Origin of the sequence: Nocardia pseudovaccinii NBRC 100343 (assembly GCF_001613225.1) — a bacterium.
In the GTDB taxonomy this organism is placed as follows: domain Bacteria; phylum Actinomycetota; class Actinomycetes; order Mycobacteriales; family Mycobacteriaceae; genus Nocardia; species Nocardia pseudovaccinii.
Genome location: NZ_BDBY01000071.1, coordinates 1 through 57,208 on the forward strand (window position 1 = coordinate 1; position 57,208 = coordinate 57,208).

General features: G+C 66.4%; 56 protein-coding genes (1 of these 56 cut by a window edge). 26 read left to right on the top strand and 30 right to left on the bottom strand.

Features of this window, described 5'->3' with window-relative positions; genetic code table 11:
* Positions 1–599: alpha/beta fold hydrolase (locus NP3_RS08080; protein WP_063039321.1), on the bottom strand; the 599-nt coding region annotated here is incomplete at its 3' end.
* The gene (locus NP3_RS08085) at positions 596–1,597 is read right to left on the bottom strand and encodes a VOC family protein (RefSeq protein WP_063039323.1); all 1,002 of its coding nucleotides are present in this window, start codon (positions 1,595–1,597) and stop codon (positions 596–598) included. The genes NP3_RS08080 and NP3_RS08085, both read right to left, overlap by 4 nt.
* Positions 1,598–1,847: 250 nt before the next feature.
* On the opposite strand from NP3_RS08085, the gene NP3_RS08090 reads away from it, so the two are divergent.
* Positions 1,848–3,449, top strand: coding sequence for an FAD-dependent oxidoreductase (locus NP3_RS08090; RefSeq protein WP_063039445.1), 1,602 nt, complete (start codon positions 1,848–1,850; stop codon positions 3,447–3,449).
* Between the two features lie 259 nt (positions 3,450–3,708).
* Positions 3,709–4,602, top strand: a complete 894-nt coding sequence (locus NP3_RS08095) for an IclR family transcriptional regulator (RefSeq protein ID WP_063039325.1) — start codon at positions 3,709–3,711, stop codon at positions 4,600–4,602.
* A gap of 49 nt (positions 4,603–4,651) precedes the next feature.
* Here the strand turns inward: NP3_RS08095 and NP3_RS08100 are convergent, their stop codons facing one another.
* The 3 genes from NP3_RS08100 to NP3_RS08110 form a co-directional block, all read right to left on the bottom strand.
* Positions 4,652–5,158 (bottom strand): DoxX family protein, encoded by a 507-nt coding sequence (locus tag NP3_RS08100; protein WP_063039327.1) that lies wholly within the window; start codon positions 5,156–5,158, stop codon positions 4,652–4,654.
* A gap of 32 nt (positions 5,159–5,190) precedes the next feature.
* Positions 5,191–5,454 carry a hypothetical protein gene (locus NP3_RS08105; RefSeq protein ID WP_063039329.1) on the bottom strand — a complete coding sequence of 88 codons (264 nt, stop codon included), beginning with the start codon at positions 5,452–5,454 and terminating at the stop codon, positions 5,191–5,193.
* 144 nt (positions 5,455–5,598) lie between these two features.
* Entirely contained in the window at positions 5,599–9,042 is a 3,444-nt protein-coding gene (locus NP3_RS08110; protein ID WP_063039331.1) for a serine/threonine-protein kinase, read from the bottom strand.
* Positions 9,043–9,344: 302 nt separating this feature from the next.
* Between NP3_RS08110 and mftA the strand changes: the two genes are divergently transcribed.
* Positions 9,345–9,443 carry a mycofactocin precursor MftA gene (mftA, locus tag NP3_RS47705; RefSeq protein WP_157124187.1) on the top strand — a complete coding sequence of 33 codons (99 nt, stop codon included), beginning with the start codon at positions 9,345–9,347 and terminating at the stop codon, positions 9,441–9,443.
* Here the strand turns inward: mftA and NP3_RS08115 are convergent.
* The 3 genes from NP3_RS08115 to NP3_RS08125 are packed head-to-tail and all read right to left on the bottom strand — an operon-like array spanning position 9,437 to position 13,405.
* A complete protein-coding gene (locus NP3_RS08115) occupies positions 9,437–10,822 on the bottom strand; it encodes an amidohydrolase family protein (protein WP_063039333.1) in 1,386 nt (461 codons plus the stop codon). The two genes, mftA and NP3_RS08115, sit on opposite strands and share 7 nt — an antisense overlap.
* Positions 10,809–12,353, bottom strand: a complete 1,545-nt coding sequence (locus NP3_RS08120; RefSeq protein ID WP_063039335.1) for a CoA transferase — start codon at positions 12,351–12,353, stop codon at positions 10,809–10,811. The genes NP3_RS08115 and NP3_RS08120 overlap by 14 nt, the downstream gene beginning before the upstream one ends.
* On the bottom strand, positions 12,350–13,405 hold the full coding sequence (locus tag NP3_RS08125) for an enoyl-CoA hydratase/isomerase family protein (protein ID WP_063039337.1): 1,056 nt from the start codon (positions 13,403–13,405) through the stop codon (positions 12,350–12,352). Before NP3_RS08125 ends, NP3_RS08120 begins: the two co-directional genes overlap by 4 nt.
* A gap of 138 nt (positions 13,406–13,543) precedes the next feature.
* Here NP3_RS08125 and NP3_RS08130 point away from each other — a divergent pair, with 138 nt between their 5' ends.
* The 4 genes from NP3_RS08130 (at position 13,544) to NP3_RS08145 (ending at position 19,093) form a co-directional block, all read left to right on the top strand.
* Positions 13,544–14,320, top strand: coding sequence for an enoyl-CoA hydratase (locus tag NP3_RS08130; RefSeq protein ID WP_063039339.1), 777 nt, complete (start codon positions 13,544–13,546; stop codon positions 14,318–14,320).
* A 234-nt stretch (positions 14,321–14,554) separates the two neighbouring features.
* Positions 14,555–16,246 carry a hypothetical protein gene (locus NP3_RS08135; protein ID WP_063039341.1) on the top strand — a complete coding sequence of 564 codons (1,692 nt, stop codon included), beginning with the start codon at positions 14,555–14,557 and terminating at the stop codon, positions 16,244–16,246.
* Between the two features lie 146 nt (positions 16,247–16,392).
* A complete protein-coding gene (locus tag NP3_RS08140; protein ID WP_218024826.1) occupies positions 16,393–17,448 on the top strand; it encodes a zinc-dependent alcohol dehydrogenase in 1,056 nt (351 codons plus the stop codon).
* 118 nt (positions 17,449–17,566) lie between these two features.
* The gene (locus NP3_RS08145; protein ID WP_063039345.1) at positions 17,567–19,093 is read left to right on the top strand and encodes a carboxylesterase/lipase family protein; all 1,527 of its coding nucleotides are present in this window, start codon (positions 17,567–17,569) and stop codon (positions 19,091–19,093) included.
* A 234-nt stretch (positions 19,094–19,327) separates the two neighbouring features.
* Here the strand turns inward: NP3_RS08145 and NP3_RS08150 are convergent, their stop codons facing one another.
* The 8 genes from NP3_RS08150 to NP3_RS08185 form a co-directional block, all read right to left on the bottom strand.
* Positions 19,328–20,047, bottom strand: a complete 720-nt coding sequence (locus NP3_RS08150; RefSeq protein ID WP_063039347.1) for a hypothetical protein — start codon at positions 20,045–20,047, stop codon at positions 19,328–19,330.
* Positions 20,048–20,074: 27 nt separating this feature from the next.
* The gene (locus NP3_RS08155) at positions 20,075–20,578 is read right to left on the bottom strand and encodes a hypothetical protein (protein WP_063039349.1); all 504 of its coding nucleotides are present in this window, start codon (positions 20,576–20,578) and stop codon (positions 20,075–20,077) included.
* A 351-nt stretch (positions 20,579–20,929) separates the two neighbouring features.
* Complete coding sequence (locus NP3_RS08160; RefSeq protein WP_063039351.1) at positions 20,930–21,592, bottom strand: PaaI family thioesterase; 663 nt, start codon at positions 21,590–21,592, stop codon at positions 20,930–20,932.
* 50 nt (positions 21,593–21,642) lie between these two features.
* Positions 21,643–22,008, bottom strand: coding sequence for a hypothetical protein (locus NP3_RS08165; protein WP_063039352.1), 366 nt, complete (start codon positions 22,006–22,008; stop codon positions 21,643–21,645).
* A complete protein-coding gene (locus tag NP3_RS08170) occupies positions 22,005–22,757 on the bottom strand; it encodes an ABC transporter ATP-binding protein (RefSeq protein WP_063039354.1) in 753 nt (250 codons plus the stop codon). The genes NP3_RS08165 and NP3_RS08170 overlap by 4 nt, the downstream gene beginning before the upstream one ends.
* Complete coding sequence (locus NP3_RS08175) at positions 22,754–23,467, bottom strand: ABC transporter ATP-binding protein (RefSeq protein WP_063039356.1); 714 nt, start codon at positions 23,465–23,467, stop codon at positions 22,754–22,756. The genes NP3_RS08170 and NP3_RS08175 overlap by 4 nt, the downstream gene beginning before the upstream one ends.
* Positions 23,445–25,562, bottom strand: coding sequence for a branched-chain amino acid ABC transporter permease (locus NP3_RS08180; RefSeq protein WP_063039358.1), 2,118 nt, complete (start codon positions 25,560–25,562; stop codon positions 23,445–23,447). The genes NP3_RS08175 and NP3_RS08180 overlap by 23 nt, the downstream gene beginning before the upstream one ends.
* A gap of 16 nt (positions 25,563–25,578) precedes the next feature.
* Positions 25,579–26,949 carry an ABC transporter substrate-binding protein gene (locus NP3_RS08185; protein WP_063039360.1) on the bottom strand — a complete coding sequence of 457 codons (1,371 nt, stop codon included), beginning with the start codon at positions 26,947–26,949 and terminating at the stop codon, positions 25,579–25,581.
* A 270-nt stretch (positions 26,950–27,219) separates the two neighbouring features.
* Here NP3_RS08185 and NP3_RS08190 point away from each other — a divergent pair, with 270 nt between their 5' ends.
* Together NP3_RS08190 and NP3_RS08195 are read left to right on the top strand one after the other, a co-directional pair.
* Positions 27,220–28,401: an amidohydrolase family protein gene (locus tag NP3_RS08190; RefSeq protein WP_063039447.1), complete on the top strand. Its 1,182-nt coding sequence runs from the start codon at positions 27,220–27,222 to the stop codon at positions 28,399–28,401.
* 73 nt (positions 28,402–28,474) lie between these two features.
* Positions 28,475–29,902: a FadD3 family acyl-CoA ligase gene (locus NP3_RS08195; RefSeq protein WP_063039362.1), complete on the top strand. Its 1,428-nt coding sequence runs from the start codon at positions 28,475–28,477 to the stop codon at positions 29,900–29,902.
* Positions 29,903–29,904: 2 nt separating this feature from the next.
* Here the strand turns inward: NP3_RS08195 and NP3_RS08200 are convergent, their stop codons facing one another.
* The 4 genes from NP3_RS08200 to NP3_RS08215 are packed head-to-tail and all read right to left on the bottom strand — an operon-like array spanning position 29,905 to position 33,383.
* A complete protein-coding gene (locus tag NP3_RS08200; RefSeq protein ID WP_063039364.1) occupies positions 29,905–30,765 on the bottom strand; it encodes an LLM class flavin-dependent oxidoreductase in 861 nt (286 codons plus the stop codon).
* Positions 30,762–31,580 carry a mycofactocin-coupled SDR family oxidoreductase gene (locus NP3_RS08205; protein WP_063039365.1) on the bottom strand — a complete coding sequence of 273 codons (819 nt, stop codon included), beginning with the start codon at positions 31,578–31,580 and terminating at the stop codon, positions 30,762–30,764. Before NP3_RS08205 ends, NP3_RS08200 begins: the two co-directional genes overlap by 4 nt.
* Positions 31,577–32,506 carry a mycofactocin radical SAM maturase gene (gene mftC / locus NP3_RS08210; RefSeq protein WP_084508324.1) on the bottom strand — a complete coding sequence of 310 codons (930 nt, stop codon included), beginning with the start codon at positions 32,504–32,506 and terminating at the stop codon, positions 31,577–31,579. Before mftC ends, NP3_RS08205 begins: the two co-directional genes overlap by 4 nt.
* A gap of 43 nt (positions 32,507–32,549) precedes the next feature.
* On the bottom strand, positions 32,550–33,383 hold the full coding sequence (locus NP3_RS08215; protein ID WP_063039367.1) for a TauD/TfdA dioxygenase family protein: 834 nt from the start codon (positions 33,381–33,383) through the stop codon (positions 32,550–32,552).
* 169 nt (positions 33,384–33,552) lie between these two features.
* On the opposite strand from NP3_RS08215, the gene NP3_RS08220 reads away from it, so the two are divergent.
* The 3 genes from NP3_RS08220 (at position 33,553) to NP3_RS08230 (ending at position 35,960) form a co-directional block, all read left to right on the top strand.
* Positions 33,553–34,152 carry a TetR/AcrR family transcriptional regulator gene (locus NP3_RS08220; RefSeq protein ID WP_063039449.1) on the top strand — a complete coding sequence of 200 codons (600 nt, stop codon included), beginning with the start codon at positions 33,553–33,555 and terminating at the stop codon, positions 34,150–34,152.
* Positions 34,153–34,394: 242 nt separating this feature from the next.
* Positions 34,395–35,648: an amidohydrolase family protein gene (locus tag NP3_RS08225; protein WP_063039368.1), complete on the top strand. Its 1,254-nt coding sequence runs from the start codon at positions 34,395–34,397 to the stop codon at positions 35,646–35,648.
* Positions 35,649–35,663: 15 nt separating this feature from the next.
* Positions 35,664–35,960, top strand: a complete 297-nt coding sequence (locus NP3_RS08230) for a DUF4286 family protein (protein ID WP_063039370.1) — start codon at positions 35,664–35,666, stop codon at positions 35,958–35,960.
* A 230-nt stretch (positions 35,961–36,190) separates the two neighbouring features.
* Here the strand turns inward: NP3_RS08230 and NP3_RS08235 are convergent, their stop codons facing one another.
* Together NP3_RS08235 and NP3_RS08240 are read right to left on the bottom strand one after the other, a co-directional pair.
* Entirely contained in the window at positions 36,191–36,403 is a 213-nt protein-coding gene (locus NP3_RS08235) for a DUF397 domain-containing protein (protein WP_063039372.1), read from the bottom strand.
* A complete protein-coding gene (locus tag NP3_RS08240) occupies positions 36,400–37,293 on the bottom strand; it encodes a DUF5753 domain-containing protein (RefSeq protein ID WP_063039374.1) in 894 nt (297 codons plus the stop codon). The genes NP3_RS08235 and NP3_RS08240 overlap by 4 nt, the downstream gene beginning before the upstream one ends.
* A 364-nt stretch (positions 37,294–37,657) precedes the next feature.
* Here NP3_RS08240 and NP3_RS47710 point away from each other — a divergent pair, with 364 nt between their 5' ends.
* The 3 genes from NP3_RS47710 to NP3_RS08255 are packed head-to-tail and all read left to right on the top strand — an operon-like array spanning position 37,658 to position 38,579.
* The gene (locus tag NP3_RS47710) at positions 37,658–37,981 is read left to right on the top strand and encodes a hypothetical protein (protein WP_157124182.1); all 324 of its coding nucleotides are present in this window, start codon (positions 37,658–37,660) and stop codon (positions 37,979–37,981) included.
* A complete protein-coding gene (locus NP3_RS08250) occupies positions 37,978–38,313 on the top strand; it encodes a hypothetical protein (RefSeq protein ID WP_063039378.1) in 336 nt (111 codons plus the stop codon). The genes NP3_RS47710 and NP3_RS08250 overlap by 4 nt, the downstream gene beginning before the upstream one ends.
* A 32-nt stretch (positions 38,314–38,345) precedes the next feature.
* Positions 38,346–38,579: a hypothetical protein gene (locus NP3_RS08255; RefSeq protein WP_157124183.1), complete on the top strand. Its 234-nt coding sequence runs from the start codon at positions 38,346–38,348 to the stop codon at positions 38,577–38,579.
* 357 nt (positions 38,580–38,936) lie between these two features.
* On the opposite strand, the gene NP3_RS08260 is transcribed toward NP3_RS08255, so the two are convergent.
* Both NP3_RS08260 and NP3_RS08265 read right to left on the bottom strand, forming a co-directional pair.
* The gene (locus NP3_RS08260; protein WP_063039382.1) at positions 38,937–39,818 is read right to left on the bottom strand and encodes an SDR family NAD(P)-dependent oxidoreductase; all 882 of its coding nucleotides are present in this window, start codon (positions 39,816–39,818) and stop codon (positions 38,937–38,939) included.
* A 15-nt stretch (positions 39,819–39,833) separates the two neighbouring features.
* Positions 39,834–40,481: a TetR/AcrR family transcriptional regulator gene (locus NP3_RS08265; protein ID WP_063039384.1), complete on the bottom strand. Its 648-nt coding sequence runs from the start codon at positions 40,479–40,481 to the stop codon at positions 39,834–39,836.
* A 107-nt stretch (positions 40,482–40,588) separates the two neighbouring features.
* Between NP3_RS08265 and NP3_RS08270 the strand changes: the two genes are divergently transcribed.
* Positions 40,589–41,938, top strand: a complete 1,350-nt coding sequence (locus tag NP3_RS08270; RefSeq protein WP_063039386.1) for an acyl-CoA synthetase family protein — start codon at positions 40,589–40,591, stop codon at positions 41,936–41,938.
* Complete coding sequence (locus NP3_RS08275; protein ID WP_063039388.1) at positions 41,935–43,338, top strand: acyl-CoA reductase; 1,404 nt, start codon at positions 41,935–41,937, stop codon at positions 43,336–43,338. The genes NP3_RS08270 and NP3_RS08275 overlap by 4 nt, the downstream gene beginning before the upstream one ends.
* On the opposite strand, the gene NP3_RS08280 is transcribed toward NP3_RS08275, so the two are convergent.
* From NP3_RS08280 to NP3_RS08300, 5 genes are read right to left on the bottom strand one after another with little or no spacing between them, the layout of a single operon-like run.
* The gene (locus NP3_RS08280) at positions 43,335–43,745 is read right to left on the bottom strand and encodes a hypothetical protein (RefSeq protein WP_063039390.1); all 411 of its coding nucleotides are present in this window, start codon (positions 43,743–43,745) and stop codon (positions 43,335–43,337) included. The two genes, NP3_RS08275 and NP3_RS08280, sit on opposite strands and share 4 nt — an antisense overlap.
* Positions 43,742–44,902 (bottom strand): thiolase C-terminal domain-containing protein, encoded by a 1,161-nt coding sequence (locus NP3_RS08285; RefSeq protein ID WP_063039392.1) that lies wholly within the window; start codon positions 44,900–44,902, stop codon positions 43,742–43,744. The genes NP3_RS08280 and NP3_RS08285 overlap by 4 nt, the downstream gene beginning before the upstream one ends.
* The gene (locus NP3_RS08290) at positions 44,899–46,071 is read right to left on the bottom strand and encodes an OB-fold domain-containing protein (RefSeq protein WP_063039394.1); all 1,173 of its coding nucleotides are present in this window, start codon (positions 46,069–46,071) and stop codon (positions 44,899–44,901) included. The genes NP3_RS08285 and NP3_RS08290 overlap by 4 nt, the downstream gene beginning before the upstream one ends.
* Before the next feature lie 15 nt (positions 46,072–46,086).
* Positions 46,087–47,298 (bottom strand): CaiB/BaiF CoA transferase family protein, encoded by a 1,212-nt coding sequence (locus NP3_RS08295; protein WP_063039396.1) that lies wholly within the window; start codon positions 47,296–47,298, stop codon positions 46,087–46,089.
* On the bottom strand, positions 47,295–48,776 hold the full coding sequence (locus NP3_RS08300; RefSeq protein ID WP_063039398.1) for an aldehyde dehydrogenase family protein: 1,482 nt from the start codon (positions 48,774–48,776) through the stop codon (positions 47,295–47,297). Before NP3_RS08300 ends, NP3_RS08295 begins: the two co-directional genes overlap by 4 nt.
* Before the next feature lie 221 nt (positions 48,777–48,997).
* On the opposite strand from NP3_RS08300, the gene NP3_RS08305 reads away from it, so the two are divergent.
* The 9 genes from NP3_RS08305 (at position 48,998) to NP3_RS08345 (ending at position 56,969) form a co-directional block, all read left to right on the top strand.
* Positions 48,998–49,705, top strand: coding sequence for an SDR family NAD(P)-dependent oxidoreductase (locus NP3_RS08305; RefSeq protein WP_063039399.1), 708 nt, complete (start codon positions 48,998–49,000; stop codon positions 49,703–49,705).
* Positions 49,706–49,767: 62 nt separating this feature from the next.
* Positions 49,768–50,628, top strand: coding sequence for a mycofactocin-coupled SDR family oxidoreductase (locus NP3_RS08310; protein ID WP_063039400.1), 861 nt, complete (start codon positions 49,768–49,770; stop codon positions 50,626–50,628).
* A 14-nt stretch (positions 50,629–50,642) separates the two neighbouring features.
* The gene (locus NP3_RS08315) at positions 50,643–50,837 is read left to right on the top strand and encodes a ferredoxin (RefSeq protein ID WP_063039407.1); all 195 of its coding nucleotides are present in this window, start codon (positions 50,643–50,645) and stop codon (positions 50,835–50,837) included.
* Positions 50,838–50,848: 11 nt separating this feature from the next.
* Positions 50,849–52,204: a cytochrome P450 gene (locus NP3_RS08320; RefSeq protein ID WP_063039409.1), complete on the top strand. Its 1,356-nt coding sequence runs from the start codon at positions 50,849–50,851 to the stop codon at positions 52,202–52,204.
* A 20-nt stretch (positions 52,205–52,224) separates the two neighbouring features.
* Positions 52,225–53,883 carry a thiolase C-terminal domain-containing protein gene (locus tag NP3_RS08325; RefSeq protein WP_063039410.1) on the top strand — a complete coding sequence of 553 codons (1,659 nt, stop codon included), beginning with the start codon at positions 52,225–52,227 and terminating at the stop codon, positions 53,881–53,883.
* The gene (locus NP3_RS08330) at positions 53,880–54,854 is read left to right on the top strand and encodes an alpha/beta fold hydrolase (protein WP_063039413.1); all 975 of its coding nucleotides are present in this window, start codon (positions 53,880–53,882) and stop codon (positions 54,852–54,854) included. The genes NP3_RS08325 and NP3_RS08330 overlap by 4 nt, the downstream gene beginning before the upstream one ends.
* A complete protein-coding gene (locus NP3_RS08335; RefSeq protein ID WP_063039415.1) occupies positions 54,854–55,357 on the top strand; it encodes a DoxX family protein in 504 nt (167 codons plus the stop codon). The genes NP3_RS08330 and NP3_RS08335 overlap by 1 nt, the downstream gene beginning before the upstream one ends.
* Complete coding sequence (locus NP3_RS08340) at positions 55,357–56,175, top strand: NAD(P)-dependent oxidoreductase (protein ID WP_063039417.1); 819 nt, start codon at positions 55,357–55,359, stop codon at positions 56,173–56,175. The genes NP3_RS08335 and NP3_RS08340 overlap by 1 nt, the downstream gene beginning before the upstream one ends.
* On the top strand, positions 56,175–56,969 hold the full coding sequence (locus NP3_RS08345) for an NAD(P)-dependent oxidoreductase (RefSeq protein WP_063039420.1): 795 nt from the start codon (positions 56,175–56,177) through the stop codon (positions 56,967–56,969). Before NP3_RS08340 ends, NP3_RS08345 begins: the two co-directional genes overlap by 1 nt.
* A gap of 84 nt (positions 56,970–57,053) precedes the next feature.
* On the opposite strand, the gene NP3_RS08350 is transcribed toward NP3_RS08345, so the two are convergent.
* Positions 57,054–57,208, bottom strand: the 3' portion of a protein-coding gene (locus tag NP3_RS08350) for an MFS transporter (RefSeq protein ID WP_063039421.1). It continues 1,291 nt past the right edge of the window; the window shows 155 of its 1,446 coding nt (coding positions 1,292–1,446); the start codon falls outside the window, past its right edge; it ends in the stop codon at positions 57,054–57,056.

Sequence of the window (57,208 nt, forward strand, 5' to 3'; positions counted from 1 at the left end):
GGATCGAACATCGAACCGAAGATCGCCTTCATCCGGTCGATCACGCCCTCGGCGGTGGCATTGCGCATGCGTTCGTCGACGAGCTCGTCGGTGATCAGCGCGGGGTTGAACACCATCGCCTTGATCCAGGCGATCATCCGATCGCGGGTGGGATCCCCGAGGAATTCGAACAATCGCTGAAAGCCCTCGCTGGGGTCGGCCTGGAAGATACCGACCGAAAGTCCGCCCGAGCCCATGATCGCCATCCGGCGCACCCGTTCGGGATGCAGGGCGGCCAGTTCCGCCACCACCGCTCCGCCCATGGAGTTGCCGATGAACACCGCGGAATCGATGCCGAGGTGATCCATCAGCCGCGCGATCCACTTCGCGGCGACCACCGGGTAGATCTCGTCGAGTTCAGGCAGCGCGCTACCGCCGAAGCCCGGCAGATCGGGTGCGATCACCCGGAACTGCTCACCGAGGACCGGCAGATTGTGCTGAAAGTTCGACCAGGCGCTGACACCGGGACCCGAACCGTGCAACAGAATCAGCGGCTCACCCGCACCCACCTCGTGGTAGTTGAAGGTGAGCCCGTCGACATCAGCGGTCCGCTGCGTCATTTCAGACCCGCGGACGGCGAGGTGCTGAGGAATCCGGCGCCCGGGCCGACGTCGAGGACGTCGCCGTACCAGGTCTGGCCGTACTGCAGCTCGGGCACCTTCCACTCGAGCGCCTGCCAGTCCGGATCCATGATCAGGTACCCGCCGGAGTAGAGCTCGACGCGGTGACCGGAGCCGGGATCGTGAATGTAGAGGTACATCGCCTGGCCGATGCCGTGCTTGCCCGGACCGTGCCCGTAGTCGATCTCGAGGTCACGGATCTCGTCCGCGGCCCGCAGAATGTCGTGGTAGTTCTCGATATTGAAGGCGATGTGGTGGAAGCGTGCCTTCGCGTCCTCACCGTTCACGCCGATCGCGATGTCGTGCACCTGCGGTGTCACCGACAGCCAGGACGCCATGATGGTCTCCGGGAACTGCGGGATCATCGCGAACTCACGGCGCTTGAAGCCCAGCGCGTCCTGCAGCCACTGCTCGGATTGGTTCACCGTGCTCGCGCTGGTCTGCACGTTCAGATGGTCGAGGCGGCGCACGCCGAAACCGCGGCGGCGCGAGCTGTTACTCGGCAGCTTCGAGCGCAATTCCGCTGGCGCGAGCGGCTTTTCGATGTCGTAGTAGAGCTCGAACGGGTGCTCACTGCCCGGCACCAGGAACCGGATGGCGGTGCCGCGGCCCACCTCGTGCCCGGCGGGCAGCTCTATCGTCTCGATCTCCTGCCGCTGGAGCTGCTCGTAGAACAGCTCGACATCCTGCGGGCGCTGGACCCGGAAGCTGTAGGTGTTCACCGTGGCCTCGTCCTGCTGGGTCAGCACGAGCGAGTGGTGGGTGAGCTCCTGGTAGCCGCGCAGGTAGGCCACGCCGTCGTCGGTCTGCGCGACGACCTCCATGCCGAGCAGGTCGCGGAAGAACCCCAGCGAACGCTCCAGGTCCGTCGTGCCGAGATTGATGCCACCCGCGTGGGCGATCCGAGGGCCGGGATCGTAGTCGTGGGAAAGAGTCATGCGAGCTCTCCTTGAAATCGATTGACGGCCAGGAACGCTAATTCGTGTGGCGTGCGCCACCAGGAGAATTTCCGCCCACCGGAAGCCATGCGTTCGCGGTGGCCGGAGGAGGCACTGCTTCCGCACAGCGGGAACAGATCCCGGCCCGATAGCCGCAGCCCCCACACTCGGGAGGTCCATGCCCCGGGTGACCCAGGTCACTGGGCGGGCGATGGCAGGAGATTCGCGGTCTGGAAGCAAGGAGATGGATATGCCCGCTGACGAGGAAACCTACGACGTCGTGGTCGTCGGGTCCGGAGGAGGGCTGGTCGGCGCTTATGCCGCCGCGTCTCGTGGCCTGCGCACACTCGTCATCGAGAAGACCGATCGCTTCGGCGGCACAACCGCCTATTCCGGTGCGGGACTGTGGTTTCCGGGCAGTGCCCCGCTGCGGCGCGCGGGCGTCGAGAATGATGTCGAAACCGTGCGCGGCTACCTCCGGGAGATCGTCGACGATCCATCCCGCGAAGTCATGCAGGACGCCTACCTGCGCACCGGGCCGCAGCTGATCGACGAAATCGAGCAGAACCCGTGGTTCGGGTCCTTCACCTACCAGCCGGTGCCCGACTACTTCGCGGAGAAGCCGGGTGCGACGGCCGCGGGCAACACCATCTTCCCGGCCGAGCTCGAGGCCGCCGAGCTCGGTGATCTCGCCCCGCTGATCCGCGACCTGCTGCCCAACGAGCTCTCGGGCGCGGAAGCCGGACCCCTGCTCACCGGCGGCCGCGCCCTCATCGCGCGAGCGCTGAAGGCGTTCCTCGAGACCGGGAACGGCTCCTACAAGCTCGAGACCGCGCTCGAGAGCCTGATCGTCGAGGGCGACCGGGTGGTCGGCGTGGAGGCGGTCAGCAAGGGCGAGCGGGTCCGGATTCGCGCTACCCGCGGCGTCATCCTCGCCGCGGGCGGATTCGAGCGCAATCGCGAGCTGCGCGAGAAGCACAAGGTCGCCCCGTATCACGGTGACTGGTCCGACGGCGCTCCCGGAAACACTGGCGACGCGCTGCAGGCGGCCGTCGCGATCGGAGCAGCTACCGAGTTGCTGGATCAAGCCTGGTACGTACCCGGTGTTGTCCAGCCCGGCGGACGGCCGGTCTTCCACACCGGTACGCGCAGCGGCATCTGGGTCAACAGCGTGGGCGAGCGTTTCATGAATGAACTGCTGCCCTACGACCGGGCCGGGCGCGAGATGCTGCGGCAGCACAAGGAGACCGGCGTCGCGCACATTCCGTGCCACTGGATCTTCGATCAGCGCCACATCGACCGGGACAGCTTCGGCGGCGACCCGGCCGTACCGCCCCGCCCCGAGTGGTTCGAATCGGGTGCGCTGCGCAAGGCCGACACCATCGAGGAGCTGGCCGACCTCATCGCCGTGCCCGCCGAGAACCTCCGCAAGTCGATCGAGGAGTTCAACTCCTATGCCGACAAGGGGGTCGACGAGAAGTTCCACCGGGGCGAGACCGTCTGGGACCAGATGGCCCAGTACATCGTCGGATTCCCCGCCGGACCCGTGATGAACTACGTGAATCCACTCGACAACGGCTACCCGAACCCCCTGGTGGCGCCGATCGACACTCCGCCCTACTACACCGCCACAGTCGCGCTTGCCGACATCGGCACCAAGGGCGGCCTGAAGACCGACGAGAACGCCCGCGTACTGCGCGAGGACGGCGAGCCGATCGCGGGCCTGTACGCCAGTGGTAACACGATGGCCGCCATGTCCGGCCGGGTGTACCCGGGCGCGGGGACACCGGTCGGCTCCTCCCTGGTCTTCTCGTATCTCGCGGCGCTCGACCTCGCAGGCGCCGCCGAGTGACAGGCGGCCCGATGACCGAGATTGCTTGAGCACGAGCAATATTCAGTAACCTGAGCCTCGGCCGGGAGCGAACAACTCCCGGCCGATCCCAGGAGCGCCCGGCGGCGAGGAACAGTCGGGATACAGATCAGTACCCTCTTTTTCGGCAAAATTCTCTGTACCGATCTGTATAAATTTGAGCGATTTCCGCCGAAACGGTGCCTTCGCGTGGTTAGACTGGCCGCTGAAGTTCGAGTCTCCGAAGTAAGGAGGCGCTGAAATGACCTCGATGTTGAGGATCAGTGAAGCTGCCGACGCCGCAGAGCAGTCTGCGTTATCCCCCTCGCTGGTAGAACGCATGACGTTGATCATGGAATCGTTCGGGGGCGCGCAGACGCGCCTCACGCTCGAGGAGGTCAGCGGCCGGACCAACATACCCCGGTCCTCGACCCACCGCATTCTGAAACATCTCGTTCAGCTGCGCTGGCTGGAGCGCGACGGCCGGGAGTACGGCCTCGGATCCCTGGCATTGGGTCTCGGGGGCCGAGAAGACGGCCACAACGCATTGCGCGCCGCGGCATTCCCGCTGCTGCACGCGCTGGCGGTGCGCACCGAGATGGTCGTGCACCTGGCCGTATTGGACGGCACCGAGGTCTACTACCTGGATAAATTCGGTGGCCGGGCCGCGGTGGAAATTCCGTCGCGAGTCGGTGGCCGCGCCCCCGCCCACTGCACGGCCATCGGCAAAAGCATGCTCGCATGGTTGTCACCCGAGCGGGTCGACAAACAGTTCAAGGGCGCGATCCAGAAGCGAACCACCCGAAGCATCAGCGATATCGGGATCCTGCACCAGGAATTGAGCCGGATCCGGGCGCGCAACGGCCTGGCCTTCGAGCGCGGCGAATGTTATTCGCATATCGCCTGCGTCGGTGCGGCGGTGCGCGGGCCCGACGGGCCGATCGGCGCGATATCCATCGTCTGCGACGCACAGGCCGCGCTCGAACGACTGGCGCCGCTGGTCGCCAATACCGCGCACGCGATATCGGAGAAGCTGTTCGGCGTCGCGCCGCAGCCGGAACGGCCACGTCACGTACCGGCCACACCACGGATCGCCTTGCCCAGTGAAGCGCTCGGTGAACTTGTCGCCATGGGTGAGCGGGGCGCGTGGTTCTGAGATGACGAACGGCCCCACACCACCATCGGTGCGGGGCCGCCGAATTCCCTTATTCTGCCTGCGCTTTCGGCCGCCAACTCACGGCAAGCAAAACCGCCGCGCCGCCGACTCCACCGATTACCGCGATGGCCAGTCCGAGACCACCGTCGAGGGTCGCGTCGATGCCGAGCGCACGATCCAATGACGCCTTGCCCGGCCCGATGGCCGCGATACAGGCGGCCACCACGGCCAGCATCAGCACATATTCGTAGCCGTCCTTGAATACGAAGAAGCCGTTCTTCCGATGCGCGATGATCGCGGCCACCGCCATGCTGCCGACGATGAACGCTGCCGCGGGCGCGGTGAGCAGTCCGGCCGCGAAGGCGATTCCGGCTGCCAACTCCCCCGCACCGCTCAATGTCGCATGGACCCGGGGCGGCCGCAGCCCCATCGAGGCGAACCAGCCCGCCGTACCGGCCACGCCACCCGGGCCGAACAGGTGGTTACAGCCGTGCGCGGCCATGGTCAGGCCGACCACCAGCCGGAGCGCCAGGATCGCGGCATCGATCATTGTCATGCGAAAAGAGACTCCTCATTGTCGAGATCCGGCTACGACGTCCACAGCCGCGCACAGGGCAGCGGAAGCAGCCCCTCGGAAAGCTTCGTATCGATGTCGACATCGACGCCCAATCCCCGCACGGCCGCCGCGAAACACTCGGCGGCCTCCCGGGCCGCGCGATACTGCAGCGTGGGGTGCCCACGAAAACGCACTCGGATACGGCAATCGTCGCAGCGCGGGCGGGACCGCCGCAGCGATATCGGCTGCCAGTCGGGCTGGCGCTCGAACACCGTCGATGTGTCGTATCGGGCCATTGTCGTTTCCTCGTCGTGCAGCTATCGGCGTGCCGCTTCCCGCACGGGGCAGATGAAATGGCAACCAATTCAGTGCACTTAATATAGACTCAGCGATTGGGCGCGAATAGACGAGTGTGACCCACGCCACAAATATCTCGAGGACTATCGCCGACGGGTACCCGCGGGCAGTAATTGCGTCAGAAATGACAGCGGCGTCTGCCGCAGCGCCGGATCGGTACCGATGAGCGCGACGATGGCGGGCTCGATGGCGGCTCCGGCATCGGCGGCCAACCGCGGCAGGCCGAGTTCGGCGCACTGCGTCAATACCGGATCCAGCACGGCGATGGCCTCTTCCAAGCGGTCTGCGGTTGCCAGGCAGCACGCCGATAGCAGTCGCGCCTCCAATAACGCCCGCGGGCGGCGTTGGCGCTCGAGGCCGCGGACCAGCCGCTCGGCCAATACGGTGGCGGTCTCGGCGGCCCCGGCCGAGCGATCCGTCAGTAGCAGCCGTATTGCCGAATCCCACTGGATTTCCGAGGTGAGGATGGTGATTCCATCTCCTTCGGCGCGATAGGGCTCGAGTCGCTCGAGTGCCGCCGCCTCGTCCGCGGCGATGGGCAGGCCGAGGCGGATTCGCTCGTTGACGATGCGGGCGGCCAGCCGGGGCAGCGCGAGATTGCGGGCCATCTTCGCGCCCTCGGCAAGTCGCTCCCGCGCCGCCCCGAGATCGCCCCGCAGCGCCGCGATCCGCGCGCCGATTCCATATGTTGCCGATACGAATTCGACCGCTCCACCCTCGGGTCCCGCCTTGACGCTCTCGTCGAGCAGCGCCTCCGCTTCGTCGAGTTCGCCCCGCCAATAACACATCGCACCGAGCAGTGCGCCCGTCATACGCGTGATGTAGGAATGGCGGCCGGTTTCCAGTGCCAGCGACCGAGCGGTTTCCAGATGCGCCTGCGCCGCCGCGATATCGAGTTGCTCGAAGGCGGCCACACCGGTCAAGCCGTAGCTGTGCAGTAAGCCGGTCGGCCCCTTGACCCGGGCCCGATGCGGCGCCACCCACCGCTGCCACCGGTACACCTCGTCGAAGTCGAACCGATAGAGGGCGGCTGCCGATCCGATCCCCGCCGCGACGGTCGCGATGAACGGGTCGACCTCCGACTCGAGCCGATGCGCGACGTACTCCGGCAATTCCGCGAATCGGTCGGCGGTGAGCCGGCACGCGGCCCGCGCCAGCACGGCCTCGAGTTGGAGTTCGGCGGTATCGCCCGCATCCGGCCGATCGGCGCCGAGCACCGCGTCGACCCGATCCAGGGCCGCCTCGGCGGCAACCGGCCGCTGCAGCGAGATATTGCCCCAAGCCACGAAGAGCTGCAGGCGCGCACTCGATACCGCGACCGCGGTCGGCAGTTTGGCGACCAGCCCGAGCAGGGTGGCCGTCCGGGCACTCTCCAGCAATTCCGTCGCGCGCTCCTCGATCAGGCGCAGCGCACCCGACGAATCATGGGCGGCCAGTGCGTGATCCACCGCTTCGTTCAACATCGCGTGGTCGGCGAACCAGTCGGCCGCGATGCGATGCAGCCGGATGCATCGATCGGGATCCTGTTCGGCGAGCCTGCGGCGTAGGAAATCGCCGAACATGCGGTGATAGCGGAACCACTCGAAGTGGTCGCCGACATTGTCGCGCAAGTCGACATTGCGCAGGAACAGATCTCGCGCCTTGACCTGCTGCAACAGCTGTGGGGCAGCGGGACCCGACAGCGCTTCGGCCAGTCCGGCGCAGATCTTCTCGGTGATCGAGGTCGCCAGTAGAAAGTCCAGCAGGTCCGGATCCAGAGTGTCGAGCACGTTCTCGACGAGGTACTCACCGATCGCCTCGTGCCGACCCGACAGTTGATCGATGAATTCGGCGGGATCACTGCTGCCGCGCAGCGACAGTGAAGCGAGTTGCAGCGCCGCGATCCAGCCTTCGGTCGAGTCGAGCAGTTCGGCGACCTGCGATCTGCCCAGCGTCAGGCGATTGATGTCGAGCAGGAACGCCGCCGATTCGGCATCGTCGAATCGCAAGTCGTCGGAATCTATTTCGACCAGTTCGTCGCCGACGCGCATCCGGCTGAGCGGCAATCCCGCACGCGTTCGGCCGGTGACGATCACCTGCAGGTGATGACATCCGTTGTCCAGCAGGAATTCCATGGCGGCGCGGGTACCGGCATCGGTGACCAGGTGCCAGTCGTCGATCACGACGGCGAGCGGCGCACCGCTGTCGTGCACTTCATCGATGAGCGATGCCAGCACGTATCGAGTGGCATCGTTGGAACGCTCCTCCAGCATCGTCACCAGCCCGCCGGCCAGATCCTGGCGAGCCCGGCGAATCGCCTCGACCAGGTGGGCGAGGAACCAGACGACATTGTTGTCGTCGTGGTCGATCGTCAACCACGCGACCGACACCCCCTGTGCGGTAAGAACATCGCGCCACTGCGCGGCCAGTGTGCTCTTACCGAAGCCCGGCGGCGCGTGGATGAGCAGCAGTCGGCGATTGCCGCCCTCCTGCAGTTTGCGCAGCAGCCGCGGCCGGTCCACCAAGGGGCGGCCCGAGGTCGGCGGACGATACTTGGTCGACGCGACCGGCGGTGGCACGGTGGTCCGCGGGCCGGTCCCGCGCTGTGCGGGCACCATTATCGGCCCGGACCGCGGTTCGTGCGCATCCCCGGGCACCGCCATGGCGTCCACATCGAGCCCGCAATTCCGTTGGACATCGCGCAGCAGATAGCCGAATTCGACTGCCGTACGCGGTCTTCGGTCCGGATCGGTGGCCATCGCGGCCTCGATCGCGGCGCGGAGTTCGGCGGGGATGTCGACTTCACCCAGGTCGGGCCCGGGTGTCGAGGTGACTCGAACGAAATGCGCGAGCACGGCCTCACCGGACTGGCGTTCGACGGCCGCGTGCCCGGTCAGCAGGCAGAACATGGTGGCGCCGAGGCTGTATACGTCCGAAACCGCAGTCGGCGGCGCGCCCCGCAGCACCTCGGGTGCGATGAATGCGGGCGTACCGGTGATGTGTCCGGCAGAGGTCTCGAATCCACCGCCGATATGCGCGATGCCGAAGTCCGCCAGCTGCGGCTCCCCGTAATCGGTCACCAGAATGTTCGCGGGCTTCACATCCCGGTGCAGCGTGCCCGTCCCATGCGCCGCGGCGAGCGCCCCGGCGATCTTCACTCCGATCGACAGCAACTCCTGCCACGGCAGCGGTCCCGTCGCGCGCAGTCGCGCATCGAGCGATCCGCGCGAATGGAAGGGCATGACGATGAACGGACGACCGTCGGCGATCACATCGGCCTGATGCACCGCAACGATATTGGGGTGACCCGAGAGTCGGCCGAGCGCGTGCTGTTCCCGGACGAAGCGCTCGCGTTCGTCACCGCTGATCTCCGAGGTCAGCACCTTGACCGCGACCGTCCGATCGAGCGAGGGCTCGAGACACCGATAGACGACGCCGAAACCCCCGCGGCCGATCTCCTCGGCATCCTCGAATCCGGCGGCGGTCAGTTCGGCGGCGATCCCGAACCGGATATCGCGCTGCGTGCGTTCGTTCTCGTAGTCGGACATGGCGAATCGGCTAATCGACCGGCGTCGATCCGCGCGAACCCCCGAAGCCGCAATGTCCGACCATACGATCACCTCTCGAGGCAAAACCGCCGACCCCGACCTGCCGATCATAGTCGGGAAAGCCGAGCTCCGGTGGGGTTGCCGAGGCAGCACCGGGATTCCGGGAAGCCGTTGCGGACGCGATCTCCAGACGTACTCGAGATCGTTCCGCTCAGCGGGATCCAACAGACGCCGTCGCCGGGCGCTCGCTATCGTCCAATATTTGTCATCAACTGACGAATTCCATCGGCGAGGAATACCGGCTGTGCGAGGAACAGAGCATTGTGCACGAGTCCGACCTGGTAATCGCTGACGTGCTGGTGGAAGAGGTCTCGATCGACGGTATGTGCGGCGTCTACTGACCCGAATACACGAGGTCACCCGCCACGATGGTCGCCGCGACGATCTCGGCATCGAGGTGGTGGGCGGCCTCGTCCGGCGGCAGCGACAGCAGCGTCAGGTCGGCGACCGAACCCGGGGTGATCCGGCGGGGCGTCGCCGGGCTGTCGGGTGCGCCGAAGAACAGTGCCAGCGCTTTGCGGACCGACACCGCTTCCGCGACATGGAATTCCGTCGGCCGATGTACCGCGGCACGCACTACCGACCACGGATCGGGTGCACCGAATGGCGCATCGGACCCGGCTGCGACGCCAACCCCGGCATCGAGCAGTGACCGCAGCCGCCACAGATCGGGCAGATCCTCCGCGGGCACCTCGTCGCGGTACTGCTCGGCTCGTTCGACCACGAAATGCGGCTGGGTGACGACCGGAACTCGCTGTCCGCGCAGCCAATCCAGCGATTCGTGCGGGATCACCGCACCGTGTTCGATCCGATCCCCCGCTCGCACACCGGCCAGGTCCAGCGCGGCCATGGTCAAAATGAACTGCACCCGCGTGACGCAGTGCACCGCCACAGCCCGGCCTGCCGCATGAATCGCGCGCAGCCGGTCGGCGAATTCGTCGAAAGGGGGTAGATCGAAATCGTCGAGCACGATCTTGGTGGGGCCCAACGTGAATCGGGTGCCGCTGGGCTCCAGCACTTCGGGAGGAGCCATGCAGTGCACCCGCTGGACGATCCGCCCGGTTTCGACCGTCTCGGCCAGTTGGTCGATATCGGACTGTGCGAGTCCCGGGGTCGCGTCGGTGAATCCGGTTAGGCCCATCGTCGCGGCGGTGGCGCTCAGTGCGGCCAGATCCGTTGTCCGCGAGTCGATTCGCTCTCCGAGCCAGGCGTCCAGTCGGCGCAGCCGCCCGGTCGGCCGCCCGGTCTCGTCACGTTCCACACCCTGCGTGTCATTGCTGTCCAGGCCGACCAGCTCACATGCCATCGAGTTGAGCTGCCACAGCACACCCGTGCGGTGCTGCACGCGCACGGGCCGGTGCGGGAGCATCCGGTCCAGCACCGCGCGATCGAGGGGTCCGGCTACCGATTCGTGGTAACCTGTGCCGCGAATCCACTTGCCAGGAAGCAGCTTTCGATCGGTTTCCTGTAGCCGCGCCGCCAACTCGGTTGCGGTGCGCACCTGCGGCGGGCCCAGTGGAACCGAATCGTAGGTCGCGGCGAGCGAACGCAGATGGATGTGGTGGTCGTGCAGTCCGGGCAGCAACCAGCCGCCACCCGCGTAGATCTCGTCCTCACCCGGCAGGCGAACCAATCCGGTCGCGCATTCGGTGATGACACCGCCGTGGGTGCGCACGTCCATCCGGCCCGAACCGAATACCTCGGCATCACGAATCAACATGCGGCACAACTCGTTTCATTCCACTCCGTTGCGGCACACGCGGACGTAGCACCCGCTGCGAACGACCGTGGCGCGGGCATTCGACAACCCAATCCGCACCATCGGCACGCACTCGATGCGGTCCATGGGTGAGCGCGGGGGCCGAGGCGAAGGCGGCGGCAGTGGCGCGCATGGACAGGTCGATCAACTGTCCCCCGCCGCCGAGAACGGCGCAGCATACCGCCAGTGCCGCACAGATTCCGGTGAGCGGATCGGCGATGGCGTCACCGCAGAACACCGGCTCGCCCGCGTCCCAGCCGACCAGGCCGCCCGCCACCGCCGCATCGTCGCCGAATGCCACGCGCATCGGCTCGGCGCGTCCGTAACCGGTCAGGCTCAACCAGACCTGCCCGTCGCGATGCATGCGGTCCCCGGGAGCCAGCCCCAGTTGAGCCATCGCCCGCGGCCGGGATGCCTCGATCACCACGTCCGCGGTGGACACCAACTCGCGCAGCGTTTCCCGCCCTGCGGGTGTGTGGAAGTCGACGGCGATCTGTTCATGGCCGCCGTGGAGCCAGTCGAAGAAGCGAGGATCACCGCGGCGCGCGCCATCCGGGCGTCGCGTGCTCTCCACCTTGATCACCCGCGCACCTGCGCGGCCGAGCAGGTGGGCACACAGCGGTCCCGCCCACATCGAGGACAGATCGACGACCACCAACCCATCCAGCCGCGCTCCGACGACCGGTTGGGCTATCCGGCTTGTCTGCCACGGGCATTGCGGACCGGGCGTCGCGGATGATCCGGCGACACGGTGTGCCGCGTCGTCGGGCACCCGAGTGGCAGGGTGCGCATCGACAGGCAGCGCGTCGAAGGGGTGTGCGGCGGCGGGGTCCGCGTCGACAGGCATAGCAGCGTCGGGGGGCGCAGTAGCGGACAGCGCGTCGGCAGGGCGCGCGTCGGCAGGGCGCGCGTCGGCAAGCAGCGAATCGGCAGGGTACGCGGCGGATGGCAGCGCGGCGGCGGGAACGCCGAGTAACTGTGCTCGGTCGGCGAGGTCGGTTGCGGTCCACGCACGGGCGGCCGTGGTGAGCGCTTCCCACGGATCGTCGGCCACCGAATCCATCCCCAGGATCGCGGGCACCGAGTCGATATCGTCTTGGCGGCTCAAGGTGATCGCGCACCAACCGTCGGAGGTGCGCAGCAATCGACCGGCTCCGCCCGCGGTCTGCCGACCGCCGCGCCGTAGGTTCAGCAATCCGGCTCGACCGACCAGGAGCAGGCCCGGATCGGCACGAACCTCGGAGCCGATCTGCGCGGTGATTCGCGCCAGCGCCTCGGTGGTCTCGACGAGTAGTCCGTATGCCGCCGCGGGCGAGACAGCGGGAGCACCATCAGGGCGTCCGGTCAGATCCATCGCGCCGGACGCGGCCCAGGCGAGCGCCGCGCACTCCGGCTGCGTTTCGACCGGGCGCGACAGAACATCGGACGGGCACAGCGACCGCACCCAGTCCCGCAGCACCGCTGCCGTAGCCGAGGCATTCGTGGCGATCAACTCCTCGTCTGTTCCACCGCGTCGACCATGCCCCACTCCAGTGCGGCCAGCGCGGTCAATCGCTGTTCGGTCAGCATCAACCAGGCCGCGCGCCAGCGGCCGATCCGCCGCGGCACGCTGACGGTACCGCCCGCTCCGGGCACCAGGCCCATCCGCAGTTCCGGGAATGCGAAGAAGGTGTCGGGGGCGGCGATCACCGTGCCCGCGAACGCGGCCACCTCCGCGCCCGCACCGATGCATGCTCCATGGGCACGCACCGTGACCCGGTCCCGGATGCGGTCGATGATCCGCCATGGCGCCCGGTCCAGCCGGACCAGATACGCGGCCACCAGATCCGTCGCCGTACCGAATTCGTCCAGATCGCCGCCGCTGCTGAAAACCGGTCCCGCCCCGTTGATTTCGACGGTGGTGAGCGTGGCATCGAGGTCGGCCAGGCGCACCGCCTCCAGCAACTCCTCACGCAGCCGCATGCTGAGTGCGTTGCGCCGCTGCGGGTGATTCAGCGTGATCGTCAGGCGATCGTTGTCGCGGTGTGTCCGGACCAATGCATGCTCCGGCGGTGCGACCGTGCGCGGCGCGCCACGCTCGGCCAGCCAGCGCTCGAATTCGGTGCCACCGAGGAGCATCGAGTACAGCGCCGCCTCCGCCGCCAGCGCGGGCACGGTCGGCAACCGCACCGTTTGGCGCAGCAACTGTCCACACGCGACGGCCGCGCGGGGCGAATGTCGCACCGCCGTTCCCAGCAGATCGAGTGCGGCATCGATGTCGTCCACCACGACGGTCTGCGGCACCGAGTTCGCCGTGGCGTCCGTGGCGAGGGTGAGCGTCGCCGCCGCCAGCAGTGGCGTCAGGCCGGGTGTCACCGGCCCACGCAGCACCCCGATGACGAGCGGTAGCGCCTGATTCATCCGCTCGGCGGTCCTGGCGATTCGGTCCGGTGTTTCCCTGCCGAATGCGTCCAGCGCGACCACCACCATGGGTGTCGCGGGAGTTCCGTCCGCGGTGAGCTGCACCGCGAACTCGTCGAACAAATCGATCCCCGAATCCGGCATAACTAAAAACTAACCGCGTCGACGAGAGGGACCAACCGCATCGACGCTCCAGTCGTTCATGGCCGGGACCGACCGGAAAGAGTATACCTAATCTGGTTAGAGTAGCTCATGTCCGATTCTCGACCCGGAAGGCCGACAATGACCGATCAGCCCGATGTCCTCGTGGAACGCACCGACACGATCGTGCGGCTGACCCTCAACCGCCCCGACCGGCTCAACGCCCTTACCGGCGACATGATGAACGAGGCCGCGGCCGTCGTCGAGAAATTCGGCGACGATCCGACCGTTCGGGTATTCGTCGTGACCGGCAATGGGCGGGCATTCAGCTCGGGAGCGGATCTTTCCAACTCGGCCAGTAATGGTCCGCAGGTCGCGACGCTCGACGCGGCGAACCGGTTGATCCGCGCCCTGCGCGCCGCACCCCAACCGGTGCTCGCGGCGATCAACGGTCCCGCGGTAGGCGTCGGATGTTCGCTGGCCCTGGCCGGGGACATCACCGTCGCCCGGGAATCCGCATACTTCCTGCTCGCCTTCGCCAATGTCGGTCTGATGCCCGATGGCGGTGCCACCGCCATGGTCCCGGCTCTGATCGGGTATGCCCGCGCCGCCCGCATGGCCATGCTGGCCGAACGCATTCCCGCACCGCTGGCTGCCGAATGGGGCCTGATCGGCCAGGTGGTGCCCGATGCCGACTACGATGCCGAAATCGCAAGGCTGGCAACCAAGCTCGCCAACGGGCCGACGGCGGCATACACCCGCACCAAGCGCGCGTTCAACGCGATGGCCCTGGCCCAACTCGACCAGGCGCTCGACCTGGAACGCGAAGGTCAGTCCGCCCTCTTCGAGACCGCTGATGTCGCCGAGGGCATCGCGGCGTTCAAAGCCAAGCGCACGCCAGGTTTCATCGGCCGCTGAGCGAGTTCGTCAGATACCACAAAAATCAGCGGAACCTGTTACAGATTCTTCACAAAAGCCCTGCTCATCATGGATAGTGCGGCGCGACTGCGTGATTGACACCGAGGAGGGCGACTCGTAGCTTCGGCGGACCGGAACGGGAATCCGGCCCGACGAAGGGAACTCAGCGTGATACGGCGTGTGTGGTCAGATCTCTGGTCGGTAAGAACATGGTGGCGCGCAATAACTTCGGCGATGGCGGGTGTCGCGGCGGCAGCCGTGCTGGTGCCCGCACACGCACAGCCGAGCGACGCCGAGCGAACGGAAGTGCCGGTGATCTCCACATCGGCGATCTCATCGGTCACCGAATCCATTGTAACCGTGCAGATTCCGCTGCCGGAGTCGGTCGGACCGCATCCGCGCGCCTGCGACCGACTGTCGTATCTGCGCTACCGCGACATCGACGGTCCGCGTCGCTCCGCCGATGCGGACGCTGTTCTGATCGCCCAGCCCGGCATCTTCGAAGGCGCGGGAGCATTCGACGGCGTCGCCCGTAACACCGTGGCCGCGGCCGCGAAAGTCGGTCGGCATGTGGAATTCTGGGCGCTGGATCGCCGTTCCAACTGCCTCGAGGACCACACCGGAATCCACGCCGCCCTCGCCGACGGAGACGTCCATCGCGCTGTCGACTACTACTACCGAAATGCCGAGATCGATGGTCGCCGGTTCGACGGCTACCTGCTCGACGACCGTTCGGCCTGGCTCGGCCACCTCGGCATCGCACAAACCGTGCAGGACGAATTCGACCTGCTCACCGCCGAACTGCCGGATCCCGCGATGCGCGGACAGAAGGTGCTGTGCGGCGGCCACTCGCTCGGTGGCATCGTCACCGGCGTCTTCGCCGAATGGGATTTCGACGGCGTCGCCGGTGGTGATCAATGTGCGGGCTATTTCGCACTGGACTCCGCGATCGACACCTCGCTCTCCGCGCTCAACGGGATCCCGGACATGGTCGATCTGTCCATCGGCGGCCGCGGCTACGATGCCGTGGCGGCCGGGCTCGTCAGCGGCGCACTCCCGCGAGTGCTGGCGCTACCGGCGGTCATCAACCCGGAGACGATGAACCTGCTCGGCATCGCGGGGCTGGCCGCATATCTGGCGCCCGACACCGAATCCGATCTGGCACAAAACATTCCGAACAGCCTCAATCAGGAAGCCACCTATCGGGTGCTGATGTCACGCGATGCCGCGACCGCGGCCACCGGCTCGCCATCGGTCCGCGACTTCCGAGTCACCAACGCCGCCGTGCTCGGCGCCTTCCTCGACGCCAACTCCCAGCCACTCGCACTGCTGCAAACCGGATTCGGATTCTTCGACGGTGGACCGGTGGCCGAGAAGAACTTCCCGGTTCCCGGCGACATCGCCGCGATACCCGCGCTGCATGGACTGACCGGCACGATGCTCGGTCCCGATCGCAAGGCGATCCCGGCAGCCCCCGACGGACCGCTCTACACCTGGCGCGACTACGACCGGCTCGCGGATGTCGCCATACCGGTCGACAGCCACGGGGTCCCGTTCACCGATTCCGGACAGGAGGTAACCGACCTGCGGGACCTCTCGCGCAGTCTGGCGGCACAGCCCTTGGACTTCACCGAGTGGTACTTCCCGACCGAACTGGCCGCCGATACCTACCAACTGCACGCCCCGGACATCGCTCGGCACATCACTCACCCCGGCGCCATCGACGCCCACCCCACCATCAACCTGATCGGCGGCTCCGGAATCGCCATCGCCAGCGGACATCCCGGTCGCGGCAGCACCGTGGTCGCGCCCGGCTACCACCACCTCGACGTACTCACCGCCGCCACGAACCAGAACAACGGGCGACCCGAGATCGTCTCCACCACACTCGCTCAATTCGCTCTCACCACCACCGGTCCCCATTGATCGGAGGTGTACCCAGGTACACCATCGTTTCGGGACCTCACTCCCTGGGCTCGCCGCTCCGGCGAGGGCATCGTTGATGCCAACGAAGTCGTCGGCCCCGCCCCGAGCCGACGGTGAACCCAGAGAGGACGGCCAGCATGGCAACGATGAAGTCGGTTCAGACCAGCACACCCGGCGCGATCACAGTGGTCGAGGAGCAGCGCCCGACGCCGGGCCCGGGCGATGTGCTGGTGCGGGTCCGGGCGTGTGGAATCTGTGGCACCGACGCGACCTTCGTGCACATGGGCGGTATGCCGAAGGTGCTCGGGCCGCAGGTCAAGGCCGAGGCCCTGACGCCGGACCAGATGCGTCCGGTGGTGCTCGGCCACGAACCGGCAGGCGAGATCGTCGAGGTCGGCGCCGATGTCACCGGACTGCGGGTCGGTGATCACGTCGTGGTCAATCCGCAGGCCGCCCCGTCGGGCATCATCGGTTGCGGCGGACCGCTGGGCGGTATGAGTGAATATCTGCTCATCGAGAATGCCGAGGTCGGATCCAGCGTCGCCGTCGTGCCGGATTCGGTGCCCTTCGCCGTGGCCGCGCTCAACGAGCCGATGGCCGTATCGCGGCACGCGGTGAACCGCTCCGAGGCGAAGCCGGGTGATAAGGCGATCGTCTTCGGTGCGGGCCCGATCGGGCTCGGTGCGGTGATCTGGCTGAAGCTGCGCGGCGTCGAGCACGTCGTCGTCGCCGATGTGATCGCCTCGCGGCTCGACACCGCCCTCGCGGTCGGCGCGGACGCGGTCATCGACTCCGCCACCGAGGACGTCGCCGCCCGTCTCGGTGAACTGCATGGTTACGGGAGCAATGCGCTCGGCGCACCGCGCCCCGACACCGACATCTACATCGATGCGGCCGGAGTAGCCGCCGTCGTCAATACCGCCCTCGCCAACGGCAAGTGGGGTGCCAAGCTGGTAACCGTCGCCGTGCACAAGCGGCCCGAACCGATCGACCTGGGCGCCATCCTGCGCAACGAGATGACCATCATCGGTTCTCAGGGCTACCCCTCCGAGATCTTCGAGGTCACCCCCGAGATCGCCGAGCACGCCGACCGCTTCGCCCAGCTCATCAGTCACCAGGTTCCCTTCGCCGATGTGCAGAAGGCGTTCGAATTGGCCCTCACCCCCGGCGCGGCGGAAAAAGTGGTCGTCACCTACGAATGAGCTGCAGCCTGCTTCCGCTCGCCGGGATCGGCGCTGGCGAGCCAGGTCAAGCTGAAATAGCATTCTCTGAAATTAGAGAACCATTCTCATACCTAGCTCCGACCGACAAGGACTGTGCATGACCGAAGTTACGGCGCGCCCAGAGCCCACCCTCCGCACCACCGCAGGTGCGGTCCGTGGGCGACGAGAGAACGGATTGGTCGTATTCCGCGGGATTCCCTTCGCGCAGCCACCGATCGGTGCCGCGCGCTTCGCGGCACCGCGGCCGGTCGCCGAGTGGGACGGCGTGCGTGATGCCTTCGAGTTCGGACCGCCGCCGCCGCAGGAGACCTCGTTCGGCAACCGCTCCGGCGGTGCCGTCCTGCCGAAGGGCGACGACTGGCTCACCGTGAACGTCTGGACACCCGATCCCGACCCGGCTGCCCGTCGGCCGGTGCTGGTGTGGATCTACGGCGGCGCGTACAAGCTCGGTTTCTCCGGCAGTCCCGGCTACGACGCGCAACATATCGCGCGCGACGGCGACCTTGTGGTCGTCACGCTCAACTACCGGCTCGGTATCGAGGGTTTCGCGCGCATCGACGGCGCACCGGCCAACCGCGGTCTGCTCGACCAGGTCGCCGCCCTCGACTGGGTGCGCGAGAACATCACCGCATTCGGCGGGGATCCCGATCAGGTCACCGTCTGCGGGGAATCCGCCGGTGCCGGGTCCATCGCGGCGCTACTGGCCATGCCGAGCGCGGTCGGGCTGTTCCGGCGCGCGATCCTGCAAAGCCTGCCGGGCACGTTCTTCTCCGACGAGCTCGCCACCGATATCGCGAGCGCCATCGCCGCACAAATCGATCTGCGGCCGACCGTGGCGGACCTGTCAGGTGTGGATCCATGGCAGTTGACCGACGCGGGAGCCGCGGTCGGCGCATCGATGCGGCAGTACGAGCGATGGGGCGCGGTGGCACACACCATTACCGCGTTCTCGCCCGTGGTCGACGGTGATGTACTGCCGAAGGCACCGTGGCAAGCGCTCGCGGAAGGCTCCGCGCGCGATGTCACGGTAGTCGTCGGGCACAACCGGGACGAATTCCGGCTGTTCCTCGCGCTCGGCGGGCAACTCGGCACGATCGCTGACGCGCAGGCGACGCACGCGCTGCAGGTGTTCGGCCCCGGATCCGACGGTGCGCAGACGTACCGCACGGCATTTCCGTCCGCCGGACCGGATGAACTGTTCGAACTGGTTCAGACGGACTGGCTGTTCCGGATGCCCGCACTGCACTTGGCCGAAGCACAGGCAGCAGGCGGTGGGCGCGCCCACCTGTACGAGCTGACCTGGCCCGCGCCCGGCAACGGCGGCGCCCTCGGCGCCTGCCACGGCCTCGACGGACCACTGTTGTTCGCCGCCTTCGGCGCCCAACTCGGCCCGCTGCTCCTCGGCCCGGAACCGTCGGCCGAGGCCCGGGAACTGTCGGCTTATATGCGTGCGCGCTGGAGCGAGTTCGTCAGGACCGGCGAACCGGGCTGGGCCGCTTACGATCCGGAGCAGCGCCTGACTCATATCCTCGATACGAAACCTTCGGTCGTCGCCTACCCCGAGGAGACCTCTCGCGGTCTGTGGCGCGACCACGTCTTCTCGGCGCTGCCACTGCTCGGTTAGTGCGCGCTCGGTGCGGAGCTCGCGGCGGGACAGCTCTCGCGGCGGGACCGCACCGACGATGGCCGAGCAGATCAACCGGCCCAGACCTCAGCCGAGAGTCTTTGTCGAGCGGGCTCTTTCGCCGGTATCCGTAGCACAGCCGACCCGGCGATCGGACCAGCTGCACTACGAAACCAGCGGGGCGATCACCGGAGCGCAGCCGGTGATCGCCCCGCTGGGGCAACTGCGTGAGGGTTACGAATGGGCCGGAGCCGCAGGCGCTTCGGTGCCGTGCTGAGCCTGCAATTGGTTGTACTTCTGCGTTCCGGCGGCAAGACCGACCGGGATAGCCAGGGCGAGACCGCCGACCGTAGCTCCGAAGCCACCCACCGCGACCGCACCGATCAGGCAGGTCGCCGCGAGCGCGGGGACCGTCAGCACGCCCGCCGACACCAGCGTCATCAGAGTGCCGCCCGTTGCCATGCCGAACGGACAGCCCACTACCGCACCGAGCACCGAACCCACCGCGGAACCCACCGCGAAGGCGGCGCCCATATGCGGGTTCGCAGCCTCGACAGCCTGATTGAAGTTCGACATCGGGTCACCCGCCACCGGCGCCGCGGCTGCGGTGATCGGAAGCGCCGCCGCTGTGGTGCTCGAGTCGGCGGCAGCCGGTGCCGAGCTGGCATCGTCCTGGATCGGAGATCCGGCAACCGTCCGGCCCGTAGCGTCACGGACGTCGAATTGGCCCTGCTGCATGACTACAGTACCGAAAGGCGTGCTGAGCACCGACTTTCCGATGGCGAGGTCGTCGCTGAAATGCACGCCGGGCGCAACGTCGGTGGTGACGGATTGATTCTGCTTGGCGTCGACGGCAACTGCGGTATCCGCGTCGGCGCGCGCGGTACCGGCGGCGATCGCGACCGCTGCCGCGGTCAGGGTGGTGACGGCCATGCCACGAGTCTTGAGGTTCATTGTTATCTCTCTCCTGGGTCGGGTGAGCTATTGGGCCGAATCGGGATTCGGGACCTCTTCGGCGATCAGCCCCTTGGAATGCAGCGAGTTGTATTGCTGGCCAAAGGCATTGCTCATCGCGGGCGAGCCGGTGACGATGCTGCCGACGGTGCCACCCAGGAAGCCGAGGGTGCTCGCACCGATGATGCAGCCGCCGACGATCCCTACGGGTGTCAATACGGCCGTCGGGAGCGTGAGGGCACCGCCGGTCACCGCACCCAACGGGCACCCGACGACCACACCGATCGTCGTCCCGACCACCCGGCCTGCCGTGGAATCGTTGGCGAAGGCGCCAGTGATCGCGGTGAACGCATTCAGGTATTCCTGCCCGGGATCTGCGGGCCCCGCACTGGGCTGCTGCTGGGAACTATCGACCGCGACCGAGGACGCGGTCACGGCCTGATCCGCCTCGGCCGTCGCGGTTCCGGCACAAATCGTGCTGGCCACGATCGCAACGGCCGCCCATCCGGCCGCCTTGGGTATCTGATGCATGTTGCTGCCTCACTGATATTGGAGCTGAAGAAGAGCGAGAATCACGATCTCATAGAACGAGAATGCTGATACCACTAAGGGCGCAGCCGAGAAATAGAAAGACATCATGCCCATATGCAAGAACGGCATGGCCATGGACCGCGTAGGCGCCGACGGTTGACGCGCGCCGTCTGCGACGGTTCACGCTATTGCCCCTCACCGGTCTTCTTCTGGAGAACGGCCGCCGCGGCGCGGTTCCACATCTTCACGATAACTAACTTCTTCCTTGCGCGAATCTCTCTCTCCATTGAGAGAATGTCATTCTTACAAGGGATGCGGGCAGTTAGAGGTGCTTTTGCGAATATTTGGCGACTACTGCTGTCCGGGCAGCAAGGTGAGGAACAGCGCGTGCGCCTCGGCGCACAGTCGGTCGCCGTCGTGCAGGGTCGCGACCAAGAAGATCTTGCGCCCCTCCTGCCGCTCGACACTGGCGCGAATGGTCAGCTCTGTGTCGAGCGGGGTGATTGACCGGTAGTCGACGGTCAGTGAAGCGGTGCGGATCGCCGCCCCCGAATAGGCGACCCCGCTCATGCCGAGCACGGTGTCGAAGGCGAGCGCGATATGACCGCCGTGCACCGCCGTATTGCCGCCGAGATGGAAGCGGCGAAAGGTAATACGAGCCGACACGCCGTCGCGGTCGGAGCGGTCGACGACGAACGGCGGCAGGGTGATGTTGCCGTTCGCGGGCAGGTCGGATCGAACCCAAGTGGGCACCGACCACTCGTCGACCAGGACCGTGTCCAACAGGCCGTTGAGCTCCTTCAGCGTGGTGATCGTCTCGAGCGCAACATCATCGGAGGGGCTGGCCAGTCGCACACGGTCCATCAGGCCGCGAATCTGTTCGATGAACTCCCCGTAGTGCGGACCGCCACGGGAGATGTCGGGCGCGCGATCCAGCGACGGAGACCGTGCCGGCCGAAACCCACCTTCGTGGTGCTCTTCGGTGGGTAACGGCTCGAACTGGCTCTCATTCATGAGAATTACATTATCGCCCGGCGCTGCCGCACTACGGACCGCCGCCCGCCTTACGGGATGGCGGCACCGTCGTGGGTGATCGCCTTTCCGTTCAACTGGTCGCCCAGCTGCGCGAGATCGTAGGACTGCCTGGCCAGCCAGAAGCGCAGGAAGCCGGTCAGCGAATAGCGCAGGAACAGCGCGGATCCCACCACGCTCGCGGCCACCCCGCCGAGTGCGAGGGTTATCGCATCACGTTGTGCCAGTGGGTCTTTGGTGCCATGCGACATGAAGTACGCCACCACCGCCACCAGTAGGCCGAGCACCATGAGGGTCACTCCGGTGCGCAGCCACAGCACGGCACGGCCGGCCGCGGGATCGGGAATCTTGGCTTCGTTGAGTTCGCGGACGAAGCGGTCCGCGCGTGTTTCGGTCATTCGGAGCTTCCTAGGTAGAGGGCCGCCAGTTCGTCGCGGATGCTGTCGGGGTGGCCTTGTTTTTCGATGCGACCGCGCACGAGCACGGCCGCGTGGTCGGCGATATCCAGTACCGCCGCGGCGAACTGCTCGACGACCAGGACCGCCACGCCCTGGCGGGCGATTTCGGCGACCTGCTCGTAGAGCTGACCGACCACCAGCGGCGCCAACCCCATGGACAGCTCGTCGAGCATGAGCACCGCCGGATCGGTGGCCAGGCCGCGGGCCAGGGCGAGCATCTGCTGTTCGCCGCCGGACATGGTCCCCGCCGTCTGATCGGCCCGCTTCCCGAGAATCGGGAAGCGGGTGAAGGCGATCTCCTGGATCTCCTCGCGGGAGCGACCCGTGAAGGTCATCATCAGCAGGTTGTCGCGGACCGACAGATTGGGGAATACGCCGCGTCCCTCCGGGATCAGGCACACCCCGGCCCTGGCCAGGTCGCGTGGGTCGGCACCGGTCATATCGCGCCCGCCCAACCGCAGTTGGCCGGACGCGACCGAATGCACACCGGCGGCGACCTGCAGTGTGGTGGTCTTGCCCGCGCCGTTCGGCCCGAGCAACGCGACCACCTGACCACCGACGACGCTCAGATCGATGCCGTGCAGCACCGTGATGGCGTCATAGGCCGCGCGGACCTCGCGCAGTTCCAATAGCGGGTCGGCGACGAGATCCGCTGTCGGCGTGACTGTTTCGATACTGTCCACGGTCATGCCGCCCCCAGATATGCCGCGAGCACGGTTTCGTCGCGCCGGATCACCTCGGGTGGGCCCGAGGCGATGACCTTGCCGAGGTCGAGTACATAGACCTCGTCACAGACATTCATGACCAACCCCATATCGTGTTCGACCAGCAGCACCGCCGTCCCGTCGGCGGCCAGCGAACGCAGTAGCGCCGCGAATCGTTCGGTCTCGCTGTGGTCCTGACCGGCCGCGGGTTCATCGAGCAGGATGAGCTCGGGCCGCGCGGCGAGTGCCCGGCCCACCTCGATCAACCGGCCGGTCCCCGTCGGTAGCGCGTCGGCACTGCTGTCGGCGACTTCGCGCAGGTCCAACCGTTCGATGATCTCGTCGACGACCCGTGCGGCATGCCGACGCTGTGGCCCGAGTTCCGCGGCGACCAGCAGATTGTCGCGAACGCTCAAGCGTCCGAACAGTTCCAGCCGCTGGAAGGTGCGAGCCATCCCGAGCCGGGCGCGGCGGCCGGTACCGAGCCGGGTGACATCGCGCCCGTTGATCAGCACGCGCCCCGAGGCCGGTTTGCGCAGACCGCAGATCACGTCGAAGAACGTGCTCTTTCCCGCACCGTTCGGACCGATCAATCCGGTGACATGACCGGCTTCGGCCACCAACCCCGCGCCGTCGAGCGCGCGGTGGCCGCCGAAGACGACGCTCACATCCTCAACTTGCAGCAGCGGTGGCACGGCTCAACACCTCCTCGTCCTGGGTACGCCATGGCCGCCGAATCCCCCACCATTCGACCGGTAGTTCGGGTTCGGCGGGTACGCGCTGTCGCGCGATCCAGACGCGGGCACCGATGACGACGAGCACCAGTCCGAAGAACAAATGCCAGCCGGTGATCGCATCAGCCAGTCGGAGCACCCACAGCAGCACCGAGACGACCAGCAGCACCGGCATCACCACACGATCGCGGAGCATCGGCAGCCATTCCTCCCGCATGGTGGCAATCGCTCCCTGGCCGAGCATGCCGCCAGCGAAGGCGATACCGCCCAGCGACGGCAGCACCTGGGACAGATTCAACAGCGACGGCCAGAGCACCGGAATCACCAGCAGCGGACCGGCGTAGGCCGCGCCGGTGAAGAAGCCGCTGCCGACCGCGCCGAGTCCGGCGATCACCACGATCAGGAAGATCGGCAACCCGGAAACCAGGTTGAAATGATCGGAGGTGACAGCCCGCAATTGCATGCCGTACAGCGCACCGCCGAGTCCGGCGATGGCCGCCGAGAGGGCGAACACCAGCACCTTCGCCATCAGCAGATTGCCGCCGAGGGTCGCGTACGCGGCCTCGCTGTCGCGCATCGCGATCAATCGCCGCCCGAACCGGCTGCGCCGCAGCATCGCTATCGCGAAGCCCGCCGCCGCCAGGCATACCGCCGCGAAGACGGTCACCTGGGCGGTGCTGTCGAAGTGCAGGCCGAACAGGTGCGGCCCGACCAGACTCACCGAGCCCTGTTCGAAGAAGTTGATCTTCATGCCGAATATGTGCACGGTCGGCAAGGTGAATACCCACCGGTCGAGCACGACCGCGAACGCCACCGTCGCCAGTGCCAGATAGACCCCGGACAGCCGGAGCGCGGGCAGTGCGATCACCGCACCCACCGCACCCGCGACCGCCATTGCCAGCAGCAATGCCCACCACTGCCCATCCGCGCCGTACTGGGCATAGACGATCGCCCCGACTCCGGCGATGCTGAGCTGACACAGCGAGATCTGCCCCGCGTATCCGGCCAGCGGTACGAACGACAACCCGATCACACCGAAGGCGAAGATCTGCCCGTAGGTGATCAGATCGGCCTCGCCGAGGACGGTGGCCAGCACGACGCCCAGCGCCACGACCACCGCCGCGAAGGCGGCCGATCCCGAAACCGTCGGTAGCGGCACCGGACTGAGGCGCCGATCCCGGCCGCGCAGCCGTCCGTGCGGGAACAGCAGCAGCGCGATGAACAACAGCAGCGCGGGTGCGGCCAGCCGCAGTCCCGGCAGATATTCGTTCTGCGGCAGATAGCCGGTGAGGTAACTCTCCAGACAGCCGACCACGATCGCGCCGAGGAAGGTCATCGGCAGGCTGCGCAACCGGCCGAAGATCGCCGCAGTGTAGGCGCTGACGATCAGCAGCGACAACTGTGGCGCGTCGAGCGCGACGGTCGGCGCCACCAGGATGCCGCCGATCGCCGCCAACTCGATGCCCAGAATCCACGCGACTCGGTTCGCCCGCCGCGGGTCGGCGCCGGTCAGACCCACCAGCGCACGATCGTCGACCGTGGCCCGCATCTCCGCACCGGTCCTGGTGCGGTACAGCAGGATCCGCAGGCCGACGGCAACCGCGATCGCGACCACCATCGTCAATGCCTGATGCCAGGTGATGGTGATGACGCCGAAGTGCATCGGCCGCTGTTCGGCGAAGAACTTCGGCAGGGTGCGGGCCGTGTTGGGGTCCCACACCCATTGGGCGAGCAGGATCAGACCACTCAGCAGGGCAATGGTCATCACCAACTTCTCCGCATCGCCGAGGCCTTGGGTAGGGGCCAACGCCCACGCGAAGAACAAGCCGAACAGCGGCGCGAATACCAGCAGCACCGCGGCGATCGCCAACGGCGCGGGCACGCCCCAGCCGATGTTCAACTGCCAGTACACGAATGCCGACATCATGCCTGCCGCCCCGTGCGCGAAATTGAATACGCCGGTGGTGGTGTAGGTGAGCACCAGGCCGCTACCGATGATCGCGTAGATCGCCGCGGTGCTCAGCCCGACGATGCCGAAGGCGAGGAATTGCTCCATTTGCCGAACGACTCCGCTACTTCAAATCGCTCATGCTGAGCCCGACATCGGCGAGGGTCATGGCCTTGCCGTAGTCGTTCTTGTACACGTACGCGTCCATATCGCAGCGGTATGGACCGGTATCGGGTTTGAAACCGGTGGCCTGCTGCCAGCCCTGCGGGGTCGCCTGCACGATGTTGTAGCACTTCGGCAGCGCTCCGGTCGGCCGCAGATCCACCGGTGCCTGCAGGCCGCCCGCGGTCCACGCCGTCTCCTTGCTGGCGGCGTCGTACACGCATTTGCGGGTCAACTGATCACCGCAGCTCCCAGCCGATTTGGCGAAAAGCAGCCACTCGGAGAACGCACGCAGCGCCGGATAGGTGACATCCTTACCGGGGGCGTACTTGGCGAACAGGTCCTTCACCAGCTTGACATCCGGCACCGTCGCGGACGCCTCGAGCGGCGCGATGCCACTGAGATCGGCGAAATTGTTCTGCGCCGCAAGGGATTTGCCCGCCAGCTCCAGGAACTGCCCGTTGTAGGCGTTGCTGTTGGCGTCGATCCAGTCCAGCTTGTAGTCCATCCCGGTCAGCACATCCTCGAGCTTGGCCAGGCTGCGGAAATCGCCGAGGAAGATCAGCCCCTTGACGCCCTTGCTCTTGATCGACTGCGCATACGGCGTCCAGTCCGCGACGCCGGTGGCCGGATAGAGCTCGTTGTACACCACCGAGGCGTTCATCGCGCTCAGCGATTCCTGGAATTTGGGCACCATCGCCTTGGTCACCGGCGAATCGCCGGTGATGATGCCGACCGCACCGGCCGAGGCCGGGTAGGTCGTCAGCAGCCACTGGTGGTACGCGGTGTAGATGTCGTAGGGGCGAGAGGCCGACGCGCCGCCGCCGACCTGTAGGTCGGATCCGGAGTTCTTCACGTCGACGACCTGCGCCGGAAACTCCGGCAGCAAGCACTTCAACCGATCCTCGACGCCGAGCGAATCCAGTGCGGCGCCGCCACCGACCAGCGCGAAGTCCTCGCGGCAGGCCTCGATCATGCGCTGGCGGACTTGCATGAGCTTCGCATCGCGCACGGTGGCCACCAGCTTGCGCCCGCCGACACCGCCGGCGGCATTGCACCAGGAGGTGAAAACATTTGCCGCATCGACGAATTCGGTGTTCTTGGTGAAACCGACGTCACTGAAGACCCCGACCTTGATCTCGCCCGCGGTGACACCCTGCGCGGACGAACTCGACGGCTTACCGGCCTGGCAGACATTCTTCAGATCACCGAAGTCGCCCGACGCAGTCGAGCTGGTGGTGTTGGTGCCCTCGACTTCCTCACCACCACGACTACAGCCGGCCGCCAGCAGCGCGGCTGCCAGCAGAGCAACGAGTATTCGCTGCGATTTCACGTTTCCTCCTCTATGGGACGCCGCCACGATCGGTCGAGGCCCGCGTCCCTGTTCTTCATCGAGCGGCGCCCCTACCGGATCTGGTGCTCTCGCCGTCGGGAAAGCAGCTTTCCATATCAGGAGAATCAACACGGTCGATTTGGGAAATGTGATCTGCATCTAACTTCGATGACAGCTCGACCGAGCCCACCCCGCGACAACCCGCCAGCACGCGATTGCCACCAGGCAGGAATGAGAATAGGATTCTCACAAATAGTGAAGGAGGATCTCATGTCGGCCCAAACCTTGCCGTATCCGCTGTTCGACGCGGACAACCACATGTACGAGACCAAGGAAGCACTGACCCGCCACCTGCCCAAGCGGTACGAGGGCATCATCCAGTACGTCGAGGTCAACGGCCGGACCAAGATCGCGGTGCGGGGGCAGATCAGCCAGTACATCCCCAACCCCACCTTCTCGGTGGTCGCGCGTCCCGGTGCCATGGAGGATTACTTCAAGAACGGCAACCCGGAGGGCAAGAGCCGCCGCGAGATCTTCGGCGAGCCGATGAAGGCCATCGATGCCTTCCGTGAGCCCGGACCGCGCCTGGCGCTCATGGACGAGCTGAAGGTCGACCGGAGCTTGATGTTCCCCACCCTGGCCAGCCTGGTGGAGGAGCGCCTGCGCGACGATCCGGAAGCCATCCACGCCATCGTCCATTCGCTGAACCAGTGGATGCTCGAGACCTGGTCGTTCAATTACCAGGACCGGATCTTCGCGGTTCCGGTCATCACCCTGCCGATCATCGAGGAGGCGATCAAGGAGCTGGAGTGGGTCGTCGAGCACGGCGCCAAGGCGATCCTGATCCGCCCCGCTCCGGTGCCGGGCTTCCGCGGCCCGCGCTCGTTCGCGCTGCCGGAATTCGATCCGTTCTGGAAGCGGGTCGTCGAGCTCGGCGTCGCCGTGACCATGCACACCTCCGACAGCGGCTACGCGCGCTACACCCAGGAATGGGACGGCGCCAATGCCGAGATGCTGCCGTTCGTCACCAATGCCTTCAGCATGGTCAACGAATGGCGACCGGTGGAGGACGCCGTGACCTCGCTGCTGTGCCACGGTGCGCTGCTGCGGCATCCGGAGCTGAAGGTCGCCATCATCGAGAGCGGCGCCGCCTGGCTGGGCCCGCTCATGAACAAACTGTCCGAAACCTTCAAGAAGGCGCCCGAAGGCTTCGGCATGCAGAACCCGATCGAGACCATCAAAAACCAGATCTTCGTCAGCCCCTTCTACGAGGAGGGCGTGAGCGACCTGATCGACCTCATCGGCGTGGATCGGGTGCTGTTCGGATCCGACTACCCGCACCCCGAGGGCCTGGCCCAGCCGACCCACTTCGCCGATATGCTCACCCATCTGCCGGTCGAGGATCAGGCCAAGATCATGGGCGGCAACCTGGCGGGTCTGCTCGGCGTATGAGTGGTCAGGCCCGGAGGCGGCAGCGACGCGTAACCACGCAGGGCCCCACTCATGCGCCGAGTAGGCACAGCGTATGACCTGGGAGACCATCCCGCAGATGGTCATGAGTGCGGCCGACCGCTTCGGCGCCGCCGAAGCGGTCGTGGACGGACCATTGCGGATCAGCTTCACCGAACTCGCGCAACGGGTCCGCCGGGCCGCGGGCGCCTTCGCGAACGCCGGAGTCGAATCCGGTGACCGCGTGGCGATCTGGGCGCCCAATTCGGCCGAGTGGATCATCGCGGCGTTCGGATTGCTGACCGCGGGCGGGGTGCTCGTCCCGGTCAACACCCGGTTCAGGGCCGAGGAGGCCGACGATATCGTGCGCCGCAGCAGTGCGAAACTGCTGCTGGTGCAGCAGGGCTTCCTCGGCGTGGACTACGCGGGTCCGGACGGCGTGCCGGTGATCGACCTGAAGTCGGACTTCCTGTCCAGCGGTACGCCGTTCGAACGGCAGGTGCGTGGCACGGATATCGCGGACATCATCTATACCTCGGGCACAACCGGAAAGCCCAAGGGCGCCATGATGAATCATCTGCAGACCCTGCGGCTGTATTCGGAATGGTGCGAGCTGGCCGATCTGCGGGAGGGCGATCGCTATCTGATCGTCAATCCGTTCTTCCACACCTTCGGATACAAGGCCGGGATCATCGCGTCGCTCATCCGCGGCGCGACGATCCTCCCGGTCCCGGTCTTCGATGTCGATCGGGTGCTCGAGTTGGTCGAGCGCGAGCGGGTGACGATGCTGCCCGGTCCGCCGACCCTTTATCACTCGCTACTGGAGGCCAAGGACCGTTACGAACTGTCGTCGCTGCGGACGGCGGTCACCGGGGCCGCCGATATTCCGGTCGAACTGATCCGCCGGGTGCACGAGGAGTTGCCGTTCCGATCGATCATGACCGGATACGGGCTCACCGAGGCGGGCACCGCGACGGCGTCACGGCCCGGCGACACCTTCGAGCAGATCGCGACCACCGTCGGAACCGCCTGCGACGGCATCGAAGTGCGCATCGCCGATGACGGCGAGGTGCTCGTCCGCGGGTACTCCGTCATGCAGGGCTACCTCGACGATCCCGAGGCGACCGCCGCGGCCGTCGACCCCGAGGGCTGGCTGCACACCGGTGACCTCGGCAGCCTGGATTCCGACGGACGGCTGCGGATCATGGGCCGCAAGAAGGACATGTTCATCGTCGGCGGCTTCAATGCCTATCCGGCCGAGATCGAAGGCGTTCTCCTCGAGCATCCGGCCGTCGCGCAGGTGGCGGTGGTCGGCGTTCCCGACGAGCGGCTCGGGCAAGTCGGCAAGGCGTTCGTGGTAGCCACCGGACCGATCTCCGAACAAGAACTGATCGGCTGGGCCAAGACCCGCATGGCGGGTTACAAGGTCCCGCGTTTCGCGGATTTCCGGGAAGCGCTGCCGTTGAACGCCACCGGGAAGGTGATGAAGGATCAGCTGCGGTAGGCCTACCGCAGGTTCCCGATCACCTTCGCGCCGAATTCGGCCAATGTCTCCGGTGCGGCGAAATCGGTGAACCACACGTAGAACCGCTCGACGCCGCGCTCGACGAGGTCGCCGAAATGCGCGACGAGTTGCGCGGCGTCACCGACGACAAGGCCGTCACCGAGCTGACCGAATCGCCGAGTGCTGCGCGCGTGCACCTCCGCGGCATCCCGGCCGTGGCCGACGAAACCGACCATCTGCTGCACGGATACCCGCGCCGACCCGATCTCGGGTCGCAGTTCGGTGAGCCGGTTCAGTTGCGGCGCAGGCAGGTTCCACCAGGTGGCATAGCCACGCACCAATTCCAGCAGGGGTGCGCTCGTGCCGCCGATGACAATCGGAATCGGTGTACTCGGCGCCGGTACCTGCACCGGCCCCTCGGTATTCGGTGCGCCCCAATACTGGTGCAGCAGTTCCAGACTGCGCCGCAGCCGATCCCGTCGCGCGGCCGCCCGGTCCCGGGTGATGTCGAATCCCACCAGCTCGTGCGGTACCGAACCGGCGCCGAGGCCGAGCTCGAATCTGCCGCCCGATGCCTCCTGCAGCGTCACCGCTTCCTTGGCGAGTATCGCCGGATGCCGGAACGAGTCGCACAACACCAGATGTCCGATCCGCAGCCGCTCGGTTCGCGCGGCCACCCATGCGGCCACCGTCATCGCCTCCCAGAGCGGCAATTGTTCGGCACCGGGCGCGACCAGATGATCGATGAACGCGATGCCGTCGAAACCGCTGGCCTCGGCCACGCGGGCCCGTTCCACGATGTCGTCCACGCGCAATTTGATCTGCGGCAAGAACAGAAACCACTCGGGCGTCGGATTGTTCACAGTGCCAGGCCACCGTCGACGGCGACTGTCGCACCGGTCATCGCGCTGCTGTCCGGCCCGGCCAGAAACGCCAGCACGCTGGCGATCTCACCCGGATCGAGCAACCGTCCGATCGGCTGTTGGCCCGCGAATCCCGTAACGTCGGGCAGCCGGTAGAGGCGCGCGATCTCGGCAAGCAGCGCGGTATCGGCGGAGCCGGGACTCACCGCGTTCGCGGTTACCCCGGTACCGCCGAGCTCCGCGCCCAGTGCCCGAATCAGCCCTGTCACACCGGCTTTCGCCGCACAGTAGACGGCCAGCTGCGGCAGCCCCTTCGTCGCGGCGGCCGAGGCGACGGCCAGGAACCGCCCCGATCGCGGCGCGGGCCGGGCCAGCAGCGCCGGAACCGCCGCCCGCGCCAGATTCACGACCCCGCCCAGGCAGACATCCAGGACCGCGCGCTCCTGCTCGATCGGCATCTCCCACAACGGAACTCCACCGGCGATTACCCCGGCCGCCGCGACCACCGCATCCAGCCCGCCCCAAGTACCGACCGCCTCGGCCACCGCGGCCTGCAGTGCGGACGGATCGCGCACGTCCGCGATATACGGTCGCACCGCACCGACCCGGTTCACCCGGCTGCTCGCCTCGGTCGCCACCGCGACAAGTTCCTGTTTACTCCCCATCGGATAGGGCAGCGCGGGATCATCGCTCGCCAGATCCACCGCGAGTACCGACCAGCCCCGAGACGCCAATTCCAGCACGGTCGCGGCCCCGATCCCCCGCGCGGCGCCGGTGACCAGGGCGACCCGCCGATGCTCCGAACGCGAGGTCACGCCGACCTCCGAACCGCTGCATACTCGGCAACCGCTCGACGCCGATGCCCCGACGACAGTTGGGTGAACAGTTCCGAGTTTCGCCGGATGGGTTCGAATCCGCCTGCGGCACGGATGTTTCCGGCGCGGAAGCGGTCGTGGCCCGCGAACGGACAGGCGAAGACGTTGCCGACCGGGTCGATCAGGCACCCCACCCGCGAATCTCCGGTCAGCACATCGTGCTCGCGTAGCCAGGCGTCGATCACCCACTGCTGATCCGCCGTCGGGTGCAGTTCGTCCCAGCCATGGCCCGACGGCAGCAACCGGGTCAGCCGCAGCCGAGCGCCGAACATATCGGCAATCGCCTCGAGTGCGTCCAGACTGCCGACGTTATGTCTGGTCGCCGCGACGGACAGCTCGAATCCATAGACGCCCGACGACGCGAGCAACTCCATCGCGCGCACCGCCGCCCGGTATGCCCCGGTGCCGCGCACCGCGTCGTTGACCGCCTCGGTCGCGCCGTCGAGGCAGATCCGCACGTCGATATCGCCGTTTCCGGCGATCCGCCGCGCGGCATGGGGAGTGATCCGAATTCCATTGGTGGAGAACTTCACTCCGATGTGCTTGGCGGTGGAGTAGTCGACCAGTTCCCAGAAGTCCGGGCGTACGGTCGGCTCGCCGCCGCCGACATCGACGCGGCAAATCCGCATCCGCTCGAATTCATCGATCAGGGCCTTGCATTCGGCGGTGCTCAGCTCGCGCGGATCGCGTCCGCGAGTGCCGGACGAGCAGTGGATGCAGGACAGATCGCAGGCGTGGGTCAACTCCCAGGTCAGGCAGGTCGGGGCGGCGACGGATTCGCTGGCGTTGTCGATCATGGGGACTCCCGCGTCATTGCTTGCGCCACCGAGGTGGGAAATGTTGTTCTCTTCATAGGGTAATGACATTCTGCAATGGAAACAAGGAAGGCGGGCCCCGCCTATTCGGTTATCAGGCGACGGCTTCCTCGCCGACGAGGGTGGTGCGGTGCATCAACCGGCGCGCGCTCACCTCGTAGTGCTGTGCGCGGTGCAGCATGCCGGTGTTGTCCCACACCACCAGATCGCCGGGCCGCCATTGATGCTGCAGGGCGAACTGCGGCTGGGTGGACCAGTCGAGCAACCGATCCAGCAGCGCCCGGCTCTCGTCCGCCGACATGCCGACGACCTGTGCCGCGGTCGCGCCGATCAGCAGCGACTTACGTCCGTTCTTACGCGTCCACACCAGCGGATGCACCCGGGTCGGCACCTTCGCCCATGCGGCCCGCTCCCGGTCCGTCGGATCCGGATTGGCCAGCGACTGCGCATGCGCGAAACTGTGCACCACTCGCAGGGTTTCGAGTTCGGCCCGCTCCGCGTCCGACAGCGCCGCGTAGGCGGCGAAGGTGTTGGCGAATTCGGTGCCACCGCCGTCGGCGGCCACCTCGAGCGCGGTCAGCAGGGTGGCCTGCTGCGGGACCGCATCGGTCGCGCCATCGATATGCCAGAAGAAGGTGCCCTCCCGATAGGCGGCCAGCACGCTCTTGGCCGGATCACGGGTGATGGCCGACACCTCCGGATGCGCCTTCTCGCCACCGAACGGCGCGACCACGACCTCACCGAGCAGGCGACTCAGCGCAACGAGCGCGTCGTCATCGATGTGGGCGTCGCGGTAGATCACCACCCCGTAGCGGTCGAGCGCCGCGCGCAGGTCGTCGGCAACACGCCGATCGGCGAGTTGGCGGCCGGACAGGCCGGTGATTTCCAGTCCGATGTGGTCGGCCACGGGGATGGCGGTGACGGTCATGATGCGCCTCTTCGGTACGGCAGCATGCGGGTCGATGCCCTGCGAGTGCTGAACTAGTGCCCAAACTTGGTATGTGCATATGCTTAACACCGTGACGGATGACAGGTCAAGAGGCCGGGCGAGCACGGACGAGTCGGCGACCACGCGCGGCACCGCCCGGGTACGCCGGATCGGCGCGCAGGATTCGGCCACCCGGCTCGCCATCCTCGATGCCACCGCGCAGATCATGCTCGAGCAGGGACATGCCGCGGCGACGTCACGGCGGGTCGCCGCGCTGGCCGGGGTCAAACCCGCACTGGTGCACTACTACTTCCCGACCATGGACGACCTGTTCCTGGCGGTATTCCGGCGCGGCGCGGAGGCCAACCTGGAGCGGCAGCGCCAAGCCGTGTTCTCCGAGCAGCCGCTGCATGCGCTCTGGCAGCTCAGCCGGGAACCGTACGGCACCCGGCTCCAGCAGGAATTCATGGCGCTGGCCAACCAGCGCCCGGCCATCCGGACCGAAATCGCCGCCTATATCGAACGTTTCCGCGATATCCAGGTGACCGCACTGACCTTCATCGCGCGGGCGAGCGGCCTCGACCTCACCGAGCTGCCGCCGGTGGTGATTTCACTGCTCATCGCCAGCGTGTCCGGCGTCATCGCGACCGAGAATGCCGTCGGCGTCACGCTCGGCCACGCCGATCTGGTCGCATTCGTCGAGCAGTACCTGGACCGGTTCGAGGCGACGGCCTCCGAACGCACCGAGATCGAGGCCGCGGATTCGTGATCCGCTACACGCGCTCAGTCCGAGTTTGAGCACCAGTTCAACATCCTGATCGGAGTAGCCCCCGGCTCCGCCAGCTCGTCCCCGATATCCGGTGGGAATTTGTCGACCACGCCCGCGCGCAGGGTGTATGGTCGATCTCACTGCGAGAGTGGCATTCTCCCAAATGAAGATTGACCATCTCTCCGCTTGTCCAGATCGGGGTGACGCACACCCCCGGCGTCGCACGAACAGCGAGGAGTCACGTGAACATCGACGACATGATCCTGGTGAGCATCGACGACCACGTCGTCGAGCCGCTCGATATGTTCGACGGCCGGGTGCCGAAGAAGTGGGCCGATCTGGCGCCGAAGGTGATCGTCGACGAAAAGGGCGTCGACCGGTGGGTCTACCGTGGCAAACCGACAGGTGTCACCGGGCTCAACGCGGTCGTTTCCTGGCCGCCGGAGGAGTGGGGGTACGACCCGGCCGGTTACGCGGAAATGCGGCCCGGCGTCTACGACATCCACGCCCGCATACGGGATATGAACGCCAACGGCATCCTGGCCTCGATGTGCTTCCCCACCTTCGCCGGATTCAGCGCGGGCCACCTGAGTCACTTCAAGGACGAGATCACCGTCGCGATGATCCAGGCATACAACGACTGGCATCTCGAGGGCTGGTGCGACGTCTACCCGGGGCGGTTCATCCCGAACGCCATTCTGCCGCTGTGGGATCCGCAGCTGGCCGTCGCCGAGATCCACCGCGTCGCCGCCAAGGGCTTCCGCGGCGTCACGATGGCGGAACTGCCGCACCTGCAGGGCAGCCCCAGCTATTTCGACGAGGACTTCTGGGGACCGGTCTTCGGGGCGCTGAACGAAACCGGTCTGGTCATGAACCTGCATATCGGCACCGGATTCGGGGCGCTCAAGCTGGCGCCGGACGCGCCGATCGACAATCTGATGTGCCTGGCGCCGACGGTCTCCCAGATCACCGTCCAGGATCTGCTGTGGGGCCCGGCATTTCGCAACTACCCCAATCTGAAGGTGGCGCTGTCGGAAGGCGGCATCGGCTGGATCCCGTTCTTCCTGGATCGCTCCGATCGCCACTACACCAACCAGAGGTGGCTGCAGCGCGACTTCGGCGGCAAGCTGCCGAGCGAGGTCTTCCGCGAGCACGTGATCGCCTGCTACGTCACCGACCCGACCGCACTCACCTATCGCGACGCAGTCGGGATGGACATAATCGCGTGGGAATGCGACTACCCGCACTCGGACTCGCTGTGGCCCGACGCACCCGAATTCGTGCTGAAGGAACTGAACGCCGCCCACGCCGACGACACCGATATCAACAAGATCACCTGGCAGAACGCCTGCCGTTTCCTGAATTTCGATCCGTTCGAGCACACCCCGAAGGAGCAGGCCACCGTCGGTGCGCTGCGCGCGAAGGCCGCGGGCTGGGATACCTCGACGACGACGCGGCAGCAATACGCCGAAGCCTATGCCCAGCAGGCACACTGATCGAGGAATGACGATATGCAGTTGATGGTTTTCTCCCGCCCGCAGCCCGGCCGGGACGAGGAATACAACACCTGGTACGGCGAAGTCCACGTACCCGAGATGCTCGCCATCGACGGCGTGAAATCCTGTACGCGCCATCGTCTTCGGACCACCGCGGACCAGCCCGCCGAATATCTGGCCGTCTACGACATCGACGGTGATATCGACACCGTGATGAAGGAACTGATGGCCCGGTCCAAGGACGGCCGGATGCGCCTCAGCCCGTCGATCGATCCGGCCAACACGCGGATGACGATCTGGGAGCCGATCTGACCCGCAGCCCACGGGGCAATCCCGGCAAACGTCGATGTCACTGGGCTGGGTCCGCGACATGGCCTACGACGAAGATCGCCGCATCCGCACCGCGATGCCCTGCAAGTCATGTCGATGATTCCGACGGCAGTCCGCCAACATGCCGACCCGGACACAACTGAACTCGAATAGCAACGGCCCCAGTCCATTACGTATCGGACTGGGGCCGTTCCGCCGTGGTGTGGAACGCGCTACGGATTGAGTCGGTTGAACTCACCGTCTTTCACGCCTGCGGTAAAGGCGTCCCATTCGCTCGGTGTGAAGATCAACGCCGGGCCGGTCGGATTCTTCGAGTCGCGGACTCCGACCGTTCCGCCGCGGAGGTTTGCGACTTCCACGCAGTCCCCGCTCGGCTGGCTGTAGCTACTCTTGAACCAATTCGCGCCGGACAGGTCCCTGGTCACGCGGCATACTCCTCTGCAATCTCCTCCACCAGAAGCTTGGTGGCACTCTCGCTCAACGCTACCTGGCGCAGACCCGTCGCCGCCGATCGGTGACGTTCGATCGCGCTATCCTCCTCGAGGAACAGTGCACCGGTGAAGCCTTCCACAAAGACAACTGGGGGTTCCGGCAAACGGCTGGCGTGCAGGGGCGGGAACTCGAACAGCGTGAACGACTGGACCACCAACCCGGGGTGTCCACCAACATCGAACGGGATCACCCGGATGGACACGTTCGGCAGGCTCCCAACGCTCAGAAGGTGCTGCAACTGCTCGCCCATCACTTCCCGTCCCCCAACCAAGTGCCGCAACGCCGACTCCGACAGCAGCACTTCCAGCGAAAACTCCGGGTCTTCCGCAAGCCTGCGCTGTCGTCGTGCGGTCAGCTCCAGTCGTCGTTCCATGTCCACCGCGGACATGGCCGGATCGGCCGTCTTCACGAGCCATCGGCGATATTCGGGGGTTTGCAGCAACCCGGGCAACAGCGTGAGCTGGAAAGCCGTCATTCGGGAACACGCTTGCTCGAGGCTCATGAAGTGATCGAAGTGTGGGTTCACCACGTCGGCGTAGGCGCGCCACCAGCCGCTGGACGGGTCGCCCTTCGCGGCCTTGACTTCTTGATACAGGCCCAGCACCTCAGTCTTGGCGTCTTCATCGGCCCCGTAGAAGTCGAGCAGATCGCGGTATTGCGCCGTGCTGATCCTGACGACTTGGCCGTCTTCGAGTCGTCCGACACCTTGTTTGGACACCTCGATCGCCAATCCGGCTGCCAACTGGCTCTTCTTGGCCTCGAGCCGCAGTTCGCGGAGACGGCGACCGAGCGCGCGCCGGGGAAGGGTGGATCCACCTGCCATTTGCTTAGCCTCGCTATCTGATGTGCCCCGTACTGGACCTTGTTGTGCTGGACCGCAATTCAATGGACTTCCAGTGTATTTCAAGGAAGGCCCGCATTGGACCGTTCAGAGGCGCTTCTTTGGTGTCTACTTGAATCACCCCGATGACCGGGAAACTCGGATCAGACAGCCGCACAACCAGTTTCCGCCAGCGAACGCGGCATTCCGAAACATCACCGAGATCGCACCGACGCGAATCGTGTGGTGGTTCTCAGCAGCCCCGGTCATCGGGTCAACCACTGACCGAAGGTTCGAAGCGATGACGAATGCGCAAGCAGCAGAACTGGATACGGTACAGACCTCGCGCGACATGGATGGACGACCGATGGCAGTCGGGTTTGTGCGGAGTGAGGTATCAGGGTTGGACGCGCCTCGGCACGCGGTCGCGGTGCAGCGGCATGCGGGGTCGCTGGGCTACCGATACGCGTATACGGTGCGGCCTCCGCAGGACATCCCCGATCAGATCGGGTACGCCCTCGGTATCGCGGCCGGACTCGGCGTGGCCGCGATCGTTGTTTACGACCTGGCCCATGTCGACAACCGACCGGCGCGGGTGTGCGAGGACTTCGACCTCGAAACCGTCTGCCCCGCAACCACATGGGCAAGGGTTGCGCATTCTGCTACCACCGAGGCAGAGGTGGCGCGATGAGCCGAGACACGATCGTCACACCACCGAAGATCTGCGGGTACGCCGATATCGAGTCGGCACACGAGCAGATGCGCGAACACCGTGCGTGCCGGATAGGCCGGTGCGTGTGGAAAACGGCGGCGTACTACACGCTGGTCGACGCGGGTCGCCTTGCGCCGCAATCGTTGACGCCGCGCGAGCGCGCCGCCGCACGGGGCATCGAGTTTCCGCCACTCGACAACGAGGCGTACGCGGGCGGCGGGCCGACAGCGCAAACCCTGCGCGACGTGCTGAACAAGCTCACCGAGCTCGCGCTACCCGCCCCCGACACGAACAGCGGCGGCCACGAGTAACGGGCCAGGCAGTGAGCGAGCGTCGCACCGAGGTGGACAGCTGGCTGGCCGTCTGGCGACTCGACCAGCACCGTATTCGAATAATGCTGGTACACAACCTATTCGAGTCGAAGACGCTGATATCGGTGCGGAACCCGGCCGCCGCGCCGGACCTGGTACAGATGCGCGAGCAGTTCCCGAAATTGTCGCGCTTGTGGGACGCGGTACGGCACGAATATTGGACCGAATTCTTTACCTCCCAAGAGCATTCACAAGGCACGATCTGAGCGAAGGCATCTGGTGACACCGGAACCGACCCGCGCACGCCCGCTGTATCGACCGACTCGGTCGGTGGCCACATGAGTACACCGCTGCCGATCGAGCAAGATGCCGTCACCGCGTGATTCGACATGCGGCCACCCTACGAACCCCACCGCGCCGCGCCCGCCACCTCAACGCCGCGCGCCGCACCAAAGGGGTAGATGTCATCGGCAGTAGTCGAATGGTGGGGCCGAGTACCGGCGACAGCCACCATTTGACTACCGTCGGCAGATGCTTTGCCGGGAATGACCTGCGCAGGGCTTCCGGCGCAAGCTCTACGCGCCGGATCGACCGTGACTCGAACGACCGCGATCCGCATGTCCTCAGCACCCGAGATCGGCGAGCAGCCGCTCGCTTTCGGCCCAGAGGCGGGTGGCGGCGGCATCGTCGAGGGCGACGGGGGCCGGTGTTTCCACCGTCTTCCGGTAGAAGTAACGCCCACCGTCGCGACCGCCCTCGGGATCGGTGGCCAGCCACACCAGGGTGTCGGCCGGTTCGTCCGGCGGCACCGTATCGGCTGCGGCCATATGTGCTCGCATCGCCGCATCGCCGTGTGTGGCGAAGTTACTGGCGACGACACCCGGATGCATGGCCTGCGCGACGATGCGGTCGGCTGCCGCACGTCGCGCCAGTTCGCGGGTGAACAGAATATTGGCGAGTTTCGCACGGCAGTAGGCCGCTGTCGGATGAAACTCGTTCAGGCTCTGCGGATCCGCCCAATCGAAGCCGTCGGTCGCACGGTGCGCGCTCGACGATACGGCGAGTACACGCACCGATCCGGATGGCAGGCCCGCCGCGCTCTTCCGCAGCAGCGGCATCAGTTCTCTGGTGAGCAGGAACGGGGCGAGGTGGTTGGCCGCGAAGGTCGCCTCGACGCCTTCGGCGGTGATGTTCTGCCGATCCCGCACGCCACCCGCATTGTTGACAAGCACATCCAGACGCGTTGTGCGGCTGTTGATCTCGGCGGCCGCGCGCACCACCTCCGTCATCAAGGTGAAGTCCGCGCGCACCATGTCGAAGCCGCCGCCGTCGCGCACGGCGGCCGTGATCCGCGTTCGCGCGGCCGCACAACGCTGTAAATCGCGACCGACACCAATCACCTGCCAGCCGCGTGCCACCAGCTTTTCGGCGGTCGATGCGCCGATACCGGAGCTGGCTCCGGTCACCACCGCGACCGGACGATCTGCCTCGAATGTCAAAGTCATTGCCTTTCAGTCATTTCAGCGGGGCCGCAGGCCGTCGAGCAGGAGGCCGACGGTGAATTGGACCCGCTCGTCGAGTTGTTCGGGAGTGGGTGGGCGACCGGCCACGATGGAGCGCACCTGGCCGCCGACGACCATGCTCATGAAGGCGCGCGCGGCCTGCCCGGAGTTGGTCGGCGCGATCGTCCCGGCGGCGATGGCGCGGTCGAGGACACCGGCTACGAAGTCGACCACCGGTCCGGCGCTCAGGTCGTAGTTGGCGACGAAGATCTCGGGGAAGCGATAGCTCTCGGTATTGATAATGCGTTGCAGGCGAAGTCCGTTCGGCGTCATCACCTGATCGATCCGCAGCCGGGCGACCGCGGTCAGCGTCGCGGCCAGATCGCCATTGTCGAAGCCCGCGAGCACGTCCGCGGGTACGACCTGTCGCTCGATGGCGCGCCGGACGGCGGCGAGGAACAGCGATGCCTTGTCGGGATAGCGGGCGTAAACGGTGCGTTTGGTCATGTTCACGCGACCGGCGATCATCTCGATCGTCGCCAGCTCGAAGCCGTACTCCAAGAACAGATCCAGTGCGGTGTCGAGCAATTCCTCGTGCCGCGCCTCGGCCTGTGCCCGGGTAGGCCGCCCGGCCGCGCGCCGAATGGGCGGTCCGACCTCCGTCATCGCCGCCTCCTCGAAATTGCCGCTTGCGTCATCGTGCCTCCGATCGCTAATAATGATACGCATGAGTTGCCATTTCTCCAGCGGGCAACGTCACCGGGAAGGACCCCGTGAGCTCAGCCATCGAAACCCTGACACAACTGGCCGATGCCGCCGATCGCTTCGACCACTCCGCCGCCGACCTGCGGGAAACCCAGGTCGCGGCACTCGACGAAAAACTCCGACAACACCACGACCGGATCAAGCTGCTCGGACACCGCGCGCGCGAAGCCGGTATCACCGAGATCCGCGACCGCGCGGAAATGGTGCCGCTGCTGTTCCCGCATTCGGTCTACAAGAGCTATCCGGAGAGCTTTCTGATCGAGGAGAAGTGGGATCGGCTCGGCAAGTGGCTCGGCACCGTATCGCCCTACCCCATCAGCCCGATCGAGACCTCGGACATCGCCGATATCGACGACTGGATCGGGCGGCTGCAGGCCGCGGGGCATTACGTCTCCTGTTCCAGCGGAACGACCGGTAAGTCGGCCATGCTGCTCGCCTCGGAGCGGGATATGGAATGGTCGCGCAAGGATACGGTCAATGTCTTCTCCTGGGGTTCGGGTGTGCGGCCCGCACAGGACCGGCGGATGGTCGGGATCGCCGCCACCGCATCCGTCCCGAAGAACACGGTCATCGCCGCGGCCCAGCAGGCGGCGTTCGGTGATCCGGCCAAAGAGCGTTTCCGCCTGCCCATTCCACCGATCACCGTCGGGTCACTGACCAGAATGGTGGTGCTGCGCAAGAGGATCGCCGACGGCACCGCGCGGCCGGAGGAACTGGCCGATTTCGACCGGACCTCCCGGGAGCGGCAGGAGGCGCTCGACAAGGCGATGATCGCCGGTGCCGAAGCGCTCGTGCGATACCGCGCGGACAAGCTCTATATCTCGGGCATGTGGAATGCGCTGTACCAGGTGGCCGCGATCGTCCGGGATATGGGCTACTCCGCCGCGGACTTCCACCCCGACAACTGCCTCTACGTCGGCGGCGGGCTCAAGCGCGCCCAATTACCGCCGGATTACCAGCAATTCGTCCACCAGACCTTCAATATCCCGGCCGACCGGGACTTCCAGAATTACTCGATGCAAGAACTCAATTCCGGAATGCCCAAGTGCCGCAAGGGCGATCGCTATCACGTACCACCATGGATCGTGCCGTTCATACTCGACGCGGACGGTGCGACACTGCTGCCGCACGAATCCGGTGAAATCGAAGGCCGCGCCGCATTTTTCGATCTCTCACTGGACGGACGCTGGGGCGGGATCATCACCGGCGACAAGATCGCACTCGACGTCGACCCATGCGCCTGTGGCAACAACGGCCCGTCGGTCCGCAATGACATCGTCCGATACGCGGACATCAAGGGCGACGACAAGATCGGCTGCGCCGGAACCGTCGACGCCTACGTGAGGGGGCTGTCATGACCATCGCCGACACCGTCGTGGCCGCGCCTTTCTTCCTGTGCGGCGAATTGCTCGAGGGTGACGACATCACGCACCGCTCGCGCGATCTGGGCGTCACCTTCGCGACACCGCGTATCCCGATGGACCGCGCAGTGCATCCGCGCAGCGAGGTGCCGCCGCTGCTGAACGTCCCGCTCGCGGAGATCATCGATTTCCTCGTCGAGACCGGGCGACAACTGCGCGCCCCCGAAAACCCGTTCGTGCGCGACTGCATCGACCGGATGTCGTCCACCCATGTGCTGCCGCGCGCCGTGCTGCAGGCACAGGTCATGGGTGCGGCGGGCTATCTCGACAAGCGGCTGCTCGAGACCGTGGTCGAACAGAATTTTCCGAACCCGCGGGCGCTCGACGAGTGGATTCCCAAGCGGGACTTCACCGGTCGCCAGAGTTTCGTGCGGGCATTCGCACCCCGGCTGATTCATGTACTGCCCGGCAACTCCCCCGGCGTCGCGGTGAAATCCATCGCCCACGGCGCGCTGGTCAAGGCGGTTAATCTGTTCAAGATGTCGTCGAGTGATCCGTTCACCACGGTCGCGATTTTGCGGACCATGGCCGATATCGATCCCGACCACGCCATTGTGCGGTCGATGTCCGCGCTCTACTGGCGCGGCGGCGACGACGCGGTGGAGCGGGTGCTGTACCGGCCGCAGTATTTCGACAAGATCGTCGCCTGGGGTGGCGGCGATGCGATCGATAACGTGATCAAATACCTCGGGCCGGGCTTCCAACTGGTGTCCTTCGACCCCAAGACGTCGATCTCGATGGTCGGCCGGGAGGCCTTCGCCTCGGACGAGGCCTTGGACCGGGCGGCAGAACTCGCCGCCACCGATGTGATGGTGCTCAACCAGGAGGCCTGCGTCGCAAGCCGTTTCGTCTATGTCGAGGCCGATCAGGCCGACGCCGACCGCTTCTGCGCCCGGCTGCACGCCCGCATCGTCGACAAGGCCGCAGGTTCGGGCGACACCCGACCGCTCGATATCGATTTGCGCGAGCAGATCGACACCCTGATGATGCTCGACGACGAGTTCCAGGTCTGGGGACGGACCGACGGCAAGGGACTGGTGATCCGTTCCGACGAACCGGTGGACTTCCACCCGATCAACAAGACCGCCAACGTGGTTCGCGTGGACAGCCTCGACATGGCGATGAAGTACGTCAATGTGGCGACGCAGACGGTCGGCTTCTTTCCGTTCGACCGGATGGCCGACTACCGCGACCGGCTGGCCAGCGGCGGCGCACAGCGCATCGTCCGCCTCGGCGAAGCCGGACCGAGCACGATCGGCAACCCGCACGACGCGATGTACCCGCTGCACCGCTTCGTGCACTGGATGGCGCACGAGAACGGAGTCGCACCGGACTAGCCAGCCCGACCTTTACCTTCGGCGAGGTCGCGGTGCGCATCGGGCAGCCGCACCGCGACCCGCACCTGGAACATCAGCGAGCGGGTCGGCAGCACCATGACCGAGCCGAGCGCCGCGGCCCGCCGCACCGCGACGGCGTGCGCGCCGACCGGCCCCCACCACCAATTCCAGCCACAACCGTGTCGCGAGAGAATACGGGCGGTGCTGGTGAAGTCCGCGTCCTCGAGCCCGACGGCGTCGACGAACAGTCCGCTCAGTGCGATGGATCCGAAGAGCATCGAGGGCGAGATCCCGTCACAGACGACGTGCACGGTGCCCGTGGCGCCGACCCACCGTGCGGCCCGCTCCAATACGGCACGGCGACTCTTCGGGCTGCCCGAAACAAGCGCGACGGCCGCCGCGGTCAAGCGCCGGGTCCTTCCAGAATCGTCACCGCCGACACCGCGGTCGGCCCACCGAGGTTGTGCGCCAAGCCGATCCGCGCACCGTCGACCTGATTGACCGCCGTGCCGCGCAGCTGCTCGAACAACTCGACGCACTGGGCCACGCCGGTCGCCCCCGGCGGATGTCCCTTGGCCTTCAGGCCGCCACTCGGATTCACCGGCAGCGCGCCGCCGACCTCGGTGACCCCACCCTCGATCAGTTTCGCGGCCCCGAATCGCTCGGCGAAGCCGAGGTCCTCATAGCTGATCAGTTCGATACCGGTGAAGAAGTCGTGCACCTCGGCGACATCGACATCCGCGGGAGTCAGACCCGCCATCCCGAAAGCCGCCTTCGCGGCTCGCACCGTGGCCGGGAAGGTCGTCATATCCCGCTTGTGCTGGTGCATCACCGAATCCAGGCCGAGGCCGACGCCGCGGATCCACACCGGGCGATCGGTGTAGCGGTCGACCACATCCGCCGCGGCGAGGACCAGCGCCGCCGCACCGTCGCTCTGCGGTGCGCAGTCATAGAGCCCGAACGGTCCGGCCACGATCGGCGCCGCCAGCGCCTGTTCCAGGCTGATCTCGAAACGCAAGCGGGCCTTGGGATTACGCACACCGTTCCGGTGGTTCTTCACCGCAACCATGGCCAAATGCTCTCTGGTCGCGGGCGATTCGTGCAGATATCGGGCCACGTGCAGCGCGAATCCGACGGGCGCGATCAGGCCGAGTGGGTAGTCCCAGGCCATATCGCGCGCCATCGCCTCCCATTCCCACAGCATGTCCTTCTGCGCGGTCTCGCGCAACTTGTCCGCGCCGACGACGAGGGCCACGTCGAAAGCGCCGGAGGCGATGCCGAACAGGGCATTGCGCACGGCGTCATTGCCTGTGGCGCAGGAGTTTTCGACCCGGGTCACCGGTAGATCCGGCAGCCCGAGCGCATCGGCGACGATCCCGGCCGGGAATCCGTCGGTATTGCCCATCGCACCGAACCAGGCCGCCTGCAGATCGGAGGTGGCCAGCCCCTTGTCGATGCTGGCGGCGCATTCGGCGAATGCCATCGGCACCAGATCCTTGACACCGAGGGCGAAATGCTCGGCGAAGGGCGTCATACCCGCACCGACGATAGCTACTTCCCTCACCGCGCGACCTCCGGTTCGAATGCGTATCCGTAATCGGGCACCCCCGAGCGCACCGCGACCCGGCGCAGCACCATGCGGCCACGGTCCCCGATCGCCACGGTGCCCGGATCGGTGCCGGTCACCTTCGCCAGCGCCCGCACCCCGACACCGTCGAGTTCGATGATCACCAGGGTGTACGGACTTCTCAGCCCCGGCACCGGTATCGCGACGGTGGCCTCGGTGTACACGGTGCCGCTGCGCGGCAGCGGCACCAGGGTGTAGTCGGTGCTCAGACCGCCGTCCGCGGCGACCCGATAGCGCGGCGGGAAGTCCAGTTCAGCACTGCCGGAGTGTTTTCCGGCCTCCCAGCGCACCTTCGCCTCGAATGCGCGCTCGTAGGCGGCCAGCGAGATCGGGATCTCGGATCCGGGCCACAGGTCGCCGTCGGGCAACTCTCTGGCCGTCGACTCCCGCCGATGCAGCACGGCCGTACCGGTGGCCACCGTGATACCGGACAGGCTGGCCTGCTCCACCCCCACCAGCAGACCCGTGCTACCCCATTCGGCCATGGCCGCCAAGGCGAACAGCCCGGCGCTGGCGCCCATCGTCGGCAGCGAGGGCGGGCCGCCGAGGCACAGCGCGGCCGCCTGTTTGTCGTCGACCCCGGCTACCGCCACCGGCGTATCCAGCCAGGCCGCAGCCAGCGAGGCCAGCAGGCCGCGCGTGTGCAGGAGGCGTGGATCGCCGTAATCGTGCACGGCCCCAACGGCATTGCGGGTTCGCACGGGCAGACTGCGCGCCACCCGGGCGGCGGTGCGCACCTGCAGGCCGTGATCGGAGACCAATGCCGCGGCCGCGCCAGCGGGCTCGGTGTCGACCCCGATGATCAGGGTGCGCGGCCGGGCGGAACTGAGCGAGTCGAGGGTGGCGGGCGCGCCGCCGAGCCGCTCGATCACCTCCAGTTCCGGATCCAGCCCCAGCCCCGCCAGCAGGACAGCGGCATTACTGCTTCCCACCAGCGGCAGATCACGGCTGACCACAATTACCCGTTCCACCGAACCGGCGTCGTGCAGCGCGGCGCGACCGGCCTCAACGGCCATGGTGATCGCGTCCTCGTCGTCGCCGAGCACCCGATAGCGCTGGGCGCCCCAGCACGGCAGGTAGGTCCCTATCGAAGCGATGTAGGTCATGGGTACTCCAGCGAATTACGTGATCGCACCAGCGGTTTTGAGCGCGATGATGCGGTCCCAGTCCAGGCCGAGTTCGAGCAGGACCTCGTCGGTCTGCGCGGCGAATTCCGGGCCGGGACGCAGGTCGGGCGCGGTGAGATCGAACTGCACCGGACTCGAAACCAGTTGCAGCTCACCGGCTTTGCGGACATATTCGTTCGCGTGCACCTGCGGATCGTCGATCGCCTGGAGCGCGTCCTGCACCGGCGCCCACGGCCCGGACAGGGTCGCGAAACGCTCGGTCCACTCGGCGAGCGTCCGGGTGGCGAACACCTCGCGCAGGATCTCCACGGCCACAGCGGTATTGGTCGCGATCGCGGCGGCATCGGCGAATCGCGGATCTTCCGCGAGGTCCGGCCGGTCGATATGTTTGCATACGTCGCCCCAGAATTTGCCGGGCTGCAACATGACCAGCGACAGGTACCGACCGTCCTTGGTCGCGTACAACCCCGACAGCGGATTCGACGGCGAACCGTGTGATCCGGTCGGGAACGCCCGCAGCGGCTCCCCCATATACGCCGAGAGCGCGATGGTGTGCCCCATCGACCACAGCCCGCTGCTCAGCAGCGACACATCCACGATCGACGGCTCGCCCGTGCGTTCGCGCTTCAGCAGCGCGGCCGCGATGCCACCCGCCAGATTGGTTCCGGAGATGGTGTCGCCGAATGCCGGACCGGGCGGCGGGATCAGCCCGTCGATGTTGGGCGGGGTAATAGTGGCGGCGACGCTGCCGCGGCACCAGTAGGCGGTCATGTCGTAGCCGCCCTTGTCGGCCTCCGCACCACGCGGGCCGAGACCGCTGCCGCGGGCATAGATGATCTTCGGGTTAACCGCGCGGATGTCGTCGACATCGATACCGAACTTGCTTCGGTGCTGCGGCAGGAAACTGGTCAGGAATACGTCCGCGGTCTTGGCCAGGTCGTGGATCACCGCCCGGCCCTCCGGCACCGACATATCGACCCCGATGCTGCGCTTGCCCCGATTGGCATGCTCCACATTGGGATTGGGGTCGCCCTCGACCTTGAAGGTGGCGATCTGACGCAGCCCGCGCTGCGGGTCACCGGTGACCGCGTGCTCGACCTTGATCACGTCCGCACCCCAGTCGGAGAGCACTGCGCCCGCCGACGGCACGAATCCGTACATCGCGACCTCGAGGACGCGGATCCCGTCGAGTGGCCCCGCGCTCATCGGACCGCCGCCGCGAAGGTCTTGATCTCCAGGAATTCCGTCAACCCGTCGACTCCCATCTCCCGGCCGATGCCGGACTGTTTATAACCGCCGAAAGGCGCGTCGGCGGCGAAGTAGTTGCCGCCGTTGATGCTCATGGTGCCGGTGCGGATGCGCCGCGCCACCGCGAGCGCCCGCTCCTCATCGGCGCTGAACACACCGCCGGAAAGACCGTAGATCGAGTTGTTCGCGATCCGTACGGCATCGTCGTCGTCCTCGTACGGGATCACCGCGAGCACCGGCCCGAAGACCTCTTCCTGGGCGATTTCGCTGTCCGGATCGACACCTGCCAGCAGCGTCGGCAGGTAGAAGAAGCCCGGGTCGACCTTCTTGCCACCGGTTACCAACTGGGCGCCCGCCGCGACCGCGCGCTGCACCAAACCGTCGACCTTGTCGCGCTGGCGCTCGCTGATCAATGGGCCCATATAGGTTTTCGGATCGCCGGGGTCGCCGTAGCGGACATGCGCGAAGTTCTGCGCGACCATTTCGACGATCGCGTCGTGATCCTTGCGCGGCACCAGCAGCCTGGACGTCAGTGCACACCCCTGGCCCGCGTGATTGACGATGCTGAACGCCGCGAATTGCGCCGCCGTTCGGTAGTCCGCGTCGTCGAGCATGATCGCAGCCGATTTGCCGCCGAGCTCGAGGAATACCCGCTTGAGTGTCTCGCTCGCGGCGGCCATGATCTTGCGTCCCACCGGCGTCGAACCGGTGAAGGTGACCACGTCTACGTCGGGATGCGTCGTCATCCGTTCGCCGACAGCCACATCCGAGGAGGTGAGCACATTGACCACACCGGCGGGAATGTCGGTGTGGCGCGCGATGATCTCGCCGAGCGCCAGGGTGGCCAGCGGCGTATCCGGTGCGCCCTTGAGCACCACCGTGCACCCGGCCGCGAGCGCGGGCGCGAGCTTGGCCAATGCGAGCTGATGCGGATAGTTGTAGGCCGCGATGGCCGACACCACGCCCGCGGCTTCCTTCTCGACCCAGCGCCGATGGCGCTGACCGCGGATTTCGATATCGCCGATGTCCTCGGTGAACGAGAACTTCGACAGTAATCCGGCGTAGTAGCGGACGATCTCGAAGGGGATCTCGAGCTGGTTACCGTGCGTGAGCTGCCTGGTCGCGCCGACCTCGGCGATCGTCAGCTCCCGCAGTTCTTCGACGTTATCGCGAAAGGCCTGGTAGAGCTGTTCGAGGCAGTGCGCGCGGAATCCGGCGTCGGTGGCCCAGGTCGTGGTGTCGAAGGCCCGCCGGGCCGCGGCGATGGCCGCGTCGGTCTCGGTAAGGCCCGCCTCCGGTGCGTACCCGTACACCTCACCCGTCGCGGGATTGAGCGAGGCGAGCGTGCGCCCGGTCTCGATCAACTGTCCGTCGACGAGCAGCCGCCGGGTCGGAATCTGCTCCGTCCGGGCGGCCACTTCTTCTTGCACTGACATCCGGTCTCCTCGACTACGCAATGGAAACTTCATTCTCGTTATCGGAGAATCTTACATTCGTCGATCGCGAGATCGTAGCAACATTCCGAAATAGGCAACACCTGTCAGCGCATGGATGTCGCTGGCGTTCGGATGTCGATATGCCCGCATCACCCGGGAAGTCTTGCGTTTAAGCTAAACGCGAGAGTACGGTTCTCAACATCCGGAAGGGAGATTCTTGCGTGAAAACCGCTGTGGTCACCGGAGGCGCCTCGGGCATCGGCCTCGGCATCGTCGAGCGCCTGCGCGCTGACGGCCTGAACGTCGCCACCCTCGACCTGAACCCGTCCGCCGAGGACGATTTCGCCTATCAGGTCGACGTGACGAAGCCGGACGAGATCGCCGAAGCGTTGACCGACGTGCGCACCAAACTGGGCCCGATCACCGTGCTGGTCAATGCCGCCGGAATCGAGAAGTACCGCCGCTTCCACAACCTCACCTTCGAGGAGTGGCAGCGCATCATCGATGTCAACCTGCACGGCGTATTCCATACCGTCCAAGCCGTGCTGCCGGATATGACTGCCGCGAACTGGGGACGCATCGTCAATATCTCCTCCTCTAGTACCCACTCCGGCCAGCCGTTCATGGCGGCGTACGTGGCGGCCAAGTCCGGTCTCAACGGCCTCACCAAATCGCTTGCGCTGGAACTGGGTCCGTACGGGATCACCGTCAACGCGGTCCCGCCGGGCTTCATCGATACCCCCATGCTGCGCCGGTCCGAGGAGAAGCAGTTGCTCGGCGGAACCATCGAGGAGCACATCCAGCGCACCCCGGTGCGCCGGGTCGGCCGCCCCGCCGATATCGCCGCCGCCTGCTCGTTCCTGATCTCCGAGGACGCCGGATACATCACCGGACAGATCCTCGGCGTCAACGGCGGCCGTAATACCTGAACCCGCCCGTGCCCCGGCACGGACGGTGCAGCCCAGAAGAAGTAGGACCGAAAGGAAGAGCCGTGGGACGTGTGGAGGGCAAGGTCGCCTTCGTCACCGGAGCCGCGCGAGGCCAGGGCCGCAGTCATGCGGTGAAGCTTGCGGAGGAGGGTGCCGACATCATCGCGGTGGATATCTGCCGTGATATCGAGAGCATCCAGTACTCGCTGTCGCGACCGGAGGATCTCGAGGAGACCACCCGTCTGGTCGAGAAGACCGGACGGCGCATCATCGCCGAACAGGCCGACGTGCGCGACCGACCGCAATTGGCCGCTGTGATCGAGCGCGGTATCGCCGAATTCGGCCATCTCGACATCGTGGTGGCACAGGCGGGCATCGCCGGTATGAAGGGCGAGCCGCAGTGGCAGGCCTGGACCGATGTCATCGATACCAACCTGCTGGGCGTCATCAACGCCGTACAGGCGGCGCTGCCGCATCTCGGCGCAGGCGCATCGATCATCGCCACCGGCTCGACCGCGGCGCTGATGGACTTCTCGAAAGTCGACCAGCCGGGTAAGGATCCGGGCGGTGTCGCCTACATGGTCGCCAAACGTCTTCTGTCGCAATATATCCACGAGATCGCCACGCACCTGGCCCCGAGCAGTATTCGGGCCAATGTCGTGCACCCGACCAATTGCGACACCCCCATGCTGCACAGCGAGCCGATGTACCGGTCGTTCCGGCCGGATCTCGAACATCCCACCCGCGCGGACGCCGAACCCGCCTTCTTCGTGCAGCAGGCCATGCCGGTCCCCTTTGTCGATCCGGAGGAGATCAGCAACGCGGTGTTGTTCCTGGCCTCCGACGAGTCCCGTTTCATCACCGGTACCCAATTGCGGGTCGACGCCGGCGGCTATCTGAAGTGGTACGACTACCGCGTCTGAAGGGAAGAAATACCGTGAAGGTTCGAGTCGATGACGAACGCTGTCAGGGGCACACGCTGTGCGCGATGATCGCCCCGAAAGTGTTCGAACTCAGTGAAATCGACGGGCATTCGTCACCGGTCAGCGAAGACGTTCCAGCCGATCAGCAGGACAACGTGCGCGAGGCCGTCCGGTCCTGCCCCGAGCGGGCGATCTCCAGCACCGAATAGAGGAACCGCCGATGACCGATATCGCATCCGATGCCGAGCGCAGACAGCCGGAATTTCATTTCGATCGACACACCCCGCAATATCGCGGACAGTTCGTCGACATCACCCAGCAGATGCAGAGCGAGTGCCCGGTCGCCTGGACCGAAACCTACGGCGGGCACTGGGTCGCCGCGGGTAACCGCGAAGTGTTCGAACTGGCCCGCTGCCCGCACATCTCCAACGACAACGACCCCAACGGTGAACGTCGTGGCTACAAGGGGATTTCCATTCCGACACCGGAACGCGGCCAGGGCATTCGCGCGGGCATCCTGGAAATGGACCCGCCCGAACAGCGGGAACTGCGCTCGGCGCTGAATCCGTACCTGTCCCCCGCGGCGGTGCAGCGCTGGATTCCGTTCGTCGACGAAATCGTGCGCGCCAGCATCGACGAGCAGATCGAAAGCGGCAGCATCGATTTCGTCGACGAGTTGGCCAATATCGTGCCCGCGGTGCTCACCCTCGCGATGCTGGGCATCCCACTGGACAAGTGGACCATCTACAACGAACCGGCGCACGCCTCGGTGTACACCCCACCGGATTCGCCGGACACCCCGCGCATCGCCGAAATGCACCGCACCATGGGTCTGGACCTGCTGACGAATTATCTGGAGGTCAAACAGAATCCGCGGCCAGGCATGCTGCGCGCCGTCGCGGAGTCCACCCTGAACGGCGAGCCGATCTCCGATATGGACGCGCTCGGCATGCTCAGTCTCATTATCGGCGGCGGCTTCGACACCACCACCGCGCTCACCGCGCACGCACTGGAATGGCTGTCGGAGAATCCGGATCAGCGCGAATTGCTCAGCCGCGAACGCGATCTCATCCTGGATTCCGCGACCGAGGAGTTCCTGCGCTACTTCACCCCCGCACCGGGTGACGGCCGCACCTTCGCCCAGGATTGCGAGGTCGGGGGCAAGCAGTTCGCCGAGGGTGAGCGGCTGTGGCTGTCGTGGGCGATGGCCAACCGGGACCCCGAGGTGTTCGACAACCCCAATGAGATCGATATGGAACGCCGGGGCAATCGGCACTACAGTTTCGGTCTCGGTGTGCACCGCTGCATCGGTTCCAATATGGCGCGCATGGTGTTCAAGCGAATGCTGCTCGCGGTGTTCGACCGGATGCCGGACTATCGCTGCGCTCCCGAGGACGCCGTACATTACGACACCATCGGCGTCATCCAGGGCATGCGGCATCTGCCTGCCACCTTCACCCCCGGTCCCCGGCTGGGCGCCGGACTCGACGAAACCCTGGCGAAACTGCAGCGCGTCTGCGATGAGCAGCGGCTGGCCGAACCGGTCACCGTGCGCAAGGGCGACGCCCAGATCTGACGAAAGAGCGAGGAGGCGATATGGGCGAAGCATCGGGACGTCCACTGCCATTGCTCACCCTCGAGAACGAGTTCTTCTGGACCTCGGGGAGCGATGGCACGCTGCGCATACAGGAATGTGAATCCTGTGCGGCACTGATCCATCCACCGCAGCCGGTGTGCCGGTACTGCCGTGGACACGAGATGGGAGTGCGTGCCGTCTCGGGCTTCGCCACACTCGCGGGCTTCACTGTCAACCACCGGTTCGGTGTGCCGGGACTGCCCGCGCCCTATGTCGTGGCGCAGGTCGCGCTCGAGGAGGATCCGCGAGTTCGGCTGACCACCAATGTGATCGACTGCGATCCGGATGCCCTGGTCCTCGGCATGCGGCTCGAGGTGGTCTTCCAACAGGACGACGACGTCTGGCTGCCGCTGTTCCGGCCCGTCGAAACGCAGCCGGAACCGGCCCCGCTGCCCGTGGACGATATTGCGCCACAGGAGTTCTGGCGGCATGTACGGCCCATGGTGCGGTCGGAGAAGTTCGAGGACCGGGTCGCGCTCACCGGTATCGGTATGTCACCGATCGGGCGGCGGCTGCAGGTTCCGCCGCTGCGGCTGACCATCCAGGCCTGCGAACGCGCGATCGCCGACGCAGGATTGACGCTCGACGATATCGACGGCCTGTCGACCTATCCCGGCGGCGGCAATATGGGCGGATTCAGCGAGGGCGGTGTCACTGCTCTGGAGTCCGCCATGGGCATCCGGCCGACCTGGTACAACGGCGGCATCGAGACCTTCGGCCCCGGTGGGGCGGTCATCGCGGCCATGCTCGCGGTCGCGAGTGGGCTGGCCAGGCATGTGTTGTGTTTCCGCACCCTGTGGGAAGCCACCTTCAACGATCTGATGCGCACGGGCAAGATCAAGCCATCGGGTGGGCGCACGCCCGGCTGGATGGCCCCCTTCGGCGCCACCTCGGCGGCACATACCTTGGCGCAGAACGCACAACGGCACTTCCATCGCTATGGCACCACTCGCGAAACCCTCGGCTGGATCGCACTGAATCAGCGCGCGAATGCCGAACTCGAGCCGACCGCGATCTACCGCGATCCGATGACCATGCAGGACTATCTCGAGGCGCGCACGATCACCACACCATTCGGGCTCTACGACTGCGATGTGCCCTGTGACGGTGCGATCGCGGTCATCGTCTCCAGCGTGGACGCCGCGCGCGATCTGGCCAAGCCGCCGGTGCTGGTGGAGGCGGTCGGCACCCAGATCATCGAGCGCATCGAATGGGATCAGAGCACCCTCACCCACGAACCACAGGTGCTCGGCCCGGCCGCGCACCTGTGGACCCGAACCACGTTGCGCCCCACCGACGTCGATATCGCCGAGCTGTACGACGGCTTCACCTTCAACTGCCTGTCCTGGCTGGAGGCCCTCGGCTTCTGCGGTATAGGCGAGGCCAAGGACTTCCTCGACGGCGGTAAGAACATCGCCCGCGACGGCCTGCTGCCGCTCAATACCCACGGTGGCCAGCTCTCGCACGGCCGCACCCACGGCATGGGCCTGCTGTACGAGGCGATCTTGCAGCTGCGCGGTGAAGCCGGTGCGCGCCAGGTCCCCGACGCCCGCATCGGTGTGGTGTCCAGCGGTGGGCTCACCCCCGGCGGGGCGATGCTGCTGCGGAGTGATTCATGACGATTACCGAATCCGATTTCTCGCTGCTGACCGGAGACGAACCGATTCCGGTCGTCACCGAGGTCGACGGCATTCCGATGTCGGGATTGCTGGCCGAGGCGCAGACACCGCGTGCGGTCGTACTCGCCCTGCACGGCGGGGCCACCACCTCGGCGTATTTCGACTGCCCGGACCATCCGCGACTGTCACTGCTGCGGCTGGCCGCCGCGGCCGGATACACCGTGCTGGCCCTGGACCGTCCGGGATACGGCAGCTCGCGCACGCATGCCGACGAGCTCGCCGACCCACAGCGCCGTGTCGATCTGATGTACGCGGCGGCCGAGCAGCATCTCGGATCGCGGCCGCGCGGCGCGGGCACCTTCTTGCTCGCTCATTCCGCGGGCAGTGAATTGGCGTTGCGGATGGCGGCCGACGAGCGCGGCCGCGAATTGCTCGGCCTCGAATTGGCCGGGACCGGGCTGGAACATCAGCAGGAGGCCTACGACATCCTGTGGGGACCGGATCCGCACGGGAAACGGCGCATGCGTCGCGACGGCGTGCCGGGCGGGGTCACCGAACTGCTGTGGTATCCGGCCCGGCTGTATCCGCCCGAGTTGGTCGGCGGTGCGCGGATCGGGTCCTATGGCCCACGCTACGAAGGGAATTCGGTCGAGGACTGGCCGACGGTCACCTTTCCAACACTTGCCGCCGAAGTGCGGATTCCGGTGCGGTTCACTGTCGGCGACCACGAACGGGTGTGGCGCAACGATCCGGAGGCACTCGCTGAAGTCGCCGCCCGGTTCACCGCCGCGCCCAGGGTCGTGCTCAATATCCAGCCCAACAGCGGCCACAACCTCAGCATGGGACACACTGCCGCCGCCTACCACCTCGGTCTGCTCGCCTTCGCCGAAGAAGCCGCTGTCGCCCGGAGTCTCGGCGAATTCTCCGGTCCGGCAATACAATTCAACGGCGCAACCCAGGAGGTGAACTGATGGACGTCGTCGACGTCGCCATCGCACTCGTGCGACTCGTCGTGGGGGCCACCATGATCGCCCACGGGGTCAATCACTGGGTGGGCGGTGGCAAGATCGCGGGCACCGCGCGCTGGTTCAGCGGCCTCGGACTGCGCGGCGGCGTTCTGCACGCGTGGCTGAGCGTCGTCACCGAAATCGGTGCGGGCGTGTTGTTGATCGTCGGGCTGCTCACCCCGCTGGCGTGTGCGGCGGTCGTCTCGGTGATGGCGGTCGCGGGTCTGCTCGCCCACCGCACCAACGGATTCTTCGTATTCAAAGAGGGGTACGAGTATGTGCTCGTGCTCGCGGTCGTTTCGCTGGCGCTGGGGCTGCTCGGTCCCGGCTCGCTGTCCATCGATCACGCCGCCGATATCGAGATAACGGGCTGGGCCGGTGGCGGCATCGCCCTCGGGGTCGGCCTGGTCGCCACCGCGGGCCTGCTCGCCGTGTTCTGGCGGCCCGAAGCGAAAGGCGAAAAGTGATGCGGGTCGGATTCATCGGACTCGGCAGCCAAGGTGGGCCGATGGCGCGCCGGATCGTCGACTCCGGATATGAGACGACGCTGTGGGCGCGGCGGCCAGCCTCGCTGGAGCCGTATGCCGATACAGCGGCGAAGGTCGCCGCATCACCCGCGGAACTGGCCGCAGCGAGCGACATGGTCTGCCTCTGCGTGGTCGGCGATGCCGATGTCCGCGAGGTCGTGACCGGCGCCGACGGCGTACTGGCGGGCATGGCCGCTGGCACGATCCTCGCCGTGCACAGCACGGTGCATCCGGACACCTGCCGTGATCTTGCCGATATCGCTGTGGCACAGGGTGTTTCGATCGTCGACGCACCGGTCAGCGGCGGCGGCGCCGCGGCCGCCGACGGCCGGTTGCTGGTAATGGTCGGCGGCTCGACCGATATCGTCGAACGCGCTCGCCCGGTATTCGAGACCTACGCCGAACCCGTCGTCTATCTGGGCCCGCTCGGCGCCGGACAGACCGCAAAGCTCCTCAACAACCTGCTGTTCACCGCGAATCTCGCAACGGCGGCAAGCACTCTCGCGCTCGGTGCGTCGATCGGTATCGATCCGACCCGCCTCGGCGAGGTGATCTCGCACGGCACCGCCGACAGCTTCGCGCTCGGCCGTGTCGTCTCCGCGGGCGGCACCCTGGACCGGATCGCCGCGCATGCCGGGCCACTGCTGCGCAAAGATGTCGGCCTGATCGCGGATCTGGCCGCCGCCGCGAGCGCCGAGCCCGGCATCGTGCTCGACGCCGCGGACGCGACCCTCGCGATGATCGATCACCCGCGCTGATGCGCGTCGGATTCCTCGGCGCCGGGCGGATGGGGCGTCCCATGGTCGAGCGGCTGGTCCGAGCCGGACACGAGGTGTGCGCGCTCGGCCGGTCGCTCGAAGCACGCCGGGCCCTCACCGAGATCGGGGCGCAGGCGGTATCGGCCCCCGCGGCCGTCGGGACCAACGCCGATCTGGTCATCGTGTGCGTCTTCACCGATGAACAGGTTCGAGCGGTATGTCTCGGCACACCGCTGCTGGCCGCCATGCCATCCGGATCGACTCTCGTCCTGCACACCACCGGCAGTCCGCACACGTCGGCGGCCATTGCCGCCGAAGCCGTTGCCGCACATGGCATCCAGGTGCTCGACGCGCCCGTCAGCGGCGGCCCGCCCGATATCGCGGCCGGGCGGCTCACTCTCTTCGTCGGCGGTCCAGCCGAGACCGTGGACCGGATCCGGCCCGTGCTGGCCGCCTATGGCGACCCGATTCTGCACGTCGGTCCGCTCGGTGCGGGCCAGCGCGTCAAGTTGGTCAACAATGCCGTATTCGCCGCACAGCTCGGAATACTCACCGCGGCAGTGGATCTCGGGAAACAGCTGGGCGTTGCCGAGAACACCCTGTTGGCCGCGCTGCCGCACGGCAGTGCGGCAAGTCGCGCGCTGACCGGTGTCGCGGGCCGGGGGTCGGTGGCCGAATTCAGCGCATCGGTCGGCGAATTCGTCGGCAAGGATGTCGCAGCGGTCCGGTCGGTCGCCGCCGAACTCGGCACCGATCTCGGCCTGCTCGACGACGCGATCGACAACCGGCGCTGACGCGTACAAGGCGGCGCCCCGAACCTGCTGCCGGTACAGGTTCGGGGCGCCGTTCCCACCGCGCCACGCTGCGCGGGTGAGCCATCAGACCCGTGCGGGAACTTCCGCTTCGGTCTGCTCGGCCGGACCCGCGGCAATCGCACGACGGACCGGAATGGCCATCGCGACCAACGCCGCCAGCACCGATACGCCACATCCGATCAAGAACGCGACGCGGAAACCGTCCTCGGTGGGGATGC

Coding starts and splice junctions, on each gene's coding strand:
- NP3_RS08100 (WP_063039327.1), bottom strand. CDS start 5,158: ATGACAATGATCGATGCCGCGATCCTGGCGCTCCGGCTGGTGGTCGGC.
- NP3_RS08155 (WP_063039349.1), bottom strand. CDS start 20,578: ATGCATCAGATACCCAAGGCGGCCGGATGGGCGGCCGTTGCGATCGTG.
- NP3_RS08190 (WP_063039447.1), top strand. CDS start 27,220: ATGTCGGCCCAAACCTTGCCGTATCCGCTGTTCGACGCGGACAACCAC.
- NP3_RS08095 (WP_063039325.1), top strand. CDS start 3,709: ATGACCTCGATGTTGAGGATCAGTGAAGCTGCCGACGCCGCAGAGCAG.
- NP3_RS08275 (WP_063039388.1), top strand. CDS start 41,935: ATGACCATCGCCGACACCGTCGTGGCCGCGCCTTTCTTCCTGTGCGGC.
- NP3_RS08325 (WP_063039410.1), top strand. CDS start 52,225: ATGGGCGAAGCATCGGGACGTCCACTGCCATTGCTCACCCTCGAGAAC.
- NP3_RS08125 (WP_063039337.1), bottom strand. CDS start 13,405: ATGCCGGATTCGGGGATCGATTTGTTCGACGAGTTCGCGGTGCAGCTC.
- NP3_RS08230 (WP_063039370.1), top strand. CDS start 35,664: ATGCAGTTGATGGTTTTCTCCCGCCCGCAGCCCGGCCGGGACGAGGAA.
- NP3_RS08085 (WP_063039323.1), bottom strand. CDS start 1,597: ATGACTCTTTCCCACGACTACGATCCCGGCCCTCGGATCGCCCACGCG.
- NP3_RS08240 (WP_063039374.1), bottom strand. CDS start 37,293: ATGGCAGGTGGATCCACCCTTCCCCGGCGCGCGCTCGGTCGCCGTCTC.
- NP3_RS08300 (WP_063039398.1), bottom strand. CDS start 48,776: ATGTCAGTGCAAGAAGAAGTGGCCGCCCGGACGGAGCAGATTCCGACC.
- NP3_RS08330 (WP_063039413.1), top strand. CDS start 53,880: ATGACGATTACCGAATCCGATTTCTCGCTGCTGACCGGAGACGAACCG.
- NP3_RS47710 (WP_157124182.1), top strand. CDS start 37,658: ATGGCAGTCGGGTTTGTGCGGAGTGAGGTATCAGGGTTGGACGCGCCT.
- NP3_RS08090 (WP_063039445.1), top strand. CDS start 1,848: ATGCCCGCTGACGAGGAAACCTACGACGTCGTGGTCGTCGGGTCCGGA.
- NP3_RS08110 (WP_063039331.1), bottom strand. CDS start 9,042: ATGTCCGACTACGAGAACGAACGCACGCAGCGCGATATCCGGTTCGGG.
- NP3_RS08105 (WP_063039329.1), bottom strand. CDS start 5,454: ATGGCCCGATACGACACATCGACGGTGTTCGAGCGCCAGCCCGACTGG.
- NP3_RS08345 (WP_063039420.1), top strand. CDS start 56,175: ATGCGCGTCGGATTCCTCGGCGCCGGGCGGATGGGGCGTCCCATGGTC.
- NP3_RS08250 (WP_063039378.1), top strand. CDS start 37,978: ATGAGCCGAGACACGATCGTCACACCACCGAAGATCTGCGGGTACGCC.
- NP3_RS08260 (WP_063039382.1), bottom strand. CDS start 39,818: ATGACTTTGACATTCGAGGCAGATCGTCCGGTCGCGGTGGTGACCGGA.
- NP3_RS08320 (WP_063039409.1), top strand. CDS start 50,849: ATGACCGATATCGCATCCGATGCCGAGCGCAGACAGCCGGAATTTCAT.
- NP3_RS08140 (WP_218024826.1), top strand. CDS start 16,393: ATGAAGTCGGTTCAGACCAGCACACCCGGCGCGATCACAGTGGTCGAG.
- NP3_RS08135 (WP_063039341.1), top strand. CDS start 14,555: ATGGCGGGTGTCGCGGCGGCAGCCGTGCTGGTGCCCGCACACGCACAG.
- NP3_RS08150 (WP_063039347.1), bottom strand. CDS start 20,047: ATGAACCTCAAGACTCGTGGCATGGCCGTCACCACCCTGACCGCGGCA.
- NP3_RS08195 (WP_063039362.1), top strand. CDS start 28,475: ATGACCTGGGAGACCATCCCGCAGATGGTCATGAGTGCGGCCGACCGC.
- NP3_RS08290 (WP_063039394.1), bottom strand. CDS start 46,071: ATGACCTACATCGCTTCGATAGGGACCTACCTGCCGTGCTGGGGCGCC.
- NP3_RS08180 (WP_063039358.1), bottom strand. CDS start 25,562: ATGGAGCAATTCCTCGCCTTCGGCATCGTCGGGCTGAGCACCGCGGCG.
- NP3_RS08160 (WP_063039351.1), bottom strand. CDS start 21,592: ATGAATGAGAGCCAGTTCGAGCCGTTACCCACCGAAGAGCACCACGAA.
- NP3_RS08215 (WP_063039367.1), bottom strand. CDS start 33,383: ATGACCGTCACCGCCATCCCCGTGGCCGACCACATCGGACTGGAAATC.
- NP3_RS08130 (WP_063039339.1), top strand. CDS start 13,544: ATGACCGATCAGCCCGATGTCCTCGTGGAACGCACCGACACGATCGTG.
- NP3_RS08295 (WP_063039396.1), bottom strand. CDS start 47,298: ATGAGCGCGGGGCCACTCGACGGGATCCGCGTCCTCGAGGTCGCGATG.
- NP3_RS08340 (WP_063039417.1), top strand. CDS start 55,357: ATGCGGGTCGGATTCATCGGACTCGGCAGCCAAGGTGGGCCGATGGCG.
- NP3_RS08170 (WP_063039354.1), bottom strand. CDS start 22,757: ATGACCGTGGACAGTATCGAAACAGTCACGCCGACAGCGGATCTCGTC.
- NP3_RS08115 (WP_063039333.1), bottom strand. CDS start 10,822: ATGTTGATTCGTGATGCCGAGGTATTCGGTTCGGGCCGGATGGACGTG.
- NP3_RS08145 (WP_063039345.1), top strand. CDS start 17,567: ATGACCGAAGTTACGGCGCGCCCAGAGCCCACCCTCCGCACCACCGCA.
- mftC (WP_084508324.1), bottom strand. CDS start 32,506: ATGTCATTACCCTATGAAGAGAACAACATTTCCCACCTCGGTGGCGCA.
- NP3_RS08165 (WP_063039352.1), bottom strand. CDS start 22,008: ATGACCGAAACACGCGCGGACCGCTTCGTCCGCGAACTCAACGAAGCC.
- NP3_RS08265 (WP_063039384.1), bottom strand. CDS start 40,481: ATGACGGAGGTCGGACCGCCCATTCGGCGCGCGGCCGGGCGGCCTACC.
- NP3_RS08335 (WP_063039415.1), top strand. CDS start 54,854: ATGGACGTCGTCGACGTCGCCATCGCACTCGTGCGACTCGTCGTGGGG.